The sequence below is a fragment of the Chryseobacterium sp. DZ-32 genome (assembly GCF_059587025.1).
On the sequence record NZ_JCAIOM010000012.1, the window covers coordinates 1 to 57,671 of the forward strand.

The 57,671-nt window shown below is 37.1% G+C and carries 55 protein-coding genes (1 of these 55 running past the window's edge); 34 read left to right on the forward strand and 21 right to left on the reverse strand.

What is annotated here, in order from left to right:
- Positions 1 to 130: 130 nt before the first annotated feature.
- Entirely contained in the window at positions 131 to 694 is a 564-nt protein-coding gene (locus AC59HC_RS14330; RefSeq protein ID WP_343643090.1) for a Crp/Fnr family transcriptional regulator, read from the reverse strand.
- A gap of 303 nt (positions 695 to 997) precedes the next feature.
- Here AC59HC_RS14330 and era point away from each other — a divergent pair, with 303 nt between their 5' ends.
- From era to AC59HC_RS14345, 3 genes are all read left to right on the forward strand, one after another.
- Positions 998 to 1,873 (forward strand): GTPase Era, encoded by an 876-nt coding sequence (gene era, locus AC59HC_RS14335; protein ID WP_110008669.1) that lies wholly within the window; start codon positions 998 to 1,000, stop codon positions 1,871 to 1,873.
- Between the two features lie 66 nt (positions 1,874 to 1,939).
- Positions 1,940 to 2,368, forward strand: a complete 429-nt coding sequence (locus AC59HC_RS14340; RefSeq protein ID WP_110008670.1) for a DoxX family protein — start codon at positions 1,940 to 1,942, stop codon at positions 2,366 to 2,368.
- A gap of 131 nt (positions 2,369 to 2,499) precedes the next feature.
- Positions 2,500 to 4,902 carry an alpha/beta hydrolase family protein gene (locus AC59HC_RS14345; RefSeq protein WP_496558858.1) on the forward strand — a complete coding sequence of 801 codons (2,403 nt, stop codon included), beginning with the start codon at positions 2,500 to 2,502 and terminating at the stop codon, positions 4,900 to 4,902.
- A 123-nt stretch (positions 4,903 to 5,025) separates the two neighbouring features.
- Here the strand turns inward: AC59HC_RS14345 and AC59HC_RS14350 are convergent, their stop codons facing one another.
- Positions 5,026 to 5,721 (reverse strand): HAD family hydrolase, encoded by a 696-nt coding sequence (locus AC59HC_RS14350; RefSeq protein WP_202842635.1) that lies wholly within the window; start codon positions 5,719 to 5,721, stop codon positions 5,026 to 5,028.
- A 76-nt stretch (positions 5,722 to 5,797) separates the two neighbouring features.
- On the opposite strand from AC59HC_RS14350, the gene AC59HC_RS14355 reads away from it, so the two are divergent.
- Positions 5,798 to 6,361 carry a Crp/Fnr family transcriptional regulator gene (locus AC59HC_RS14355; protein ID WP_482400071.1) on the forward strand — a complete coding sequence of 188 codons (564 nt, stop codon included), beginning with the start codon at positions 5,798 to 5,800 and terminating at the stop codon, positions 6,359 to 6,361.
- 188 nt (positions 6,362 to 6,549) lie between these two features.
- Positions 6,550 to 7,053, forward strand: a complete 504-nt coding sequence (locus AC59HC_RS14360) for a GNAT family N-acetyltransferase (RefSeq protein WP_227941393.1) — start codon at positions 6,550 to 6,552, stop codon at positions 7,051 to 7,053.
- A gap of 166 nt (positions 7,054 to 7,219) precedes the next feature.
- On the opposite strand, the gene AC59HC_RS14365 is transcribed toward AC59HC_RS14360, so the two are convergent.
- The 9 genes from AC59HC_RS14365 to AC59HC_RS14405 all read right to left on the reverse strand — a co-directional run bounded on the left by AC59HC_RS14365 (position 7,220) and on the right by AC59HC_RS14405 (position 17,073).
- The gene (locus AC59HC_RS14365; protein ID WP_482400069.1) at positions 7,220 to 8,581 is read right to left on the reverse strand and encodes an MATE family efflux transporter; all 1,362 of its coding nucleotides are present in this window, start codon (positions 8,579 to 8,581) and stop codon (positions 7,220 to 7,222) included.
- A 101-nt stretch (positions 8,582 to 8,682) separates the two neighbouring features.
- Positions 8,683 to 9,867 (reverse strand): sigma-54-dependent transcriptional regulator, encoded by a 1,185-nt coding sequence (locus tag AC59HC_RS14370; protein ID WP_110008675.1) that lies wholly within the window; start codon positions 9,865 to 9,867, stop codon positions 8,683 to 8,685.
- A gap of 56 nt (positions 9,868 to 9,923) precedes the next feature.
- Positions 9,924 to 10,583 carry a YggS family pyridoxal phosphate-dependent enzyme gene (locus AC59HC_RS14375; RefSeq protein WP_496558859.1) on the reverse strand — a complete coding sequence of 220 codons (660 nt, stop codon included), beginning with the start codon at positions 10,581 to 10,583 and terminating at the stop codon, positions 9,924 to 9,926.
- Positions 10,584 to 10,647: 64 nt separating this feature from the next.
- On the reverse strand, positions 10,648 to 11,514 hold the full coding sequence (locus AC59HC_RS14380; protein ID WP_110008677.1) for a polysaccharide deacetylase family protein: 867 nt from the start codon (positions 11,512 to 11,514) through the stop codon (positions 10,648 to 10,650).
- A gap of 297 nt (positions 11,515 to 11,811) precedes the next feature.
- A complete protein-coding gene (locus tag AC59HC_RS14385) occupies positions 11,812 to 12,540 on the reverse strand; it encodes a DUF72 domain-containing protein (protein WP_429814955.1) in 729 nt (242 codons plus the stop codon).
- Between the two features lie 4 nt (positions 12,541 to 12,544).
- Positions 12,545 to 15,412, reverse strand: coding sequence for a heavy metal translocating P-type ATPase (locus AC59HC_RS14390; RefSeq protein WP_496558860.1), 2,868 nt, complete (start codon positions 15,410 to 15,412; stop codon positions 12,545 to 12,547).
- Positions 15,413 to 15,610: 198 nt separating this feature from the next.
- Positions 15,611 to 16,171 (reverse strand): helix-turn-helix domain-containing protein, encoded by a 561-nt coding sequence (locus AC59HC_RS14395; protein ID WP_496558861.1) that lies wholly within the window; start codon positions 16,169 to 16,171, stop codon positions 15,611 to 15,613.
- Positions 16,168 to 16,563, reverse strand: coding sequence for an acyl-CoA thioesterase (locus AC59HC_RS14400; protein WP_137903989.1), 396 nt, complete (start codon positions 16,561 to 16,563; stop codon positions 16,168 to 16,170). Before AC59HC_RS14400 ends, AC59HC_RS14395 begins: the two co-directional genes overlap by 4 nt.
- 93 nt (positions 16,564 to 16,656) lie before the next feature.
- Positions 16,657 to 17,073 carry a DUF6157 family protein gene (locus AC59HC_RS14405; protein ID WP_496558862.1) on the reverse strand — a complete coding sequence of 139 codons (417 nt, stop codon included), beginning with the start codon at positions 17,071 to 17,073 and terminating at the stop codon, positions 16,657 to 16,659.
- Positions 17,074 to 17,419: 346 nt separating this feature from the next.
- Here AC59HC_RS14405 and rbp point away from each other — a divergent pair, with 346 nt between their 5' ends.
- Both rbp and AC59HC_RS14415 read left to right on the forward strand, forming a co-directional pair.
- Positions 17,420 to 17,770 (forward strand): RNA-binding regulator, encoded by a 351-nt coding sequence (rbp, locus tag AC59HC_RS14410; protein ID WP_034696719.1) that lies wholly within the window; start codon positions 17,420 to 17,422, stop codon positions 17,768 to 17,770.
- A gap of 86 nt (positions 17,771 to 17,856) precedes the next feature.
- Complete coding sequence (locus AC59HC_RS14415; protein ID WP_482400065.1) at positions 17,857 to 18,093, forward strand: hypothetical protein; 237 nt, start codon at positions 17,857 to 17,859, stop codon at positions 18,091 to 18,093.
- 60 nt (positions 18,094 to 18,153) lie between these two features.
- On the opposite strand, the gene AC59HC_RS14420 is transcribed toward AC59HC_RS14415, so the two are convergent.
- From AC59HC_RS14420 to AC59HC_RS14430, 3 genes are read right to left on the reverse strand one after another with little or no spacing between them, the layout of a single operon-like run.
- Positions 18,154 to 19,938 carry a DUF4153 domain-containing protein gene (locus AC59HC_RS14420; protein ID WP_496558863.1) on the reverse strand — a complete coding sequence of 595 codons (1,785 nt, stop codon included), beginning with the start codon at positions 19,936 to 19,938 and terminating at the stop codon, positions 18,154 to 18,156.
- Between the two features lie 24 nt (positions 19,939 to 19,962).
- On the reverse strand, positions 19,963 to 20,460 hold the full coding sequence (locus AC59HC_RS14425) for a BlaI/MecI/CopY family transcriptional regulator (RefSeq protein WP_110008685.1): 498 nt from the start codon (positions 20,458 to 20,460) through the stop codon (positions 19,963 to 19,965).
- Positions 20,461 to 20,468: 8 nt separating this feature from the next.
- Complete coding sequence (locus tag AC59HC_RS14430) at positions 20,469 to 21,071, reverse strand: phosphatase PAP2 family protein (RefSeq protein WP_202842609.1); 603 nt, start codon at positions 21,069 to 21,071, stop codon at positions 20,469 to 20,471.
- A 164-nt stretch (positions 21,072 to 21,235) separates the two neighbouring features.
- Here AC59HC_RS14430 and AC59HC_RS14435 point away from each other — a divergent pair, with 164 nt between their 5' ends.
- From AC59HC_RS14435 to AC59HC_RS14485, 11 genes are all read left to right on the forward strand, one after another.
- Entirely contained in the window at positions 21,236 to 21,664 is a 429-nt protein-coding gene (locus AC59HC_RS14435) for an NIPSNAP family protein (RefSeq protein ID WP_496558864.1), read from the forward strand.
- Between the two features lie 317 nt (positions 21,665 to 21,981).
- Positions 21,982 to 22,983: a pyruvate dehydrogenase (acetyl-transferring) E1 component subunit alpha gene (gene pdhA, locus AC59HC_RS14440; RefSeq protein WP_110008687.1), complete on the forward strand. Its 1,002-nt coding sequence runs from the start codon at positions 21,982 to 21,984 to the stop codon at positions 22,981 to 22,983.
- A gap of 84 nt (positions 22,984 to 23,067) precedes the next feature.
- Positions 23,068 to 24,663, forward strand: coding sequence for a dihydrolipoyl dehydrogenase family protein (locus AC59HC_RS14445; RefSeq protein ID WP_496558865.1), 1,596 nt, complete (start codon positions 23,068 to 23,070; stop codon positions 24,661 to 24,663).
- Between the two features lie 292 nt (positions 24,664 to 24,955).
- Positions 24,956 to 25,624: an ABC transporter ATP-binding protein gene (locus tag AC59HC_RS14450; RefSeq protein WP_411413281.1), complete on the forward strand. Its 669-nt coding sequence runs from the start codon at positions 24,956 to 24,958 to the stop codon at positions 25,622 to 25,624.
- Between the two features lie 15 nt (positions 25,625 to 25,639).
- Positions 25,640 to 26,218 (forward strand): murein L,D-transpeptidase catalytic domain-containing protein, encoded by a 579-nt coding sequence (locus AC59HC_RS14455; RefSeq protein WP_496558866.1) that lies wholly within the window; start codon positions 25,640 to 25,642, stop codon positions 26,216 to 26,218.
- A 17-nt stretch (positions 26,219 to 26,235) separates the two neighbouring features.
- Entirely contained in the window at positions 26,236 to 26,913 is a 678-nt protein-coding gene (gene radC, locus AC59HC_RS14460; RefSeq protein WP_496558867.1) for a RadC family protein, read from the forward strand.
- A complete protein-coding gene (locus AC59HC_RS14465; RefSeq protein WP_496558868.1) occupies positions 26,910 to 27,824 on the forward strand; it encodes a hypothetical protein in 915 nt (304 codons plus the stop codon). Before radC ends, AC59HC_RS14465 begins: the two co-directional genes overlap by 4 nt.
- A gap of 73 nt (positions 27,825 to 27,897) precedes the next feature.
- The gene (locus AC59HC_RS14470) at positions 27,898 to 28,830 is read left to right on the forward strand and encodes a phytanoyl-CoA dioxygenase family protein (RefSeq protein ID WP_411413279.1); all 933 of its coding nucleotides are present in this window, start codon (positions 27,898 to 27,900) and stop codon (positions 28,828 to 28,830) included.
- 76 nt (positions 28,831 to 28,906) lie between these two features.
- Complete coding sequence (locus AC59HC_RS14475) at positions 28,907 to 30,082, forward strand: hypothetical protein (RefSeq protein ID WP_343640035.1); 1,176 nt, start codon at positions 28,907 to 28,909, stop codon at positions 30,080 to 30,082.
- Positions 30,083 to 30,106: 24 nt separating this feature from the next.
- A complete protein-coding gene (locus AC59HC_RS14480) occupies positions 30,107 to 30,619 on the forward strand; it encodes a DUF7935 family protein (RefSeq protein ID WP_137903997.1) in 513 nt (170 codons plus the stop codon).
- Positions 30,620 to 30,636: 17 nt separating this feature from the next.
- Positions 30,637 to 31,248 (forward strand): inorganic pyrophosphatase, encoded by a 612-nt coding sequence (locus tag AC59HC_RS14485; protein WP_047495607.1) that lies wholly within the window; start codon positions 30,637 to 30,639, stop codon positions 31,246 to 31,248.
- Positions 31,249 to 31,330: 82 nt separating this feature from the next.
- Here AC59HC_RS14485 and AC59HC_RS14490 read toward each other — a convergent pair whose 3' ends face one another.
- Positions 31,331 to 33,052 carry an amidohydrolase gene (locus tag AC59HC_RS14490; protein WP_496558869.1) on the reverse strand — a complete coding sequence of 574 codons (1,722 nt, stop codon included), beginning with the start codon at positions 33,050 to 33,052 and terminating at the stop codon, positions 31,331 to 31,333.
- A gap of 135 nt (positions 33,053 to 33,187) precedes the next feature.
- Here AC59HC_RS14490 and AC59HC_RS14495 point away from each other — a divergent pair, with 135 nt between their 5' ends.
- On the forward strand, positions 33,188 to 35,920 hold the full coding sequence (locus AC59HC_RS14495; protein ID WP_496558870.1) for a sodium-translocating pyrophosphatase: 2,733 nt from the start codon (positions 33,188 to 33,190) through the stop codon (positions 35,918 to 35,920).
- Between the two features lie 127 nt (positions 35,921 to 36,047).
- On the opposite strand, the gene AC59HC_RS14500 is transcribed toward AC59HC_RS14495, so the two are convergent.
- The gene (locus tag AC59HC_RS14500) at positions 36,048 to 37,187 is read right to left on the reverse strand and encodes an aminotransferase class I/II-fold pyridoxal phosphate-dependent enzyme (protein ID WP_496558871.1); all 1,140 of its coding nucleotides are present in this window, start codon (positions 37,185 to 37,187) and stop codon (positions 36,048 to 36,050) included.
- Between the two features lie 160 nt (positions 37,188 to 37,347).
- Between AC59HC_RS14500 and AC59HC_RS14505 the strand changes: the two genes are divergently transcribed.
- The 6 genes from AC59HC_RS14505 (at position 37,348) to AC59HC_RS14530 (ending at position 42,676) form a co-directional block, all read left to right on the forward strand.
- Positions 37,348 to 38,388, forward strand: coding sequence for a M28 family metallopeptidase (locus AC59HC_RS14505; protein ID WP_496558872.1), 1,041 nt, complete (start codon positions 37,348 to 37,350; stop codon positions 38,386 to 38,388).
- An 89-nt stretch (positions 38,389 to 38,477) separates the two neighbouring features.
- The gene (locus AC59HC_RS14510) at positions 38,478 to 38,927 is read left to right on the forward strand and encodes a GNAT family N-acetyltransferase (protein ID WP_062670173.1); all 450 of its coding nucleotides are present in this window, start codon (positions 38,478 to 38,480) and stop codon (positions 38,925 to 38,927) included.
- Positions 38,924 to 39,292, forward strand: coding sequence for a VOC family protein (locus AC59HC_RS14515; protein ID WP_062670171.1), 369 nt, complete (start codon positions 38,924 to 38,926; stop codon positions 39,290 to 39,292). The genes AC59HC_RS14510 and AC59HC_RS14515 overlap by 4 nt, the downstream gene beginning before the upstream one ends.
- Before the next feature lie 2 nt (positions 39,293 to 39,294).
- Positions 39,295 to 39,795, forward strand: a complete 501-nt coding sequence (locus tag AC59HC_RS14520; protein ID WP_343640019.1) for an endonuclease V — start codon at positions 39,295 to 39,297, stop codon at positions 39,793 to 39,795.
- Positions 39,796 to 39,948: 153 nt separating this feature from the next.
- Positions 39,949 to 41,124, forward strand: a complete 1,176-nt coding sequence (locus tag AC59HC_RS14525) for an acetyl-CoA C-acyltransferase (RefSeq protein ID WP_123278403.1) — start codon at positions 39,949 to 39,951, stop codon at positions 41,122 to 41,124.
- A gap of 241 nt (positions 41,125 to 41,365) precedes the next feature.
- Positions 41,366 to 42,676 carry a T9SS type A sorting domain-containing protein gene (locus AC59HC_RS14530; RefSeq protein ID WP_395973392.1) on the forward strand — a complete coding sequence of 437 codons (1,311 nt, stop codon included), beginning with the start codon at positions 41,366 to 41,368 and terminating at the stop codon, positions 42,674 to 42,676.
- Positions 42,677 to 42,774: 98 nt separating this feature from the next.
- Here AC59HC_RS14530 and AC59HC_RS14535 read toward each other — a convergent pair whose 3' ends face one another.
- Entirely contained in the window at positions 42,775 to 46,116 is a 3,342-nt protein-coding gene (locus tag AC59HC_RS14535; protein WP_496558873.1) for a DEAD/DEAH box helicase, read from the reverse strand.
- A gap of 134 nt (positions 46,117 to 46,250) precedes the next feature.
- On the opposite strand from AC59HC_RS14535, the gene AC59HC_RS14540 reads away from it, so the two are divergent.
- Together AC59HC_RS14540 and AC59HC_RS14545 are read left to right on the forward strand one after the other, a co-directional pair.
- Positions 46,251 to 47,048: an SDR family oxidoreductase gene (locus AC59HC_RS14540; RefSeq protein WP_311229339.1), complete on the forward strand. Its 798-nt coding sequence runs from the start codon at positions 46,251 to 46,253 to the stop codon at positions 47,046 to 47,048.
- Positions 47,049 to 47,124: 76 nt separating this feature from the next.
- On the forward strand, positions 47,125 to 48,039 hold the full coding sequence (locus AC59HC_RS14545) for a helix-turn-helix domain-containing protein (RefSeq protein WP_280211672.1): 915 nt from the start codon (positions 47,125 to 47,127) through the stop codon (positions 48,037 to 48,039).
- 48 nt (positions 48,040 to 48,087) lie between these two features.
- Here the strand turns inward: AC59HC_RS14545 and AC59HC_RS14550 are convergent, their stop codons facing one another.
- On the reverse strand, positions 48,088 to 48,699 hold the full coding sequence (locus AC59HC_RS14550) for a GNAT family N-acetyltransferase (protein WP_496558874.1): 612 nt from the start codon (positions 48,697 to 48,699) through the stop codon (positions 48,088 to 48,090).
- A 194-nt stretch (positions 48,700 to 48,893) separates the two neighbouring features.
- Between AC59HC_RS14550 and AC59HC_RS14555 the strand changes: the two genes are divergently transcribed.
- The 3 genes from AC59HC_RS14555 (at position 48,894) to AC59HC_RS14565 (ending at position 51,772) form a co-directional block, all read left to right on the forward strand.
- On the forward strand, positions 48,894 to 50,051 hold the full coding sequence (locus AC59HC_RS14555; RefSeq protein ID WP_496558875.1) for an MFS transporter: 1,158 nt from the start codon (positions 48,894 to 48,896) through the stop codon (positions 50,049 to 50,051).
- Positions 50,052 to 50,172: 121 nt separating this feature from the next.
- On the forward strand, positions 50,173 to 51,030 hold the full coding sequence (locus AC59HC_RS14560; protein ID WP_496558876.1) for an AraC family transcriptional regulator: 858 nt from the start codon (positions 50,173 to 50,175) through the stop codon (positions 51,028 to 51,030).
- Positions 51,031 to 51,121: 91 nt separating this feature from the next.
- Positions 51,122 to 51,772, forward strand: coding sequence for an HD domain-containing protein (locus AC59HC_RS14565; protein ID WP_496558877.1), 651 nt, complete (start codon positions 51,122 to 51,124; stop codon positions 51,770 to 51,772).
- Positions 51,773 to 51,837: 65 nt separating this feature from the next.
- Here AC59HC_RS14565 and AC59HC_RS14570 read toward each other — a convergent pair whose 3' ends face one another.
- Together AC59HC_RS14570 and AC59HC_RS14575 are read right to left on the reverse strand one after the other, a co-directional pair.
- Positions 51,838 to 52,227, reverse strand: coding sequence for a hypothetical protein (locus AC59HC_RS14570; RefSeq protein WP_496558878.1), 390 nt, complete (start codon positions 52,225 to 52,227; stop codon positions 51,838 to 51,840).
- A gap of 38 nt (positions 52,228 to 52,265) precedes the next feature.
- Complete coding sequence (locus AC59HC_RS14575; protein ID WP_496558879.1) at positions 52,266 to 53,642, reverse strand: MFS transporter; 1,377 nt, start codon at positions 53,640 to 53,642, stop codon at positions 52,266 to 52,268.
- Between the two features lie 71 nt (positions 53,643 to 53,713).
- On the opposite strand from AC59HC_RS14575, the gene AC59HC_RS14580 reads away from it, so the two are divergent.
- The 3 genes from AC59HC_RS14580 to AC59HC_RS14590 all read left to right on the forward strand — a co-directional run bounded on the left by AC59HC_RS14580 (position 53,714) and on the right by AC59HC_RS14590 (position 55,930).
- On the forward strand, positions 53,714 to 54,559 hold the full coding sequence (locus tag AC59HC_RS14580) for an AraC family transcriptional regulator (RefSeq protein WP_496558880.1): 846 nt from the start codon (positions 53,714 to 53,716) through the stop codon (positions 54,557 to 54,559).
- 115 nt (positions 54,560 to 54,674) lie between these two features.
- Positions 54,675 to 55,169: a MarR family winged helix-turn-helix transcriptional regulator gene (locus AC59HC_RS14585; RefSeq protein WP_496558881.1), complete on the forward strand. Its 495-nt coding sequence runs from the start codon at positions 54,675 to 54,677 to the stop codon at positions 55,167 to 55,169.
- Positions 55,166 to 55,930 (forward strand): hypothetical protein, encoded by a 765-nt coding sequence (locus AC59HC_RS14590; protein ID WP_496558882.1) that lies wholly within the window; start codon positions 55,166 to 55,168, stop codon positions 55,928 to 55,930. Before AC59HC_RS14585 ends, AC59HC_RS14590 begins: the two co-directional genes overlap by 4 nt.
- Positions 55,931 to 56,079: 149 nt before the next feature.
- Here AC59HC_RS14590 and AC59HC_RS14595 read toward each other — a convergent pair whose 3' ends face one another.
- A complete protein-coding gene (locus AC59HC_RS14595; RefSeq protein WP_047431165.1) occupies positions 56,080 to 56,322 on the reverse strand; it encodes a hypothetical protein in 243 nt (80 codons plus the stop codon).
- A 187-nt stretch (positions 56,323 to 56,509) separates the two neighbouring features.
- Between AC59HC_RS14595 and AC59HC_RS14600 the strand changes: the two genes are divergently transcribed.
- Positions 56,510 to 57,671, forward strand: the 5' portion of a protein-coding gene (locus tag AC59HC_RS14600; protein WP_496558883.1) for a cryptochrome/photolyase family protein. Its footprint extends 134 nt past the window's final position; 1,162 of the gene's 1,296 nt are visible here — the first part of the coding sequence; its start codon is at positions 56,510 to 56,512; its stop codon lies beyond the right edge, outside the window.

Below are 57,671 nucleotides of genomic sequence, written 5' to 3' on the forward strand. Positions count from 1 at the left end.
TGAGTTATTTAGCCAAAACTGTTCTCTCACCCCTTTTGCTTTGTATGTAAATTTATTCTTTTGCAAACATAGGAGCCAAAACATAAGAATATTTAAATCTTTCAATTCTTAAATCTTTGAATCTTTAAATTTATTTAATCTCCCCCCTGATTCTACTTAAACTCACCTGCGTAATCCCCAGATAAGACGCAATATAACCCAGCTGTACTCTTTTAAGAAGCTCAGGCTGATAGGTCATAATATCTTTGTAGCGTTCCAAAGAAGTTTTGAACTGTCTTGAAATAATCAGTTCTTCGGATTTTATCATTTCTGCTTCAGCAAGCTTTCGCCCCCAGTTGGCAATATGAATATCTTCATTGAACAGTTTTCTGAGGCTTTCCGTTTCCATTCGATAGAGGTCGCAGTCTTCCAGAAGCTCGATGCTCTCGTAGCCAGGCCGGTCTTCCACATAGCTTTTCATTGAAAGAATGCATTGACCTTCACTTCCGAACCAGAAGGTAATATCATTGTCAGCTGTTGAAGAATAGGCTCTCGCAATACCTTTTCGTATAAAATAAAGATAAGGAATCACTTTGTCGGCTTCCATCAGACAAAATCCTTTAGGATAGGAAACTTCAGTAATATGCTCTTTTAAGCTGTTTTTTGATGCTTCAGGAAGAAGGTAAACCTTATCAAGAATCTGGTCTATATTCATAAAGATGAATTCTAATATTCAAAAATATCAGTTTTAAGTAATGCAATACAAAATTATCCCTTAATTTTTGTCAGAAATCTTGTAATGATTACGATCAAAATTCTTCCTGATTCAGTATTTTTACTGTCAAAAATTCAAAGAATTTTTTGATGGGGTGGTTATCTCAGCAATCGGATCCCTTTAGATTTCCTCTTTCAACATCTCTTATTTCAAACTATAACTCTCTTTTTTCCTTTAAAAATTAAGATTAACCGTAAAGACCAATTTTGTTTTACTAACTTTGCAGTTCGTAATATTATTTTTATGCACAAAGCAGGATTTGTAAATATAGTTGGAAAGCCCAATGCAGGAAAATCGACCTTGCTCAACCAATTAATGGGGGAGAAGCTGGCGATTGTAACGCAGAAAGCTCAGACAACCCGCCACAGAATTTTTGGTATTTATAATGAAGATGACCTTCAGATTGTATTTTCTGATACTCCGGGAGTATTGGATCCAAAATACGGACTGCAGGAAAAAATGATGGATTTTGTAAAGGATTCTTTACAGGATGCTGACGTTTTCCTGTTTATTGTAGACGTTACCGATAAAGCGGAACCATCAGAATTCTTAATTGATAAACTGAATAAAATCCCCGTACCTGTACTTCTTCTCTTGAATAAAGTAGACCAGACCGATCAGGCAGGCCTTGAAAAATTGGTTGAAGAATGGCACAACAGAATTCCAAAAGCTGAAATTCTGCCTATTTCTGCCCTGAATGCCTTCAATACAGAAGTTATTTTACCTAAAATAAAATCTTTACTTCCCGAAAACCCTCCTTACTACGATAAAGATCAGTACACGGATAAACCGGAAAGATTTTTCGTAAATGAGGCCATTCGTGAGAAAATCCTTTTGAATTATGATAAGGAAATTCCCTATTCTGTAGAAGTGGTAACAGAACAGTTCAAGGAGAAAGAAGGAATTATCTTTATCGATTCAATTATCTATGTTGAAAGAGATACTCAGAAGGGAATTATTATCGGGCACAAAGGAGAAGCGATTAAGAAAGTAGGAACTGAAGCAAGAATAGATCTGGAGAAGTTTTTCACCAAAAAAATTCATTTGAACTTATTTGTGAAAGTGAAAAAAGACTGGAGAAAGAACGACAGAGATCTTAAAAATTTCGGTTACAGATAAACTAAAATAGCCTGAATCCCGTTGTATTAAAAGATTTTTATTACCTTAGTATAAATTTTTTAGTAGATGAACTATAATAATTCAAATTGGAGCTCAATACCTAAAGATATTATATTATTAGCAGTGAGAGTGTTTGTTGGTTTTGCCATGCTGTCCCATGGTTTTCCAAAACTTCAGATGCTGTTGGCAGGCGGTAAAATCGAATTTTTCGATTTTATGGGACTTGGCCCTCAGATTTCACTGATTCTTACGGTTTTTGCTGAATTTGTATGTTCGATACTACTTATTTTAGGGCTTTTTACAAGAGTTTCTTTAGGCTTCCTGATCTTTACCATGATCATTGCTGCTTTTGCAGTACACGGAGCAGATCCTTTTGAAAAAAGAGAAATGGCACTTGTCTATCTTTCTGTTTATCTTCTACTCATGGTAACCGGAGCCGGGAAAGTTTCAGTAGATCACATGATAGAAAGAAGAAAAAGAGCTTCAGACTGGTAATTTTACAACACAATAAATAAAAGGCACTTCAGGAAATGAAGTGCCTTTCTGTTTATAATTGCAATGTGATAAGAGACTTTTTAATGTTAAATTCTTTTAAAATTCACTACATTCGTAGAAAATGAATATATATGAAGATAAAACTGACTATTTGCCTTCTGGCATTTCTCAATTTTTATGATGCACAGGAAAATATTACGTATCAAAAGCCTTCTGCTGAGATTTTAAAACTGGCAGATTATGACAGACCTCCAGGTGTTCTGATGAACAGCAAAAAAGACTGGGTAGTTTTTACCTATCGTCCAACATATAAAACATTAGAAGATCTCAGCCAGAGTGAAATGAAGCTTGGTGGACTTAGAATCAACCCGGTTACTAATATTTCAAGCAGCATGACCTACTCAAATAATCTGAAGATCAGAAAGATCAATGATAAAAATGAGATTCAGGTAAAAAATCTGCCTTCCAATCCAAAAATTGCCTATGTTTCATTTTCACCGGATGAAAAAAAACTGGCTTTTACCAATACAACCGCTAAAGGAGTGGAGCTTTGGGTAGTGGATATGGAAACTGCATCTGCTAAAAAAATTACAGCAGATAATCTGAATGCCAATCTGGGAATGCCTTATGTATGGTATAATGACTCTCAAAGCTTCCTGATCAGAACACTTCCGCAAAACAGAGCTGCTCTTATTGATGCCGCTAAAGATCTTCCTACAGGCCCGATTGTTTCAACAGCAGACGGTAAAGTGTCCCAGAACAGAACGTATCAGGATCTTTTGAAGAATCCTCAGGACGAAAAAAACTTTGAGACCCTTACAGCTTCCGAACTTTACAACGTAGATCTTACAGGAAATCTTAAGAAACTGAAAGAGCAGGATATGTATGCCGGCTTAAGTTTTTCTCCGGACGGAAAATATCTGATGGCTACCATGATCAAGAAACCTTTTTCCTATATCGTTCCGCTTAATAGGTTCCCATCCACAACGGTTGTCTACGATATGAAAGGAAATATTGTGAAAACAGTAAATGATGTTCCTCTGAATGAAATCATGCCGAAAGGATTTTCTTCCGTAAGAACCGGAAAAAGAGATATGGCATGGAGAAGTGATGCTCCTGCTACACTTACCTATGCTGAAGCTTTGGATGGAGGAGACCAGTCTAAAAAAGCAGATTACAGAGATGAAATATTTACCTGGGAAGCTCCGTTTACAGCCGCTCCAAAATCCTTCTTTAAAACCAGACAGAGATATGAAGATGTAGTCTGGACCAATGATCATTATGCAATTGTTTCTGAAGGCTGGTATGACACACGAAATACAAAATCTTACCTGATAGATATTAACAACGGTGAATTCAAAGTTTTTGATGACAGAAATTATCAGGATGTATACAGCGATCCGGGAAGATTTAACACAACGAAAAACCAATACGGGAGATATGTAATCGATATGAAAGGTGGAAAAGCTTATCTGATCGGGGACGGATTTACCAAAGACGGCCAGCACCCATTTATTGATGAAATGGATGTTAAATCACTGAAAAAGAAAAGACTTTATACATCTAATATAAAAAACGGTAAAGAAGAAATCATTGATATCCTTAATGCCTCAAAGGGTGAAGTCCTTACAACTCAGCAATCACCAAGTCTTTATCCGAATTACTTCAGAAAGAATATTAAATCTAATAAAGCAGAAGCTGTAACGAATTTTGCGAATCCTTTTGAAAGTATCAAAGACGTTTACAAAGAAGTGATTACCTACAAGAGAAATGATGGTGTTACCTTAACAGGAACTCTTTATCTTCCGGCTAATTACGACAGAAAAGCAAAAAAAGAGAAGCTTCCGTTGCTAATCTGGGCTTATCCAACTGAATATAAAGATAAAAATACAGCAGGACAGAATACCCAAAACCCGAATGACTTTACATTCCCGTATTACGGATCTTTTGTGTATTGGACAACGAAAGGATATGCTGTTCTGGATGATGCCGCTTTCCCGATTATCGGTGAAGGAAAAACAGAGCCTAATGATACCTTCATTACGCAATTGGTAGCCAATGCTGCGGCTGCTATCGATGCCGTGGATCATCTTGGATATATCGACAAAAAGAAAGTGGCTGTAGGAGGACATTCTTACGGTGCCTTCATGACCGCAAATCTTTTGACCCATTCTAATCTTTTTGCATGTGGAATTGCAAGAAGTGGTGCTTATAACAGAACATTAACACCATTCGGATTCCAGAGTGAACAAAGAAACTATTGGGATGTGCCGGAAATCTATAATACGATGTCTCCGTTCATGCATGCGGACAAAATGAAGACACCGCTTCTTCTGATTCACGGTGATGCAGATAATAACCCGGGAACATTTACTTTGCAGACGGAGAGATACTTCCAGGCATTGAAAAACCTGGGGGCTCCGGTAAAAATGGTTCTTCTTCCAAAAGAAGCCCACGGTTATCAGGCAAAAGAAAATATCTTACACCTTTTATGGGAACAGGATCAGTTCCTTGAAAAATGTTTGAAGAAATAAATGACAAAAGAGACTGTTTATAGCAAACAGTCTCTTTTTTTACTTAAAATATAATGGGGACGTAAAATTTCTTACAGTGAAGCTCACCTTAATAATCTTACCTGCTTAATAAATCTTAACGGTTTAAATGGTAAGATGCTTCAGGATCTCATCAACACTTGTAAGCTCCATAAAATTCGGATGCTCCAAAGTAACATCATGCTGTTCATGGCTCCATGTGACATGGTAAGGAATATGTGCTGCAAAACCTCCGATTTCCAGTACCGGTAAAATATCTGATTTGATGGAATTTCCAAGCATCAGAAAGTTTTCAGGCTGGCAGTCCAGATGTTTCAGCAGTTTTTTATAGTCATTTTCTTTCTTGTCACTCATGATTTCAATGTGGTGGAAGTACTCCTGTAAACCGGAGTTTTTCAATTTACGTTCCTGATCAAGCAGATCTCCTTTCGTAGCAACAACCAGCCTGTATTTTCCTTTTAAACTTTCAAGGGTTTCTGTAACGCCATCCAACAATTCAATAGGTTTCTGCAGAAGTTCCCGGCCTAGTTGAATAGCTTTGTTAACCAATTCTAATGAGGCTGTATTGTTGGATATTCTGGATATGGTTTCAACCATACAAAGCATAAATCCTTTTACTCCATAACCGTACAGATGAAGATTCTGCATTTCTGTTTTAAACAGTTCCTGTGATACCGAATGTTGGGGAAGATAATCTTCAAGAAGTACACAGAATTCTTTTTCTGCTTCCTGAAAATAAGGTTCGTTGATCCAAAGTGTATCATCCGCATCAAAAGCAATGGTTGTAATATGATTATTCATTTTTGTTTTGTAATTTTCTGTCCGCAAAATTCAGTATAAAAACTCAATAAGAAAAGGACATTTGTCCCGGGAGAATATGTTAAGGACGAATCAGACATTTTTAAATTATCTTGATGAACTGCACAAAAAGCAGAACAGGAGTGACGATATTATAGTAAAATCTTTTTCTGCGGGGGATAAAATACTGGTACAGGATCATCAGCTTTCTCATGTCATGATGATTAAAGAAGGGATTGTCAAATGCTTTCTAGCCGAAGAAAACGGAAAAGAATACATCGTTGAGTTTCTGGGAAGCGGTGAAATCATCGGGGAAGTAGAATTAATCAAAAATATAAACTGTCTGTGCAGTATTGAAGCTCTCAATGAAGTGACAGTGTATGCAGTAAAGATTCCGGTTTTTAAAGCTTTGATTAAAAATGACCTTACCCTGAACCATCTTCTTTTAGAATCTTTTGCAGAGAGAATTATCAATACTTCCAGCAGAGCATCTTATCAGCAGTTGTATACGGTAGAACATACTTTAAAACAATTGTTACAAATGCAGGCAAAGCAGAATATTCATATCTCCAAAGAAGATATGGCGGCTTATTTAGGAATTACAGTAAGAAGTTTAAATAGAATTTTAAAAGATTTGAAATAATTTTCCTTGCACCTTAAAAATATTCAAAGCTTAAATTTATTACGTCTTTGCGTATTCCAAAAAAATGATTGTATTTTTAGGGGTGTATTTGCTTTAATTATTAAAAATAAGATAAATTAACTATGTTTTTACAGGGGTGTTTTTAAAATTTAGTATTTTTGCATTGCAATAATTTGACTTCAATATTCATGGAAACATTAAAGTTCAGAAATGCTGAATTAGCAGATTTAAATAAAATCGTAGCCATCTACAACTCAACCATTGCTTCAAGAATGGTCACTGCAGATATGGAAGAAGTTTCTGTGGAAAGCAAGTTAAAATGGTTTGAAGAGCACAATCCCCAGACAAGACCGCTTTGGGTAGTTGAAGATGACCAGAAGCAAACCGTTGGTTGGGTAAGTTTCAGTTCATTCCATGAAAGGGCAGCATATAACGGTACGGTAGAAGTAAGTATTTATCTGGATGAATCCTGCAGAGGAAAAGGATACGGAAAAACCATCCTTCAGTATTGTATTGATAACGCCGGAAAATTTGGAGTAAAAAACCTTGTAGCCCTTATTTTCCTTCATAATGAACCCAGTTTGAAGCTGTTCAGACACTTTGGATTTGAAGATTGGGGAAGCCTTCCTAATGTAGCCATTCTGGATGGTGTGGAAAGAAGTCTGAAGATTTTAGGAAAGAGGATAGATTAAATAGAACATGAAAATAAATACCTTGTGTCTATTTGTTAATTAATTTGTGCTATTGGTGTTTAGAAAATACACATAATCCTGTAGATGTGAGAAAGGGCATCAATCATGTTCTGCTGTAAAAAGAATAAAAAAAGCTGTCTCAAATATTGAAACAGCTTTTTTGTTTTTATGAATTCTGCTTAATTCTTTTTGCAGACATATTCAGGAATCGTTTTACCAGGAAAACAGCGGAGACCGTTAATCCCAGTCCAAGTGCGATCCACATTCCGAATGCGCCCATTTCTAAAGTAACACAGAAGAAATATCCCAAAGGAATGGTAATCACCCAGTATGCAATAAAGGTATAAATAGAAGGAATTTTCACATCCTGCAAACCTCTGAGCATTCCCAAAGCTGTCACCTGAATTCCATCAGAAAGCTGGAATAAAGCGGCGATGATCATTAATTTCGCAGCCAGTGTAATCACTTCCACTTCTTCTTTTTTAGTAAAGAAAGTAGGAAGTATATTTCTGCCTAAAATAAATACCAGTCCGCAGATGCACATGAAAATAAAAGCAATTTTCAGGTTGTTGATTCCTACTTTTCTCAATTCAACAAAGTTCTGTTCACCCAGTTTTCTGCCAATCATTACGGTAGAGGCTACACTGAAACCGACACACAGGTTGAAGGTAAATGAAGCCATACTTAAAGCGATCTGATGGGAAGCAATATCATGAGCAGAGATCAATCCACAGATAAACGCGGCTCCGGCAAAAGCGGTTACTTCAAAGAACATCTGTAAGGCTGTAGGCAATCCCAGTTTTACCATTTTATCAAACATCTGCTTTGAAAAATTCTGAATTTTTAAAGAAAAATCTTTGATATAACGTCTTGTTCTTTTTTCTTTAAGCAATACAAAATAAAGGAAAACCACCATGAAAATTCTGGAAATCAAAGTTGCCAAAGCAGATCCTTTAACTCCCATTGGAGGAATTCCCCAAAGTCCTTTAATAAATACGTAGTTTAAGGCAATATTGATGATATTGGCAATAATAGTTGCTTTGGTAACTCCAATCGTATAAGAAAGTCCTTCAGAAACTTCCCGAAGAGTCTGAAATGCCATGAACGGGATCATACTCACTACCATTATGCTTAGAAAGCTTACCGTATCGGGAATGATCTTGGCAGGCTGTCCGGAATGATAGAGTAGCGGCATTCCTAACAATAAGATGGCCATCAGGATAATCCCTACAGACATATTGATAATAAAACCGTGGCTGAACACAGAGTTGATCGTAGCATGATCCTCTCTGGAGTGCGCTTCCGAAACCAATGGTGGAATGGCAAATGAAAAGCCCAGGGCTAGCACAAATATGGAGAAAAACACAGCATTCCCCAATGAAACGGATGCCAGCGCATCGGCACCCAATAATTTTCCGACAATAATATTATCGAATAAGTTTACTGAAACTTGCCCCACCTGAGTAAGCATTACAGGCAGAGCCAAAGTCAGGCATTCTTTCGTATAATTTTTGTTTAAAAAGTTCATAATATTTTAAGATTCATATAGTTTATCATTCAAATAGGATCAAAAAAAAAATTTGCAGTGGTAACACTGCAAATTTTTATAATATGGTCAATAATAGCTTATTATTTCCTTACAAAACTTGCAACGTCACCTTCGGAAACAGTGTTTCCACCAAGAATAATCAATCTCTCGACAACATTCCTTAATTCTCTGATATTTCCAGTCCACGAAAGCGCTTTTAAAGCATCAATAGCCTTATCATCAAACTTTTTCGCAGCAGTACCATGCTCATCAGCAATCATTCCTGAAAAGTGTTCAACCAACAATTTGATATCTTCTTTTCTTTCATCCAATGGCGGAACATAGATTTCAATAACAGAAAGTCTGTGATAAAGGTCTTCTCTGAATTTCCCTTCCTCAATCTCTTTCTGCATATTTTTATTGGTTGCCGCAATTACTCTTACGTCAACTTTAATTTCTTTATCACTTCCCACAGGAGAAACTTTGCTTTCCTGAAGTGCTCTCAATACCTTAGCCTGAGCAATAAGGCTCATATCTCCAATCTCATCAAGGAAAATGGTTCCACCATTAGCCTGTTCAAATTTTCCCTGCTTATCTTTAATAGCACCTGTAAAAGATCCTTTTACGTGTCCGAAAAGTTCAGACTCAATAAGTTCAGACGGAATCGCAGCACAGTTTACCTCTACCATAGGACCTCTTGCACGCTCACTTTGATTGTGGATCGCATGAGCCACCAATTCCTTTCCTGCACCGTTAGGCCCGGTGATTAGAACTCTGGCATCAGAAGCGGCTACCTTTTCAATCATATCCTGAATCTTTTGAAGAGCAGGAGAGGTACCGATCATCTGGTATTTTTTACTTACTTTTTTCTTTAAGGTTTTATTTTCTGTCTGAAGGTTTTTGTTTTCTTTCTTCAGGGTCTCCTTTACCAATGCATTTTTCACACTTGTAATAAGTCTGTTGATGTCAATGGGCTTGGAAATAAAATCATATGCACCCTCTTTCAGGCAGGAAACAGCAGAATCGATGTCTGCGTGGCCTGAGATCATGATAAAAGTAGTTTCCGGTTTTAAGGCAAGACTTTGTTTCAAAAGCTCGGTTCCTGAAAGCTTAGGCATCTTGATATCAGAAATCACCAATGCGAAATCTTCTTTTTCTACCTGTTTGTAACCTTCAAGGCCATCTTCGGCAATAACAAATTCATAATCGGTGAGTTCATCCGAAAGAATACTGTGAAGTACTCCCGAGATTGCTTTTTCGTCTTCTACTATAAGGATTTTTTGCATAGTTGCAAATTTAAATTTTTTGTTTCAATTATTAGCAAAAACTGTACCTAAATATTCTATTTGGAGTAGTCTCTTCTCCCGAAAATAGCAGATCCGACCCTCACAGAGTTGGCTCCGCACTCGATTGCTATCGGGAAATCATCACTCATTCCCATTGATAAGGTATTTAATGCTTTTGATTGATTTAATTCATCAAAAAGCTTCTTTAGGGTTAAAAACTCATTTCTAACCTGCTGCTCATCATCGGTGAATGTGGCCATTCCCATGAGGCCGGTAATTTCAACATGCGGAAATTTACCCTCAATGTATTGTTGGAAAAGATCTTTTGCTTCAGAAACTTCAAGCCCGAACTTGCTATCCTCAGCTGCAATTTTTACCTGCAGAAGGACTTTGATGGTTCTGTTATTTTTTCCTGCTTCTTTATTGATTTCTGTCAATAATTTTTCAGAATCCACACTTTGTATGGTATCTATGAAAGGAGCAATGTACTTTACTTTGTTGGTCTGTAAGTGTCCGATCAGGTGCCATTGGATATCCTGAGGAAGGAGAGGAGCTTTTTCCATCAGTTCCTGAACCTTGTTTTCTCCAAAAACCTTCTGTCCGAGATCATAGACTTCCTGTACTGCAGAAACCGGATGGGTTTTAGAAACGGCAACCAGCTGCACAGTGGATGGCAGCTGGTTTTTTATAGTGTTGTAGTTCTCTTTAATACTCATAATACAAATGTCCGAAAATTCTCTGAATGTTCAAAGCTTAGTGATATCAGGTCTTCTGGGGTTATTAATTCAAAACCTCATTGATTTTAGGATATTGAGATATTTTTCTGAATACAAATTTGTTGCTCTTCTGCAATTTCTCAATAAACATATCCAGTTCATTGATAGAGTCTGCATCTCTAAGATACTGGTCGTGGGTAAGGAATACAAGGTGCCTCGATGTCTTCTCAAGATCGTTTAAGAAGATACTGTCTACTTTCTTGATCATGGCTTCATGACTTCCTTTTAAAGTCATTTTTTGAGAAGGTCTCCATTCAAGATCCCAGCCAATAACTTTATAGCCGGCTTTTTTAAGACCGTCAGCAGCTGCTGTTGAACTTTTGATATCTGTTACGTTAATATTGTTGAGTCTCCATATATTTCTTCCCGGAGTTCTTGCTATTTTATCAGTAAGCTTCAGGCTGTCTTTGGCAATATCAAAATCATGAACTACAGCGTCAGCATTTTTATAAAAATCAGTGTATTTGTTATGGGCGTGCGTGAAACTGTGATTGGCCAGTTCTATAAGAGGATTTTGCTTCAAAAGCTGAAAATCATCTTTTTGTCTTTTACTTCCATAAGCATGTTTACCAACCAGAAAGGCAGTTGCGCAAACGTTTCTTTTGTCAAGGATTTTTAAAAGATTTTCTGTTCCCTGATTGGGGCCGTCATCGAAAGTAAGATAAATCACTCTTTTATCAGGGTCTACTTCTTCATCATTATTATCGGGGACTATTTCTGCGGAAGGATGTTCCTGTGAACTGACGACGGGGTCATTATTCACTTCGTTTTTGAAATTACAGCTGTTCAGTAATGCTGAAGTTGCACTCATCAATGCAACCATCCCAAGAAAAGTCATATTTTTTGACTTTCCCGCAAAAATTTTTCTCATAAAAATAATGGAATTTTAAATTGTTAAAAATCGTTAAAAATAACAGTTGAAAATTAACAAATTATATGCCAAGCTGTGCAGTGTTTTTTCTTTTTAAGTTTATTTTAAGAACTTTATTTTAAGGGAGGTTTCCATTACCTGACAAGTTGTAAATTTATGATTTTTCTTTTCTTTAAAATTTAACATTTATAAATATGAAAACGATAGTATTTTTCTATGTTTGTTAAGATTTCAATATTCTTCAATTGACGGGGAATTATTTTATTTTAACAAAATCAAATCATTAGAGTCAGTTCATTATTTTAGAATGCTTTTTAAATACAGCGAATTTTTAATAGCTGCCGTTCCCCAGGTATTATTAAAGAAAATGAAAGAGGTTTGAGAGGTATTTTTAATCTTTTCAGCTAATGCATCTATGAAATCTTTACTATATTCTGATTTGTAAAGAACTGGTTTTCCATGAAGTCTGTAATAGAGTATTTCCGGATGATTAATAATAAAGTCTTCAGGAAGATGGCCTGGAAAACTTACGCCTGAGAAGACAATATCATGTTGTTTTAAAAGACCGAATATCTCTTTTTGCCACCATGAGCTGTGCCGGAATTCAATGACGTTCAGAAATCTGGAATCGATATTGTTGATAATCCGTTCTGTATTCTCTGCAGTATTTTTAAAGGAAGGAGGAAGCTGATACAGAAATCCGGAAAGTTTATCTTTCAGACTGTCCTGAATGTGCTCACAGAATACAGCAATCTCGTCCTTGGAATTTTCAAGCCGGTTTTGGTGCGTAATTACCTTTGGAATTTTAATGAAAAATCTGAATCCCTCGGGTGTTTCATCATGCCACTTCAACAGTGTTTTTGAGGTTGGCTTCCTGTAAAAAGTAGAATTGATTTCTACGGCATTGAACGTTTTTGAGTATAAAGAAAGAAAATCTTTACTTGGGGCATTTTCAGGATATAAAGACCCTTTCCAGTCATTATTATAAAATCCCGAACACCCTATGTAAAGATTTTCTTTTGTCATGTTATTATTTTATATCCAGATCCACGGAGTTTAATCTCAATGAATTCAGTATCACAGACAGGGAACTGAAGCTCATGGCTGCAGCTGCAATCATTGGTGATAAAAGAATTCCAAAGAATGGATACAATAATCCTGCCGCAACCGGAACGCCTAGTACATTATAGATGAATGCGAAGAACAGATTCTCTTTAATGTTTTTGAGAAGTTTTTCACTAAGCAATTTAGCTTTTGCAACGCCTAAGATATCTCCTTTCAATAAAGTAATTTCAGCACTTTCAATCGCAACATCTGTTCCTGTACCCATAGCAATGCCCACATCAGACTGTGCAAGAGCAGGAGAGTCGTTGATTCCGTCTCCCGTCATCGCTACAATTTTGCCCTGCTGCTGTAGTTTTTTTACCTCATTCAGTTTGTCTTCAGGAAGACAGTTGGCTTTGAAATGTTTGATTCCTAACTCATCAGCAACAGCTTTGGCAGTGTGTTCGTTGTCTCCGGTCATCATGATGACGTCTATACCTTCACTCATCAGCTGTTTTACGGCTTTCTTAGAGCTTTCTTTGATTTTATCTGTAAAGCTTACGAATCCCAGCACCTGCTGTTCCTGTGCGATATAAGAAATTGTATGGGCTTTAGACTGAACCTCTACTGCTTTCTGTTTTAAGCTCTCCGGAATCATAATCTGATGCGAGGTCAATAGACTTTCATTTCCAAGATAAGCGGTCTTGCCATTGATATTTCCCTTGACTCCTTTTCCAGATATGTTTTCAAATTGATCTACTTTTTCAGCACTTACATTCTCTTCTTTTGCTCTTTTTATGACGGCATTTGAAAGCGGGTGTTCAGAATTCTGGTTCAGAGAAAAAGCCAGTTTTAAAATGTGATTCTCATCTCCGTTTACCGTTTCAATATGTTCTACTGAAGGTTTTCCTTCTGTTAAAGTTCCTGTTTTATCGGTAATCAGAACATTTACTTTATTCATCTGTTCAAGAGCTTCTGCATTTTTGATAAGGATTCCGTTTTTAGCACCTTTCCCGATTCCAACCATTAAAGACATTGGAGTTGCCAGCCCAAGGGCACAGGGACAAGCCACAATAAGAACTGCAACAGCATTCACAAAAGCAAATAAGGTTCTTTTCCCTTCCGGACCGAAAAACTGCCACAGAATAAAAGTAAGCACAGCAATAAGAATGACTACAGGAACAAATACTTTAGAAACTTTATCGGTAAGTTTCTGGATAGGAGCTTTGCTGCGGCTGGCTTCATTCACCATTTTAATGATCTGGGAAAGCAGTGTTTCATCACCTACCTTTTCTGCCTTCATAATGAATATCTGGTTACCGTTGATGGTTCCGGAAGATACTTTATCGTCTACACTTTTTTCAACGGGAACGGGTTCTCCGGTAATCATGCTTTCATCTACAATAGAATTTCCCTCAATGATTTTTCCGTCTACGGGAATTTTTTCACCCGGTTTTACTTTTAATAAATCTCCTATTTTTACCTGGGAAAGCAGTACTTTTTTTTCTTCACCGTTTATCATAAGATTGGCTTCATCAGGTGAAAGGTTCATTAATTCTTTAATGGCATTTCCTGTTTTTTTATGAGCTGCTGCTTCCATCAGCTGACCTAAAATAACAAGCGTTAAAATCACACAGACAGCCTCAAAGTACAATGGAATTTCATGATTGTGTCCACGAATTTCATGTGGAATAATATCCGGGAAGAATAAGGCCACAATACTGAAAATAAATGCTGCGGCTACTCCAAGAGCAATAAGACTGAACATATTGAGATTCCATGTTTTGAAGGAAACCCAGCCTCTTTTCAACAGAAACCATCCTGAATAAAACATTACAGGAAGAGTCAAAGCAAGCTCAATAAATCCCTGGATCTGATGAGAGAAAGGGAAGTTGATCACCATTCCTCCCATTGAAAGAATGAAAACCGGGATGGTAAATGCCAGTGAAATAAAAAATTTTCTTTTTAAAATATTATAAGTTTCATCCTCTTCGTTATCACCGCTGTCCGGCATTCTTACGAGATCCATTCCACAGATCGGGCAGTCTCCCGGTTCGTCACGGATGATTTCCGGATGCATAGGACAGGTGTATTTTGCGGTTTTCTTTTCAGGATATTTTACAAGATCCATTCCGCAGACAGGACACCCTACATTGGAATCGTAGGTTTTGTCACCTTCACAGTACATCGGACAGTAATATCTGCCGGCCATTTCATCGGTCACTTTTGGCGCTTCGTGATGATGGCTGTGATGGTGATCGTGATGGTTGTGAGCATGGGAATGATCGTGATGCTGATGAGAGCTTATATTTTGTACAAGTTCTTCAGTGATGGGCTCCAAATCCATATGACAAACAGGGCAGCTGCCTTTTTCATCATATACTTTATCCCCTTCGCAAAACATCGGGCAATAGTATTTTCCTATGCTGTCTTTAAAGTTTTCAGGAAGGTTGGTTGATGAATAGGTTGGTTTATGATTAGGATCCTTAGCCAGCTTTTCTTCAATAGGAACCAGATACATTTTGCAGACAGGACATCTTTCGCCCTGCTTGAAATAAACTTTATCGCCTTCACATTCCATCGGACAATAGTATACTGAAGACGGCGACACACGGTCCTGAGGTTTTATAAAAGTTTTCTCAGGATGATCAGGATCTTCAAGTCTGTATTTTCCTATTTCTGCCAAAGCATCATTCAAAACTGAAAGCTTCACTCCATGATCAGAAGTGATGGTGGCTGTATGGGTTTCCAGATTTACATCGGCAGTGACGCCCTCAACACTGTTCAGTTGGTTGGATATCTTTTTCTGGCAGCCGGAACAGGTCATTCCGAGTATTTTATACTGTTGTTCCATGATTCTTAAATTTATACTACAAATTTCCAAAATGGAAACCTAAGGTTGTTATAAATTTAAGGATAATAGTTATAAAATTAGGTGGAGTGGGAGAGTTTGAGAGTGTAAGAGTAATAGTGTTTGAGCGTTTGAGAGTTTGTAAGTGTGATAGGGATATTTAATTCCTTCACTCCTTAAATGCTCAAACACTCAAATGTATTAAAGATTATCAAGCGCCTTGCGATGGTGTTCTTTAAGTTTTTTAAACTCTGTCGGAGTAAATCCGGTTATATTGTGGAATTGGGAAGAAAGATGCTGAACGCTTTTGTAGCCAAGCTTTCCTGCGATTTCGGTAAGATTGAATTCATTGTACAAAAGAAGTTCCTTTACCTTTTCAATTTTCTGAAGAATGAAGAACTGCTCTAATGTGATATTTTCGTTTTGTGAAAATGTTTTTGAAAGAGCGCTGTAATCCTTGTGAAATTTTGAACTTAAAAATTCTGAAAGCAGGAAATCTTCTGAGATATCAAGATCGCTTATTTTTACAATAATCAGGTTTTTGATTTTTTCTACGGTCTGATGTGCAGAATCCATGATCCTTTCAAAACCTGTGTCAAGCAATTCCTTTTCTATAATCTGGATTTTTTCAGGTGAAATTTCGTTCTCTGTTTCTACTTCACCTAATAAGATATTGCTTATCCTTACATCTGCATTACGGAAAATATTTTCTACCGCCGCAATACATCTGTTGCAGACCATATTCTTTATGAATATTTTCATAAGCTTTTGTTTAACCTGTCTTTTACGAATTCAATCTGGGTCTTGCCATGAGGAGCAGGATTACCTTCCGCATCAAGGTTGACCATGACAATTCTTTCTACAGTAATAATCGTCTGATGAGTCATTTTGTTTCTTACATCACATCTCAAAGTAATAGAAGAAGAACCGAAATGAGTAGCTTCAATTCCTATTTCTATAATATCTCCCTGTTTGGCGGAGCTCACGAAGTTGATTTCAGAGATAAATTTGGTTACTACTTTTGTGTTTTCCAATTGGATAATAGCATACAATGCCGCTTCTTCGTCAATCCATTGAAGAAGTCTTCCTCCGAAAAGTGAATGGTTGGGGTTTAAATCTTCGGGCTTCACCCATTTTCTGGTATGGTAGTTCATATCTTTTAATAATTTGAAGTACAAATTTAGTGTTAAAAGCTGATCTTTTCAAAAGAATAGTATTCATTGAACTGAAAAGAATCATTCATTTTCTCAATCATTTTTTTTGGAACGCATGGCTTTTGTTTTTGCTACAGAACGGTCATTTAGCAATATCTGATATTCTTCACTCTCCACAGGAATCAGGGCAACTTTTCCTTCGGAATTGTGATGAAATCCGAATCCGTATTTTTTTGCAAGAGGAGAGCACCGGAGGCAGGGCTGGCCTTTGGAAAAGAATTTTTCTCTTTCACTTTGTTTTTCGCTTTCTGATAGATCATTTTTAATTGCATAACATTCAAAAATAAGATCATCGGACGAGTATTGATAAGGCTGTTTTATCAGCTTCTCATATTGAAGGTTGGCGAGTGTCTTTGTTTTCTTTTCCGGAGGAATCTGTGCCTGGGAAACCGGACAGTCTTCAGCAATTTCAATAAGAGTATCTGTGTAATTGGTGGTATGCTGTTTCATATGTTGATGATTTGATGTTTTTTCGAATTTAAAATGAAAATAAGTGCGTCAATATAAATGCGGGATTAAGTTGGATAAAGGTTGTTTTTTACGTCAAATGTTAAATAAATTAACTAAATGATAATACAGTATTTAATTGTTTGATTTTCAGTTATTTAAATTGTTTTTATATCCTTTTTGATCGCTTGTACTCAACATAATGTGAGAAATATGTAAAAAAAGCTTTGATTTGAAATTTTTAATTGTATCTTGCATACGTTTATATTTGGAATCAATATTTGTTCATTAATTTATGTTGTTTTTCTTTTATATACCAAATTTTTATTAATTTTTTAATTTATTTAAAATGAACATTTTTGTTTCAAACATCAATTACGCAACTAAAGAGTATGAGTTGCACGATCTATTCGCAGAATTTGGAGATGTATCATCAGCTAAAATCGTTACAGACAGAGAAACTGGTCGTTCCAGAGGTTTCGGTTTCGTAGAGATGGGTGATGAAGAAGGAAAGCAAGCTATTGAAGCTCTTAACCAAAAAGAATTCAACGGAAAAACTCTAAACGTATCTGAAGCTAAACCAAGAGAAGAAAAACCAAGAAGAAGCTTCGATAACAACAGAGGTGGAGGTTATGGTAACAACAACAATAGAGGCGGAGGCTATGGTAACAACCGTGGCGGAGGCGGAAATCGTTGGTAAAAATATAAAGCGGCTTTTAAGCCGCTTTTTTTATGGAAATTTTATTTCCAGTAAATCATTTAATTATAATTTTGGGGTGAAATATTGTGGTATTTTATAACAAATCCGGTGTTCCTGTATGGGAAGCAAAGACAACCAGCAGAGGAGTAAGAGCAATTTTCCAAGAAGATGGTAATCTGGTAGTGTATACCCGTGGAAATGGCGTTGCCTTCAGTTCAAATACAGGTGGTAAAGGAGCAAACAAGTTATCCGTTCAGGATGACGGAAATCTTGTGATCTACGGAAGAAACTCTCCGCTTTGGAGTTCCGGAACGAACAGATAAATTATAACTCAGATAAATAAAAGAGACTATCCAGAAGGTAGTCTCTTTTTTATTGGAACGTTATTTTAATTTTATAAGAATGTAAACGTTTTCGTAATAAATATCGGCAGTGTCATTTTCAGAGTATTTTTCCTTTGTAATCTCATTGAAGATAAGTTTAACGTGATACTTGCCTAAGTCAGATTCCATCGCAATTTCAGGAAGTTTTACGTTTCCTGTTTTGTTTTTATTTTCCTCAAATAGTTTAATGATCTGTGGTCCGAAATCTACTTCTTCCTGATCATTTAAACTGAGTTTCAATGAGGATTTTTCTGTCAGTTGGTCTGTAAGCTCAAACTGGTCATTATTCAGTTGTTGTGGATCTCTGCTATACCGATGGAAAGAAATTAAATATTGATAATTCCCGATTCCTACAGCCTTTTCTTCACGAACAAGAACGAGTCTGTTCATTTCGTACGCCCTGTTTTTTACAGTGACATTCACATCTGAAAACTTATTCTGAATGCTGTAATTGATACTGTAAAAGGAACCTTTTTCAATATTTTCTGACAATTCAGCCTGATCTTTTTCATTCAGTAAACCCGATAGGAATGCCTCTTGTTTTCTTTCAGCCAGAAATTCAAATTTATTGGCAATTTCAGTACGGATTGTATCTGTAACCTTTTTCTGGAAATTAATCTTGCCGGCACTGATCAGCTGATGTTGGTTTAAGATATTCATTAATTCCGTTTTCTGACTTCTTTTAGCTACGCTAAAAGCATTAAGGTAAGGGAAGATCAATGAAAAAACGCCAAATAAAAATAAGCTGACAGGGATGAATTTTATGGTGGCTTTCTTGTTAAAAATAAAATATATAACAATGCTTAACAGCCATAAAGCAAGCAGGAGAACAAAGTATCTTGGTTCTGTATAACCATATTCTAAAATTCTGGTAAAAATTGCAGTGAAAAGCAGAATAATCAAAGGCAGGATTGTATAATAGAATGCTTTTGAAAATATCCTGACCCAGGATTTTGCGTTTTCCTGCTTCAGAGGATGTACCAGAAGCAATGCAAGAATACCCACAATGCTGTACGCTAAAACAAGATAAGAAACCCAGCCTCTCGGAAGCTGCCAGTTGATGACTATTTTAACAGAATAGAAATAAAGGATCGTTACATAGATCAGGAGTAAAGGAATTAAAATAAACTGAGTGAAAAACTTCAGAACAACAGGATAGGTACCATCTTTTTCAAGGTTGTTTAAGCCTTTGTCATTAAATAAAAGGAATATAAAACTGCTCCCGAAAATAGCGAGAACAAAGAAAGTATCTCTGTAAATTTTGTCATGAAAGTTAAAATCAAAAAGTCTATCAATGGCCAGAATTGCCAATTCAACGCCACCAGTCAAAACTCCGGTAAATACGGCAGTAAGAAAGATATTGATAAAAAGATTTTTGTTGTACTGCCAGAACCTGAGCTCTCTGTCTCTCTCCAGAAACGGAATAAATGATACGAGTAAATGGGAGAGAAGAGCAGTAACAGCAATAAGATAAGCATGCACTTCTGTAAAACTTTCCTTTCTGTCAGGGAGAATACAGTAAAAACCGATGAGAAAGATAATGCCGGATACGTGCAGTAATAATTCTTTTCCGATTCTTTGTGACAGCATTTTTAATGCAAACATCAGGGAAATTCCCAAACAGGCACAAATGGTAAATTTGATATAAGAAGTTATTTCAAAGCGATCTGTTTCCGCAATACATATGGCACCGGCAGAAGCTAATAAAGCCATTACCAAAACCATTGGATATCGGAAAATGGCTTCATTGGCCCGGCTTAGAGTTTCCTGGAATTTTGTTTTCATGATTTGGTGTTTTTTGAATTTAAATTAATCTTTTTTCTTTTTCTTCTTTTTGTCCTTGTCCTTGTCTTTCTCTTTTTCCTTTCCTTTGGTTTTCTTTTCTTTTTTGGGATTCAGGATTTCTTCAGCTACTTCGAACTTAGGTTCTTCAATTTTTGCCGGCTTTATTTCGATTTTAAGATCAAAATAGCCTTTCATATCTTCCTGGGAAATTAATTTTTCACTTAATAAAAGCTCTAGAATTTCTTTCCCTGAATGATTAAAAAAGTTATGTGAAAGCTCTTTTAACAGGAATTTTTTATACTCTTCTAAAGGAACAAGCACGCTGTATTTGAAGATTCTTCCTTCTTTTACAGTGGACAGATAGCCTTTTTCAACTAATATTTTCAAATAAGTGGAAACCGTATTCTGGTGTGGTTTCGGTTCCGGATGCTGCTCCATAACGTCCTTCAGATAGAAAGATTCCATTTTCCAAAACAGTTTCATAAAGTTTTCTTCTGCGGCAGTAAGATGATTTATTTTCATAGAGTATTCTAATGTTGAAATTGAATATTGCAATAAAGATAGATAAAAGATACCAAAAAAGCTATTCCAGCCCCCATAAATACTTCTTTTACGGTATGTCTTTTTAAAATGATACGGGTAATTCCGACCAAAACAGCAATTCCCAGCCACGCAAGACCCATTTTCCAGTCGAGTGAGAAAAATAATGCTGCTACAAATATATTGAATGCTGTATGCATCGAGCTTTTGATAAAAAGATTACTGATCTGAAGGGCGAAAAGCAGCACCAGAATAAACAGCATGACAAGATCAATATATCCGTTTTTAATATAATTGAAAAGAAGATAAATGATCACGCATACTGCAATAAATATATACAAGGTTTTCCTTTGAACACGATTGGAGACATCCATATTGGTATATCTTCCCGTTTTCACATTCCATACCAGCCATACAACAACCGGAATAATGATCATTAATAATACAGGCAGAAAATACAGCATAGAATCCTTAAGAGAATATTCCCTGATGCTCATGTAGGTAAAGAAAATGATCAGAGAGACTAAAGGGTTAAAAAAATCAGAAATGACTTTTGAAATTTTATGTAATAATGAAGACTGTTTTTCTTCCATAATCAAGTTTAAAGGTCAAATATACCATTATAACATCAAAAAACAAGGGGAAGAAGCCGGTTGAATTTGATGGATAAATGCGCTAAGCTTTTTTTACTTTTTTAGATTAATATTAAATTTTGCAGGAAATGTTTTATTTTTAATTGATCAGTTTAATCATTATCATGAAACACCTATTCACATTCGTATTGGTTATCTTAGGATTTTTTACTTTCGGACAAAAGGTTTCCACGGAAAATATTTCTTCGCCGCCGCCTGTACATCAATTGAGAATTTATGAAATTCCCAAAGAGAACAAGCAGGTTTTTCTGGACCGCTTCAGAGATCATGCTCTGAGAATAATGAAAAAATACGGATTTACCATTGTATCGATCTGGGAATCGGAATTTAAAGATAAGACAGAATTTGTTTATCTGCTTGAATGGAAAGATGAAGCTACTATGAAAATCGCTTGGGAAGGATTTATGGCAGATCACGAATGGAAGGAAATTAAAGCCCGGACAGCCAGTCAATATGGCAATTTTGTTAATGAAATTGAAGATAGAACGCTCAAACTTACCGGTTTTTCTCCGGAAAAAAAGCTGTTGAAATAACCAAAAGGTATATTAACAATAATTAAAGGGGAAGAAAATAGAGAGTGAAGCATAATCATTTTCCTGTATTTTTATCTTGATTCTAATTTCGGAAAAGCCACATTAACAGGCTGATTGCTTAGCTGTCATGATAAGAAAATGATCAATAAAAGGTTGTCTTATGAGAGTTTCAAAGGCTCGAAAATTAAGAATAATCCGTCCGGCCTGCAAGTAGATTTTACAGAAAAATCGAAAAGTTATCTATGTATAGAATAAAAACAAAGTTTTTTTCATAATTTTGCTCAACTATTTCATCATAAAAAAGCAAGAGCTAACACATGAAAGAATTTTCTAAAGAGGTATACCTGAAGTGGTATGAAGATATGACAATGTGGAGAAGGTTTGAAGACAAATGCCGTTCTCTTTACCTAAAACAAAAGATCAGAGGATTTTTACATTTGTATAACGGTCAGGAAGCTATCCCTGCCGGATTTACACATGCAATGGATCTTACAAAGGACAGTATGATTACTGCTTACAGATGTCACATCCATCCAATGGCGATGGGCGTGGATCCTAAAAGAATCATGGCAGAACTTTGTGGTAAAGCTACTGGTACATCCGGAGGTATGGGTGGATCTATGCACATTTTCAGTAAAGAACACCGTTTTTACGGAGGACATGGTATCGTTGGAGGACAAATTCCTTTAGGTGCAGGTATTGCTTTTGCTGATAAATATTTCGACAGAAAAGCTGTAAACATCTGTTTCTTTGGAGATGGTGCTGCAAGACAAGGTTCTTTACATGAAACTTTCAATATGGCAATGAACTGGAAACTTCCGGTAGTATTTGTTGTGGAAAACAACCAATATGCAATGGGAACTTCTGTAAAAAGAACTGCTAACCACGAAGATATCTATAAATTAGGTTTAGGATACGAAATGCCTTGCCTTGCTGTAGATGCAATGGATCCTGAGAAGGTAGCAGAAGCTGCTTACGAAGCGATTGAAAGAGCAAGAAGAGGAGACGGACCTACATTTATTGAAGCAAGAACTTACCGTTACAGAGGACACTCAATGTCTGATGCTGAGCCATACAGATCTAAAGAAGAAGTAGCTCTTCATAAAAATGATGACCCGATCGAATTGATAAAACATAGAATTTTAGAAAACGGATGGGCTACAGAAACAGAATTGGAAGCTATCGATAACAAATCCAGAGACTTTGTTGAAGAGTGTATCGAATTTATGGAAAACTCTCCGTATCCTGATGCAGAAAAAATCTATGAGTATGTATATGCTCAGGAAGACTATCCATTCCTAGACAAATTAGAAAACTAAAAAATAAAAATTTATTTGAAATTTGAAGTTTGAAATTTCTGAAATCTCAAATCTCAAATCTCGAATCTCAAATCAATATAGATTATGGCAGAAGTAATTACGATGCCCCGCCTGTCCGACACAATGACGGAAGGTAAGGTGGCCAAATGGCATAAAAAAGTAGGAGATAAAGTAAAAGAAGGAGATATTTTAGCTGAAATTGAAACTGATAAAGCAGTTCAGGATTTCGAATCTGAAATAGAAGGGACTCTTTTATACGTAGGTGTAGAAGAAGGATCTGCTGCTGCTGTAGACTCTGTTTTAGCTATTATCGGGAATGAAGGAGAAGATATTTCAGGATTGACAGGTGGGGCTGCTGCTCCCGCTGCTGCAACTGAAGAAAAAAAATCAGAAGAACAGCCTAAAGCAGAAACTGCTGCGCCTGCTGCTGCAGAAGTTCCGGCAGGAGTAGAAATTATTACAATGCCAAGACTTTCTGATACGATGACAGAAGGTAAGGTGGCTAAATGGCACAAAAATGTAGGTGATACAGTAAAAGAAGGAGATCTTCTTGCTGAGATCGAAACAGATAAAGCGGTACAGGATTTCGAATCTGAATTCAATGGAGTACTATTGAAGCAAGGTGTAGAAGAAGGAGGTGCTGCTCCGGTTGATTCCGTATTGGCAATCATTGGCCCTGCAGGAACAGATGTTTCCGCTGTAGGAGCTCCAAAAGCTGCGGGTCAGTCAACTGAAAAACCAGCTGAACAAAAAGCAGAAACTAAAACAGAAGAAAAAGCTGCTCCTGCTGCCAATTCTTCATCTTCTGACAGAGTGGCAATCTCTCCACTGGCTAAGAAAATGGCTCAGGATAAAGGAGTTGACATCAACAGTGTTCAGGGTTCTGGTGAAAACGGAAGAATCGTTAAAAAAGATATTGAAAACTATCAGCCAGCTGCAAAACCAGCTGCTTCAGCTCCTGCAGCAAGCGCTGCTCCTGTTGCAGTAAGCTTTGTACAGGGTGAAGATACAGAGACTCCAAACTCTCAGGTAAGAAATATTATTGCAAAACGTCTTTCTGAAAGTAAATTCTCTGCCCCTCACTACTATCTGATGGTTGAGATCAATATGGATAAAGCAATTGAGGCTAGAAAAGAAATCAATTCTTTACCTGATACTAAGATCTCTTTCAACGATATGATCATTAAAGCCACTGCAATTGCTTTAAGAAAACACCCTCAGGTAAATTCAAGCTGGGCAGGTGATAAGATCATCCACAGAGGAAATATCAATATTGGTGTAGCAGTAGCTATTCCGGACGGATTGGTAGTTCCTGTATTGAAAAATACAGATCAGATGACCTATACTCAGATTTCGGCAGCTGTAAAAGATATGGCATCAAGAGCTAAGAGTAAAGGTCTTAAAGCTAACGAAATGGAAGGATCTACATTCTCTATTTCCAACTTAGGAATGTTTGGAATTGAAACTTTCACAAGTATCATCAATCAGCCAAACTCTGCAATCCTTTCAGTAGGAGCGATTATCGAGAAGCCTATCGTTAAAGATGGTCAGATCGTAGTTGGAAACACTATGAAACTTTCATTAGCTTGTGACCACAGAGTAGTAGACGGTGCTACAGGTGCTCAGTTCCTACAGACATTAAGAACATATTTAGAAAGTCCATTAACATTGTTACTGTAATTTTCTGAATTGAAAATATTGAAACCTCCCGGACTGGGAGGTTTTTTTGTTTTTTTGGGTTAATGGAAATGATGAATGACAAACCTATAAGGTTCCAAAAACCTTATAGGTATAGAAAAAGCTTCTGGTACAAATATTTTTATAAAAAATAAGACTGTAATAATTTAAAAAATTAATAGAAAAGAACTGTATAAGTAGATTGCCGGAATCTAAACATTCAAAAAGTAAAATAAAATACAAACCGCTTCAAAAAGCGGTTTTTTATTTGCAGGCAATTCACTATTTTTGAATCATGATTAAAGCAAGAAATATCCATAAATCTTATGGGAATTTAGAGGTACTGAAAGGAGTTGATATTCATATCAAAACAGGAGAAGTGGTTTCTATTGTAGGAGAATCAGGAGCAGGTAAATCTACACTGCTGCAGATTTTAGGAACACTGGATCATCCCACCCAGTCCGTTAAATACGATACTGAAATTGAAATAGCAGGTGAATCATTTATCAATATGAATGATAAGCAGCTTTCAAAATTCAGAAATCAGAATATCGGTTTCGTATTTCAGTTTCATCAGCTTCTTCCGGAGTTTACCGCGTTGGAAAACGTATTGCTTCCGACAAAAATAGCAGGAGCCAACGAAAGAGAAGCTATCGAAAAGGCTTATGCTTTATTTGAAGATCTGAAGATAGAGCAAAGACTGAATCATAAACCCAACCAGCTTTCTGGTGGAGAAGCGCAAAGGGTAGCGGTGGCAAGGGCTTTAATCAATTCACCGAAAATCATTTTTGCGGATGAGCCTACAGGTAACCTGGATTCCAAGAATGCGGATGATCTTCACAGATTGTTTTTCGATCTGAGAGACAAATACAACCAGACTTTTGTTATTGTAACCCATAACCCTAATCTTGCAGAAATTACAGACCGTAAGCTTGTTATGAAAGACGGAATGATCATAGAGTAGCAGTATAAAAACCGGATGATGAAACACTTTATTTTTCTTTTTTTAATAGTAATTTCCTGTTCAAAAGCTGAATCCCAGCAGTTGAACCCGTTGGGTATTCCTCAGGCAAGGATTTCGGAGATTAAAAATTATATTAAAGGAAAAGAGTACAATCAGGAACTGGCTGTTTTTATCAACTTTAAAATCCCTTCAGGAAAGTATCGCTATTTTATTTATAACCTGAAAAACAATACAATCGTACAGCAGGCTGTTGTCTCTCATGGCTCAGGTTCGGTTATTCCAAAGTCAGATGCTTTGAAATTCAGTAATATTGAAGGATCTTATCAGTCATCCCTTGGAAAATATGCTATTGGAGAAAGCTATGTAGGAAAATTTGGTAAAGCGTATCGGCTGGCAGGTCTGGATTCTACCAACAGTAATGCTATGCAGAGAGCCATTGTTCTTCATTCTTACGGATGCGTTCCGGATAGAGAATCCCGGAATCCTGCATGTTTAAGTTTAGGCTGTCCTATGCTTTCGGTAAATGCTTTCAAAGAAACGGCAAAATACATTGATCAGTCGAAGAAGCCGATCATTTTATATGCATTCTATTAACTTATAATTCCTTTTCCATGGCTATAAAATTTCTTGCAGAAGATGACAGACCCAGAGAAAAGTTTTTGCAGAAAGGCAAGAGCTCACTTTCTGATTCTGAGCTGTTAGCAATTATTATGGGAAGTGGAAACAGGGATGAGAATGCTGTAGAGCTCGCAAGAAAAATTCTGAATTCTGTCAATAACAACTGGCATCAGCTAAGTTTACTATCCGTTAAAGACCTGATGAAATTCAAGGGAATTGGTGCTACAAAGGCTATTTCAATCATTACGGCCTTAGAGATCGGAAAGAGAAGAGCTGTTCAGGAAATTCCTGAAAAAACAATGATTGGAAATAGTCACGATGCCTATGTCATTCTCAGAAACCAGCTCTCTGACCTGAGAACAGAAGAATTCTGGGCGATTTTCCTTAATAACAGCAATAAAGTAATTCATGTTTCTCAACTCACACAGGGAGGGATCAGTCAGTCTATTGTAGATGTAAGAACACTTTATAAGTCAGCTTTGGATCATTTTTCAACCGGCATTATCATTGCCCACAATCACCCTTCCGGAAGCTTAAAACCAAGCCGGGAAGATATCAACATTACACAGAAAATAAAAGAAGCAGGAAATACATTAAGTATCCAGCTTTTAGACCATATTATTGTCACGCAGGATGCTTATTTTAGTTTCTCGGACGCAGGATTATTATGATTAGAAGATTAAAATACCATGAAATTGACTTTGTAAAATATGCTCAGTGTTTAGAAAATTCCGAACAAAGAAAATATTCTGCTGCAAAGCATTTTTTAGATACTACTTCTACAATGCCCTGGGAAATTCTTGTTTATAAAGATTACGAAGCAGTAATGCCTGTTCCTTTCGTAAGAAAATACGGGATGAAAATCGTGCACAACCCTAAGCTTTGTCAGCAGCTGGGTGTTTTTTCCGTTAAAGATGATGTGGATCTTAATGAGGCTTTTCTGGAATATCTGGAAAAAAATTATATGATCAGGGCATATCCTTTCAATGATGTCAATCAGCTTCGTACAAAGATCAGAATCAAGAAGAATTTTTTACTGTATCCTGATGCTTATGAGAAGGTGTATACAAGATATTCACCCAAAAGAAAAAGAAAACTTAGGTTAGATGAAGCTGTTTTAAAAGAATCAGAAATTAAAATAATCACTTACCATAAAGCTAAAGCTTTTATTGAAGCGAATACCATAGGGTTGAGCAAGGAAAATGATCTCGGAGAATTCATGAGGATCTTTGAAAGTTTTCATCATCTTGGTTACCTCAAATTTACGGCATTTTACTATCAGCATAAGATTATCAATATAATTGCTACCTATACGGACTGTGGTATGGTAGCGCTTTTAGGAAATTTTAATGATAAAAATTATGTCAGATTATCAGGAGCATCCGTATTGATTGATCATGTCATTAAAGAGAATATTGAAACTCATATATTTGATTTTGAAGGAGGAGAACTCCCCAATATTGAGGAATTTTTCCGCGGATTCCGGCCGGAATTAAGGCCTTACGGAATTATTGAGAATTCAAAAAAGAACCTTTTCAAAAAGTTAGGGTATCTTATATTAAGAGGAAAGTCTTTTTTATGATGAAAAGCATTGTTTAGATTGGTTCTAATTAAGTAATATTCCGTAACTTTATAAAATCCTTAGTAAAACAGTTATGTTACAACAGATTCGTCAGTACAAATTATCATACATGCTTTATAACTTGTTTAAAAAGAATAAATTAAAGCATAATATTCCATTATATAAAAAATACGGAATCAATAAGAACTATTTTTCAAGTATTTCAAGCAAAGATTTTGCTCATCTTCCAACTAGTGAAAGAACACTGGATTATACAAAATTGAAGGAAACCCCTTTTTTTAAGAAGCTTTCTGAAGAAAATAAAGAAAGTGCTCTTCAGTATGATGAGAATGGGTATATGATTCTGAGAAATTTCCTTAGTCCGGAAACAGCAGATCAAATCAATACTGAAATTGATAAACTGATGAAGGATGGGACTTTGAAATTTATATACGGAGGAAAACTGATGTTTGCGATCCATCATTCAGAAATCATTAAAAATATTGGAAGTGATCAAGAACTGTTAGAATTTTTATCTGTTTTGCTTGACGGAAAATCCAAACTTTTCCAAAGTATCAATTTTATCAATGGCAGCCAGCAGAAAACCCATTCTGACAGTATTCACATGACCACGTATCCATTAGGTGGTTTATTAGGTGTATGGATTGCCCTGGAAGATGTAGACGAAAGTAACGGAGCGCTTCATTATATTCCTAAAAGTCATAAGCTTCCTTATTTCCTGAATTCTGATTATGATAATGAAGGTACAGCCCTGAAAATCGGCAAGAAAAGCTACAGAGCCTATGAAACCTTTCTGGAAGATAAAGTAAAAGAATTAGGCTTAAAGAAAGAAATTTTTAAAGCCAAAAAAGGAGATTTACTGATCTGGCATGCCAATATTCTTCACGGCGGAGAACCTCACACAGATAAAAACAGAACCAGAAAAAGCCTTGTTTACCATTTCTTTGATGAAAATAGTGTCTGTTATCATGAAGTAACACAAAGACCTGCTCTGTTTGAACTTTAGGGCACTTCTTCATAAAAACTTTCTTTAGGCATTTTAAATGATAGTTTTTTTACATTTGTATTCTTAATATCAGTGTATGGGAAAAAAGAAGAATATTCTTGTTTTTATATTTTCAATGTATGTATGCGTTATGTCATACTACCTGTATACCCACCATTACTACAATACTGATATGGAAGCCTATATGGGACTCATCTATAAAACGGAATATCCTGAAATGAAAATTGAAGAAATTCATCAGAGGGTATATGACGAACTGAGAGAAAAAAGTCCTGATTTCGCGGGACTTGGTTCTGTTAATCCAATGGCTGAGGAAGTAGCCAAAGGGGAGAGTACTTACTATAAAATCATCTCGCAAAATCCCAAAGCCTACGAAGAAGAGTTACAGCTTTTTGTGGTAAAACCTTTTTATAATTTTATCGGCTGGTCATTGTTTAAGCTTGGTTTCAGTGCTTCTGCTTCAATCTCCCTGATTTCAGTTATCTCTTATGCATTAATTCTGGTTCTGATTTTCAGCTTTTTGATAAAAATTCTGAGAAATTATCCTCTTGCCTTTATCCTTACTGTTTTAATTTCACTGTTCAAGCCCTTGCCGGAATCGGCCCGGCATGTTTCAGCAGATTCCTTATCATGCCTGCTGCTTCTTTTGAGCTTTTATGTATTTTTAGTGAGAAAAAATTTCTTTTTCGCAGGCATATTGGCTATGCTGTGTGTGCTTACAAGGCCTGAATATTTTATTTTTTATTCATTCCTGTACGCCCTTATTTATTTTTATAGAAATAACTTTCAGATTACAACAGGTTCATTACTGGTATCATATGGATATATATTTCTTTCCTTCTTTTTAATACAGGCTTTTAATCAGGTTTCGTGGTCTGCACTTTTTATGAATCAGTTTACCAAAGTTCAGATTTATCCTGTGTCACAGCCTGATCCGTTTTCCTTTGCAGATTATATTCTCTTTATTAAAAGTAATGTAATGTTGGAGTTCAATTCTTCCTACTTTCCAATCTTATTGATTTTTATTGTAATCATTTTAGCCAATCGCTTCTCGTTTTACAATAAAAAGAATCAGGCTCAGCTCTTGTTTTTTGCTGCTATTTACACAACTGTCATGCTGAGATTTTTGGTTTTTCCGTCTCTGGTAAACAGGATGATGCTTGGCTTTTATCTTATAATTATCCTTGCTTTGGTCTATATACAAATTTCTAAAGTGGATATCTTTAAAAACTCTTTAGAAGACGGAAAATAATTAGTAATTTTGCAGTCTAAAATTATGACGAGTCTATCAGGATATTTACCCTATGCATTTGCATTGATTATTGCAATTCCTTTTCTGGTTTTGCTCAGACAATTTGTACACTCATATATTACTCTTAAGAACCAGGAAATCAAATTACTTAGTGTGAAATCCAACTCAGAGAACAAAGCACATTCTTATGAAAGAATGACCTTGTTTCTGGACAGAATGAAGCCTTCCAACCTTATACAGAGGTTCGACAGGGGACTGGCCGTTCATGAGTTTATTTTCCTGACTGAAAAGGCGATCAATGAAGAATTTGAATACAACTCTTCACAGCAGTTATACATTACAAAAAACTCCTGGAAGAATATCGTAGACTCAAAAAATGCGATTATAGAGCTGCTTCATAAAACTTATGACGGGTTGAAAGGAGAGGTTCAGCTGGATGAATTCAAAACGATTTTCATCATGAACTATATGGAAGGCAACGACTATATTGCTGAAACCATTGAAGATTTAAGAAAAGAAATTTTAATAATAACTTAAAAATTAACAGATAAATAATGATTCCAAATTTTAAAGCACATCCATGGCACGGAATTTCTGCAGGAGAAGATGCGCCAAATGTTGTAAACGTATTTGTGGAAATTGTTCCTTCAGATACTATTAAATATGAAGTAGATAAAGAAACAGGATATTTAAAGGTAGACAGGCCGCAGAAATTCTCTAACATTATCCCTGCTTTATATGGTTTTGTTCCTAGAACTTACTGCCACAATGAAGTAATGAAACTTGCTATAGAGGCTGGAGCTGATGATGTAACGATGGGAGATCATGACCCGCTTGATATCTGTGTTTTAAGTTCTCACAACATCCATGCAGGAGGTTTATTGATGGAAGCTATTCCAATCGGTGGTTTCAAAATGATCGACGGTGGTGAAGCGGATGATAAAATTGTTGCTGTAATGATCAATGACCACGCTTTCGGACACTTCAGAGATATTTCTGAATTACCGGAAGCAGAAGTAAAAAGATTAATGCACTATTTCCTTACCTATAAAAACTTACCGGATGAGCCTGCAAAATGCAGAATCCAGGAAGTTTACGGAGCTGAGCACGCAAGAAAAGTGATCAAAGCTTCTCAGGCTGATTACGCAGAAAAATTCGGAGGATAAGATTTTCTTCCCAACGCATACAAAAAAGCAGATGAAAATTCATCTGCTTTTTCTTTGTGAATATTTTATGATATCAATAAATTCAGTTTCTTTTGTATACGGAATTTCCTTCTTTTATCGTTTCAAGCACCTTAATGTTTCTGAGATTTTCAGGACTTATCGTTAAAGGATTCTGATCGAGAATAACAAAGTCAGCCATTTTACCTGCTTTAATAGAGCCTTTTTTATTTTCTTCCTGCAACTGATGGGCTCCGTTAATGGTAATCGCTTTTAAAGCTTCCATGGGAGTGATTCTTTCATTAGGTCCTAAGATCATTCCCGAACGCGTCTTTCTATTCACTGCTGCATAAACTGCGGTAATCAGATCGGGTGGTGTAACCGGAGCGTCATGATGAATGGTAAACGTAATTCCTGCTTTTAATGCTGAGTTGGCCGGACTTATAAAAGCAGCTCTTTCAGGACCGAAAACACTTGAATAATGCCAGTCTCCCCATAAATAAGCATGAGTAGAAAAGTAAGAAGGAATTACCCCTAATTCTTTTATTTTTTGAATGTGATCCGGGCGGCTGTTTTGTACGTGAATTAAGGTTGCCCGCAATTCCGGATGGTAAATATTTTCATCTTTTAACCTTTTAATAACCCGTATAGCCTGATCAATGGCGGCATCTCCATTCACGTGAAGCTGTGCGGTTATATGATTCTGGAAAAGTGTTTTCAGGTCGTTATATAACGTTTCATCCGTAAAGATGGGAAATCCTTTGTAATCTGTAGACTGACCTTCGGGCGGAATTAAATAAGGCTGTGTCAGCCAGGCTGTTTTTCCCTGTGGAGAACCATCATCAGAAAATTTAAACCCGGCCAGTTTAAGGCGATTTTCATATTTCATATACTTTGGCTTGAAACGGCTGAAATCCTTTTTGAAATATTCATAATCCGGAAAGTAAACAACATCAGCTTTAAGAAGATGTTGGGATGCTGCTTTTTCTAACAGCGCAACACTTTCTCCCATTGTTCTCCCATCACAAATGGTCGTCTGTCCATAGCTGAGCCATTCTTCCTGAGCCTTCATCAGGTTTTCCATGGCGTGAGCCTGAGTATCTTTGCCTTTATTCATTTTTTCTGTTAAGGTCAGTAAAGCGGTGAAACTCGCATTCTCTTCTAGTTTTCCGTTCAGTTTTTCTGTTTTTTTATCCCTGCCAATGTGTCCTCCTTCAGGATCTTTTGATGATTCTGTTATTCCCAGAAGTTGTAACATGGCACTGTTTGCAACGCTGGCATGGCCCGAAGCATGAATAACAATAATAGGATTGGTTTTGCTGATGGCATCCAGTTCTGTTTTTGTAGGGTGACGGTGTTCTGCCATAATCGCATCATCATACCCATTTCCGATAATGGGCTGTTGACCGGTAATTTTATTGTTTTTGATATAGTTTTTAATTGTATTCTGTAAATCTTTGATTGAATTCACCGTACCATAAGGCTCTGGAGACAGATCTACAGCATCCATGATCCCGGCTCTTGAAGTAAGATGCCCATGAACATCTATAAAACCGGGAAGAAGAGTTTTTCCATTTAAATTAATCATTTTGGTGGCAGGTTCCGAGAAATGCTCTGCCTCCGGTCTTGTTCCGGCAAAAAGTATTTTCCCATCTTTAACTGCTACTGCTTCAACTTGAGGAGAAGAATCCTCCATTGTTATAATAGGACCTCCGAAATAGAGAATTTCAGCTTTTTCTTTAGGTATCTTATTGTGGCAACTGCTTATGCTTACAGATAAAAAAAGAGTATATAAAATCCTTTTCATAAATAATTAATTCAAATTGTAGTGAGAAACAAATTTACAAAATAATAGATTATTATTAGTGAATTTTATTACGTGTTTATAATTTCATTATATTTATAAGACTAATCTCAATTTTTTAATATAAAATAATAAACTATGGATCTATTTGTGTTAGTGCCAATTTTTGGTGTCATAGCTTTGCTTTATACATTTCTTCAGAGCAGCTGGGTCAATAAACAGAATGCCGGAAATGAAAAAATGAAAACAATCAGCGGCCACATTGCAGATGGTGCAATGGCTTTTCTAAAGGCTGAATACAAAATCTTAACGTACTTTGTTGTAGTCGTTGCCATTTTACTGGCAGTGATGGGATCAAGTAATGCCAATTCACACTGGAGTATAGGAATTGCCTTTGTAGTAGGTGCTATTTTCTCAGCATGTGCAGGTTTTATCGGAATGAAAATCGCTACCAAAGCTAATGTCAGAACAGCTGAAGCGGCAAGAACTTCACTGTCAAAAGCCCTTAAAGTATCTTTTACCGGAGGTTCTGTGATGGGAATGGGAGTCGCTGGCCTTGCTGTTTTAGGATTAGGTGCTTTATTTCTGATCATTAAGCAGATTTTTGCCCCTGAAGCTACCGTAGATTCCCACGAAATGGAAAGAACCATTGAAATTCTCACCGGATTTTCTCTGGGTGCAGAATCTATCGCCCTTTTTGCAAGAGTAGGAGGCGGTATTTATACAAAAGCAGCAGACGTAGGTGCTGACCTTGTGGGAAAAGTGGAGGCCGGAATTCCCGAAGACGATCCCCGAAACCCTGCTACCATTGCAGATAACGTTGGAGACAATGTAGGAGACGTTGCCGGAATGGGAGCAGACCTTTTCGGATCTTATGTTGCTACGGTTCTGGCTACTATGGTATTAGGAAGAGAAACCATTTCTGATGACGCCTTCGGAGGCTTTGCCCCGATTCTTTTACCGATGCTGATTGCAGGAACAGGAATTATATTTTCAATGATCGGAACTTTATTTGTGAAAATTAATGATAATGAAGGTTCATCCACTTCCAGCGTACAGAATGCATTAAATCTTGGGAACTGGGGGAGTATTGTGATTACGGCTATTGCTTCCTATTTCCTGGTAACGTATATCCTTCCTGAAAAAATGGTTTTAAGAGGGCATGAGTTTACGAAAATGGGTGTTTTCGGAGCGATAATGGTGGGATTAGTAGTAGGAACCTTAATGAGTATCATTACAGAATATTATACAGCCATGGGAAAAAGACCGGTTTCCAGTATTGTGAGACAGTCTTCTACAGGGCATGCAACCAATATTATCGGTGGGCTTTCCGTGGGAATGGAATCTACTTTGCTTCCTATTATTGTATTGGCGGGAGGAATTTATGGTTCTTATCTGTGTGCCGGGCTTTATGGAGTGGCAATTGCCGCAGCTGGAATGATGGCTACCACAGCCATGCAGCTTGCTATTGATGCTTTTGGACCTATCGCAGATAATGCCGGAGGTATTGCTGAGATGAGTGAACTTCCCAAAGAAGTACGTGAAAAAACAGATATTCTGGATGCCGTAGGAAATACAACGGCTGCTACAGGAAAAGGATTTGCCATTGCTTCAGCTGCCTTAACAGCATTGGCCTTATTTGCTGCTTTTGTAGGAATTGCAGGAATTGATGGTATTGATATTTACAGAGCAGATGTTCTTGCCGGACTTTTTGTAGGTGGGATGATTCCGTTTATCTTCTCCTCATTGGCGATTACCGCAGTAGGACAGGCTGCTATGGCAATGGTAGAAGAAGTAAGAAGACAATTCCGTGAAATTCCGGGAATCCTGGAAGGAAAAGCGCAGCCCGAATATGAAAAATGTGTTGCCATTTCTACCGATGCGTCCATCAGAAAAATGATGCTTCCTGGTGCTATAGCCATCGTTTCTCCTTTATTAATAGGATTTATTTTTGGTCCCGAAGTATTGGGAGGATTCCTGGCTGGTGCTACAGTATGCGGTGTTTTGATGGGAATGTTCCAGAACAATGCAGGCGGGGCCTGGGATAATGCCAAAAAATCATTTGAAAAAGGAGTTGACATCAATGGTCAGACCTATTATAAAGGTTCAGAACCTCACAAAGCATCTGTGACAGGTGATACGGTGGGAGATCCGTTTAAAGATACATCAGGACCATCGATGAATATTCTGATCAAATTAATGTCAATTGTTTCTCTGGTAATTGCACCTACTTTGGCTGTTTTACATAAAGATAAAATTGAAGCCAACAGAAAAGCGAAAATTGAAAGTCTTACAGGAGTTTCCGGTATGGCAACAGCTGCAAGTGGTGATAATCCGATCATTACTGCTGTTCCTGGAGAAATTAAGGGATATCTTAATGAAAATGGGGACTTTGTGTATGAAACAGGAAATATTCAGAAAATAAAACTGAATGGAGGGAAAACCATCGCCATAGGTGATGGGAGCCAACTTTACCAACTTTATAATGTGGTGAAACAAAAAGATAAATCGGCTTTAGATCCCAATAAATGGTACACCATTGAAAATCTTTATTTTGAAACAGGTTCCAGTGATCTGAAAGCAGAATCCGCACTTCAGCTCAATACGCTGGCGGAAATTTTAAATGCTTATCCTGATCTGAAAATAAAATTGGGCGGATATACAGACAATAGTGGTAACGAGGACAGTAACCTTAAATTATCCAATTTGAGAGCGCAGACAGCAAAACTCAAACTGCTTGAGCTAGGTATTGCAGCAGACAGAATAGAAGCAGAAGGATACGGATCACAATATCCTGTATGTAAAGCCAATGACACTGATGAATGTAAAGCAAAAAACAGGAGAATTGATGTAAGAGTACTCGCTCTTTAAAATCAAAGTATAAATAGTACAAAAGCATCGCTATGGCGGTGCTTTTGTATTATAAATACAGTCTAAAAATATCCACCATCATCTGTGAAAATCTGTGTGATCTTTGGGAAAAGCAAATCCAGAAAAATCAAAGACTTCTTTTCAAATGCTCCAAAGCCTGAATAATCAATTCATCTTTTTTAGCAAAACTAAACCTGACATAATCAGAATTCTCCCTTGAATTATAAAATGCAGAAAGTGGAAGACAGGAAACCTTCTTATCAATGGTAAGCCATTTTGAAAACTCTACATCTGTCATGCTTTTAGAAATAGTCCTGAAATTAACAACCTGAAAAACACTTCCTTCCGCTTGTTGTTCGATCTGAAGCGGTGTTTCTTTAATCATTTCATTAAAAATATCTCTTTTTTTCTGCATGAGTTTTTTATTGAGATCCGGATCAAATACGTCGAGATATTTTGCGATAGCATATTGTGCAGGAGCATTGGCACTGTAAGAAATATACTGTTGATGACATTGAAATCTTGTTGTTAAAACTTCTGAAGCAAGCATATAACTCACTTTCCATCCCGAAGTATGAAACATTTTACCAAAAGAAAAAATACAGAAAGTCTTTTTCCTGAGTTCAGGATGGATGAAAGAACTGTAATGTTCAGTTTCATCATAACAATAAGTATCATATATTTCTTCTGAAATCAAATAAATATCACGGTCTTTGATCAGTTCATAGAGCTGATTCCAGTCTTCTTTTTTCCATATTTTTCCGGTTGGATTCTGGGGAGAGTTGACAATGACTGCTCTTGTCTTTTCAGTAATACAGTCTTTAAACAGATCCCAATCTATGGTAAAATCACCATCAAGATCATAATAAACAGGAATTCCTCTATTCATAACAACAGCTGGCCCATAAGTGTAGTATGAAGGTTGAATAATGATAACTTCATTACCTTGATTCAGAATTGATTTAAGTGCAGTATATAAAGCAAAGGTTGCACAGGGTACAATCGTGATTTCCTTTGTGGTAACCGTTATTTGATGAATTCGTTTTGCATTGAATCTGATAATGCTCTCCATCAGCAGAGGATTGCCTGCAAGAGGTTCATAGTGATGCGTGTTGTGCTCAGCAGCTTCCTTTAAAAATACTTTCAGGCGTTCATCAATATCAAAATCGGGAAGTCCCAGAGAAAGATCAAAGCTTCCGTGCCTGGCTGCCAGCTCGGACATTTCCGTAAAAAAGGAATAATGAGTAAATCCGTAAATTTCTTTCACTTATTTTGTATTTTTATCAAATATAATAAAATTTTAATATCAAAATTACACTTAAGCTTATGTGTTGGTAGATCTGTAATGAACTGCATATTATTTTGTCCTGTTGATTATCAATGCGGGGATTCAATAAAAATTGTTATTTTTAAGAAATTTATTCTTTATGAAAAAAATACTTATCCCGTTATTGGCCATGGCGGTAGTAACCAGTTGCGGAACGGCAAAAATAGCTGACGGAAGCGCGCCACATTCTGTTTCAACAAAACATAACAAAGCATTTAACAATGCCTATAAAGAGATTAATGCAGAGGATTTAAAGAAAAACCTTTACGTCATTGCAGCAGACGATATGGAAGGGCGTGATACCGGAAGCAAAGGACAGAAAAAAGCGGGTGAGTATATGATTAATTACTATAAGAATCTGGGTATTTCAGCTCCTAAAGCACTAGGCTCATACTATCAGAAAGTGTCATCTGACTTCATGAAGAAAAGAGGCGGCGGCAATCTTCCTGATTCTGAAAATATTTTAGCGTTTATTGAAGGAAGTGAAAAACCCGACGAGATTGTAGTGGTTTCGGCACATTATGACCATGTAGGTACAAAAAACGGAGTAGTATACAACGGAGCAGATGATGACGGAAGCGGAACCGTTGCTGTAATGGAAATAGCAAAAGCATTCCAACAAGCTAAAAAAGCAGGAAAAGGGCCTAAAAGATCAATCCTGTTTCTCCATGTTACAGGAGAAGAACATGGACTTTTCGGTTCAGAATATTATTCCGAAAACCCCGTTTTTCCATTAGCCAATACCGTTGTTGACCTTAATATTGATATGATCGGACGTGATGATCCTGCCAACAGAGGTAAGCAATATGTTTATGTAATTGGTTCTGATATGTTAAGCTCTCAGCTTAAAGTCATTAACGAAGCTGCTAACAAAAGGACCAACAACCTGGAACTGAATTATAAATACGATGATCTGAATGATCCTGAACAATTGTACTACCGTTCAGACCACTATAATTTTGCCAAGCATAATATTCCTGTAGCCTTCTTCTTTGACGGTATTCACGAAGACTATCACAAACCAGGTGACGATCCCGAAAAGATTGATTATCAGTTATTGGAAAAAAGAACCCAGCTCATCTTTACAACAGCATGGGATATTGCCAACAGGGAAGAAAGAATTGTGGTTGACAGAAAATAATTATTAATTTTAATTGGAATGATATTTTTTTAAACCTTGATAAGGTTAAAAAAATATCATTCCTGTAAACTGCCAGCAAAAACATTACCATGAAAACAATAATCCGGGAAGCAAAGCCAGAAGATATCCCACAAATACAGATTGTGAGAAACTCCGTGAAAGAAAACACGCTGTCAGATCCTGGATTGGTTACCGATAAAGATTGTGAGGAATTTCTATTCCAAAGAGGAAAAGGTTGGGTTTGTGAGATGGAAGATCAGATCGTTGGTTTTTCCATTGCAGATCTGAAAGAAAACAATATCTGGGCGCTCTTTGTGCATCCGGATTTTGAAAACCTTGGAATAGGCAGGAAACTCCATGATATTATGCTGGACTGGTATTTTGAACAAAATAAAGATTCCGTATGGCTGGGTACTTCACCTGGAACAAGGGCTGAAATCTTTTACAGAAAATCTGGATGGAAGGAAGCTGGACCCCATGGAAAAGGAGAAATCAAGTTTCAAATGAGTTCTGAAAACTGGAAAAATAAAAAATTATGACACCAAAACTGAAATCCATCAGACCTTTTATCGGAGCGCAAAACTTTGAGATCAGCAGAAATTTTTACAGAGATATGGGATTTCAAGAAGTAGTTCTGGAATCTAAATTGTCTTTATTTACAAGAGAAGAAATCGGTTTTTATCTCCAGGATTATTATGCAAAAGACTGGGTGGATAATACCATGATCTTTATGGAAGTTGCCAATACAGATGAATTCTGGAAAGAACTCTTGTCTCTGGAGCTTACAGAAAAATATGAAAATGTGAGGCTTACTCCTGTAAGAACAATGGATTGGGGGAAAGAGTGCTTTGTACATGATCCTTCAGGAATATTGTGGCACTTCGGTGAGTTTTTTAAGAAATAAATATGATTTACGCATTTGATACCTATTATTATGAGGATTATGCCAATACCGTGTGTATTGCATTTGAAGACTGGACCTCTGAAAAAGAAGTGGAAGTCTTTATAGAACAGATTCCCGTAAGTTCAGAATATGAAAGCGGGGCTTTTTACAAAAGAGAATTGCCCTGTATTTTGAGTCTGCTAAAAAAAATAACATTAAGACCAGAAGACATTATCATTGTTGATGGATATGTCACTTTGGATAATAATGGGAAAATTGGCTTAGGCGGCCATCTTTATGAAGAACTGAAAGAAAAATATCCTATTGTTGGGATTGCAAAGAATGAATTTAGAACTCCTGATTCCCAACGAAGAAATGCAGTTCGTGGAGAAAGTAAAACCCCACTTTTTGTAACAGCGAAAGGAATAAATGTAGATGAAGTTCAATTAAAAGTACAACAGATGCATGGCGATTACAGAATGCCTACGCTGTTGAAAAGATTAGACCAACTAAGCAGAGCATAAATAATAAAGTCTTACAAAAAGTAAGATTTTTTTTGTCTATGAATATACCGATTGGTATATTTTAATTATCTTTGTTATATTCCTTTGTCAATATAAAAAGGATTTTTTTTAATCAAAAATATACTGATCGGTATATTGTAAAAAATAAATTCTATGAAAGAAGTATTTATAGTCGCCGCAAAACGAACCCCGGTGGGTGGTTTTATGGGAAGCCTCTCTGGATTTACAGCACCACAGTTGGGAGCTATTGCCATTCAGAACGCTTATGAAGGTATCAATCTCTCACCAGAGCATATAGACAGTGTATATATGGGAAATGTGCTAAGCGCAGGACTCGGACAGTCGCCAGCCAGACAGGCTGCGATTTTTGCTAAAATTCCCGTTGATAAAGATGCTACGACAATCAACAAAGTCTGTGCATCCGGAATGAAAGCGGCAATGATTGGGGCTCAGCAGATCCAGCTTGGAATGGAGCATATTGTTATGACGGGAGGAATGGAAAGCATGAGCAACGTTCCGCATTATGTCAAAATCCGTCAGGGGACAAAACTGGGAGATACGAATCTTACTGATGGATTGATTAAAGACGGGCTATGGGATGTCTACAATGATTTCCACATGGGAAGTGCAGCGGAATTAGGCGTGAAAAAATATGGACTTACCAGACAGGAACTTGATGATTATGCCCTTCTCTCATACCAGAGAGCTCAGGAAGCGGCAAAAAACGACAAGATTGGCAACGAATTGATCCCAATATCGATTGAAAGTAAAAAAGGAACTACAATCGTTAGTAAAGACGAAGATATTGATAAACTGATCCCAGAGAAAATTTCCCTTTTGAAACCTGCATTTGAAGCCGACGGAACACTTACAGCAGCCAATTCCAGCAATCTGAATGATGGTGCTGCAGCCCTTTTACTAGCGTCTTCTGAAGCAATAGAGCAACATAATTTAAAACCACTGGCAAAAATAATAGCCTATGCAGATGCCGCTCAGGCACCAGAATGGTTTACCACTTCACCTTCCATCGCTATTCAGAAATTGTTGAAACAAACAGGTCTCAATCTGTCAGATATCGACTTTTTTGAAATTAATGAAGCGTATTCTTCAGTAATTCTATCCAATCAAAAAATTTTGGATTATGATATCAGCAAGGTAAATGTATACGGAGGAGCAGTTGCATTGGGACATCCGATTGGTGCTTCAGGAGCAAGGATTATGACCACTTTAGTGAATGTTTTACGCCAGGAAAAAGGAAAGTATGGAATTGCTGCCATCTGTAATGGAGGAGGAGGCGCTTCCGCAGTTCTTATCGAAAATATAGACTAAAAGGGATAAATTACCTTAGATTTCAATTATTATATTAAAAAAGATCTTTCTTAAAGTTAAATTTGAGAAAGATCTTTTTCGTTGGCAACATATTGATTATCTATTGGTAAAACAGAATATTTAATGAGTGCAGACGAAATTTAAAGACTCTATTTTTATTAAGCTGACAAATATCATCGTATTGTTATTTTTATTCATTCTAAATAAATATAAATTTGTCCCAAGAAATTGAACAAAGAAAATGAAAAAAATAACTACTCTTTCTGGTATTGTACTTGCATCCCTGACGAATGCGCAGCTGCAATATTGTATGCCAACCTTTCAGTACGGAGCTGACAGCAACATGATCAGTAATGTAACTTTCGGAACGATTAATAATTCTTCATCCATTCAATCCTCCAATGCACAAATTTATGAGAACTTTACAGCAATATCTACAGACCTGCAGCTGGGAAATTCCTATCCGATATCTGTGAAAGGGCCATCCAGTACATTTCCAAGTGATGTAGTTGTTTTTATAGACTTTAATCAGAACGGAAATTTTGATGATGCAGGAGAAAGCTTTTATATCGGAAGACTTGATGCCGCTAATCCGGCCAATGCTTTTACAGTTAATAATACCATAGCAATCCCGGTCAATGCTGCCATCGGAAGTACAAGAATGAGAGTTCTTAAAAATACCAATGTTCAGGCCTATTCAAATCCTGCTGCTCCGAACTCTATCAGTTCAGCTTGTGACAGTAGCTTAAGAGCAGGGCAGACGGAAGATTATACGGTTAATATCATAGGAAATACGGCCAGTTTCCCGGCTCCTTATTGCGGTACTGAAAATATTACAAGCTTGACCGTGAGTGAGATCAGTACGGTAGAATTTGCCGGAGTTGTTAGAAACAGTGCACTTGACGGCAATTCTGATGTTCTTGAAAACTTTACAGCAACAGTGTTTAATGTGAACCGTGGAAATACCTATCCCATAAGTGTGACAGGTGGTACCCATGGCCAGAATACCGTATCTGCCTATGCTTATATTGATTTTAACCATAATAATCAGTTTGATGCTGATGAACAATTTAATCTGGGCTATCTGGATAATTCCAATCCGGTTTCCGGTCATGAGTCCGGGATTACAACAGCTAATATTACCATTCCGGCAGGAGCGCAGTTGGGAGAAACCCGTTTCAGACTGGTAAAAGCCTATGAATCCAATTCATGGATGGGCGCTTTAAAGAATCTTCCCTGTCCTTCAGATTGGTTTATCGGTCAGGCAGAGGATTATACTTTAAATATTCAGCCTGAAAGTCTTTCAACATCAGAAGTTTCCAAAGAGTTACCGGCCCAGGTGAACATATATCCGAACCCTACATCAGGTTCAGTGACAATCAAGATGAAGGAAGGATTGGAGAAATACGAGATTTACAATATGTCCGGACAAAAGATGCTGGAAGGTAATTCGATGACCGTTTCAATGGACAATTTTATTCCGGGAATCTATCTGATTAAAATTCAGACCAAAAATCAGAAAACAGTTACAGAAAAAATTATTAAAAAATAGACACATCATATCTAAATCATATCCATATCAATTTTTGTTTTTTAATCGACAGGTCTTTTACCTGTCGGTTTTTTATTTGCTGTTTTTAAGCTTTTATATTATGATTCAGATCCCAGTAAATCCATCAAATCCTGCTTAGACAATCCCTGAAGCTTCTTTCCGTCAGTGGTCAATAGATTCTGAGCCAGTTCTTTTTTCTTTTTCTGAAGCGTAAGAATCTTTTCTTCTACAGTATTGGAGCATATCATCCGTACAGCAATTACATTTTTAGTCTGTCCTATACGGTAACTGCGGTCAATAGCCTGGTTTTCAGCTGCAGGATTCCACCATGGGTCAACAAGATAGATATAATCTGCTTGGGTAAGATTGAGACCGACACCTCCGGCCTTTAAGCTTATCAAAAATACACGGATATCTTCATTGTTCTGAAAATGAGCTACTTTTTCCCCTCTGTCTTTCGTTTGACCCGTTAAATATTCAAACTGAATGCTGTTGTGTTCCAGTTCAGCTTTGATCAAATCAAGCATGCCTACAAACTGTGAGAAAACAAGGATTTTATGATCTTTTGACTTCCCAAGGATTTGCTCCATCAGAATTTCGATTTTAACGGCATTTTCACCGGAGTATCCCTCTTTCATCAGAACAGGGGAATTACAGATCTGTCTGAGCCTCGTAAGGCCTGTAAGAACATGCATGCTGTTCTTGTTCAGATCATCGTCATCGTTGGCGGCAATAAACTCACGAAGTTCCTTTTCATAAGCATCATAAATTTTGCGCTGTTCCGTATTCATTTCACAGTAGATTACTGTTTCAGTTTTCTGCGGAAGTTCTTTGGCAACCTGTTTCTTAGTTCTTCTGAGGATAAATGGCTTTATCTTTTGCTGAAGCTCTATGGCACGTTTGCTGTACTCAAATTTATCAATAGGGATAGCATAAATGTCTTTAAAATACTGTTTGCTTCCCAACAATCCGGGACAGGCAAAAGAAAGCTGACTGTAAAGATCAAAAGTGCTGTTTTCAACGGGCGTCCCCGTTAGTACGATTCTGTTTCTTGATTGAAGCAGACGTGCCGCTTTATACCTTTCTGAATTAGGATTTTTAATCACCTGTGATTCATCCAGAAACACATAATTGAAATTAAGCTTTTTCAAAAATTGAATGTCCGAAAGTAGCATTCCGTAAGTGGTAAGAACTACTTCGTAATCAGGCATATGAGCGGTTGTTTTTGGACGGTCTGCACCATAATGAAGCAGAACTTTTATGGAAGGTGCAAATCTGCTGATCTCTTCCTGCCAGTTGAAAATCAGGGAAGTAGGAACCACAATCAGATTGGTGGTGTGGCCTCTTTTTTCCCTCTGTGAAAGAATAAAAGCAATGATCTGAATGGTTTTTCCAAGCCCCATATCATCAGCAAGACATCCTCCGAAGTTGAAACTGTCAAGAAAATTAAGCCAGTTGAGTCCGTCATGCTGGTAATCTCTCAACTCAGCATTCAGCTCAGCGGGAACAGCCGTTTCCGGGATGTCTTTTACTTTTGAAAACTTTGTAGAATAGGAGGTAAGTTCTTCCTGAATCTCCTTGCTCAGAATTTCTTTTTCAAATAGTGACGTTACCTCCGAAAAATTGATTTTCGGAATCTTTAAAAGCTCTTCATCAATTTCTCCTGCTCTGAAATAAGCAGCTATCTTTTCCATCCATTCTTCGGGAAGAATTCCCATGCTGCCATCATCCAGCTGGACGAATTTACTCTTATTCCGGATGGCCCGGTGAAGCTGTTTCAGAGAAGCTTCTTTGGGACCAAATCCTACTTTCAGTTTAGCGTTAAACCAATCCAGTCCGCTGGTAATCTGAATATTGATTTTTGCCCGGTGAGGGTTTAATTTATTGTTTTTTAATTCGTTAAAGCCAAGTATGATGATTCCTTCGTTTCTCCAGGTTTCAAAAGCTTCAAGAAACCAGTTGTTATCAAGAAACTTATCCCTGTGGAGATAAAAATACTGGTAGCCGTCCATCTGATCTTCAAAATCAGGATGCTGCTGCATCACCAAAGAAGTAAAACGGGCTTCAGCTGATTCATTTCTTTCTATTTTAAATGGATTTCCATTATGATCGGTATCAAAGAGCTGCTTCCTGGAATAGACCGGAACTTCCACATCACCGTATTTCATGACGGGAGTAATTCCTATATAATTTTCCTGCTGACGGAGATAAATGACTTTTTCAGTCTGATAATTCTTGTCTTCAAGCTGTACTTTCGTTGCGGGTTGTATGTAGCTGTAATTAATATGGATACGTTCTTCTAAAGCGGAAAGAATGTCCTGCATAAATGCTTCATATTTTGAAGAATGAACCAGTAGAATTTCATTATGAGCCTTAAAGAACCGAATGATTCTGAGCATGTCCGGATTGTCTACAAAGCTGAAAATGTTTCGGTTATACACAAAATACTCATTTCTGAGAACTATATTTTTAAATGGAAAAGCAATGTCATTAAACAACAGTTCTCCGGTGATTTCAAAAAACGGATCTTTCTTAAATACAGATAATTGAACCTCGGCATCTAAAGTATTTAATTCAACCTGGGAAAGTGATTTTGAAGAAACCGTTTCTGCGATTTCCCGGTCGTGATAATACACTTCCAGTTCCAGAGGATTCTGTACAATAAGTTTTAACGCTTCAAGTTCTGCAGGGTTGTAATCTTCATTATAGTTATTCTGAAAAGTAGTAATGGCAGTATAAAATTTGATGTCTGCAGGTTTTTCTGCTTTCCAGATAAGCCGCATGGCATCTACGGGAGTGACCGGATTTTTGAGCTTTCCTGCCTGCGTTATCTCTGCCTCCATCAGAGAGAACGTCATATGATTGTAATAACGGTGTTTACCGATAACCAATATCTGTTTTTTACCTGTTTCCAGTATGGCCAGCTCATCCAGTTTAGATGGAAGCTGAGGAAGAAGGTCCCTTGTCAGCATCACATCATCTGCAGGAAGCATTTCTTTGATTCTGGGCTGTATTTTAATTTTGCCTTCAGTATATTCCAGTTCAAAATACTGATCCAGATCCGGCTCATTTTCCAGCCCATATTCTTTTGCTTTAGGAAGAAAGGTTTTTTTACGGAGTGTTTCATCAAAAAACAGGCGATAGTTTTTATCTTCAATAATGCAGTGAATTATTTCTGCCTGATGAGAACAAAGCTGGTTCTTTTCATTGCTGCAGGTGCATGAACAAAGCAGAGTGCTGTTTATTTTGCTGATGGTAACCACCGGAAAATCCTGTAATGAAGACTCTTTTGTAAATATTCCTGTATTGTTTTCAATAGCAACAGGATAGATTTCACGAAAATCCCTGATCCCGATAAATGCACTGTCTGAGGTATGTTTCAGCAGGTCATATACGGAAAGTGTACTGATATTGATGTTGTCAAGAATATATTCTGCCATAAAAATAGATCGGGACAAACTTACAAAAAACAAATATATTAAAGAATCCGTTTTGGCTACACCTTACCCCATTTTGGCAACTCGGGCGTTTGTTGTAATGCAGAACTTTGTCCTGTAATTTTAAACCAAGAAAAATGAAAACAATTTTTATAACAGGTGCTTCTACAGGATTAGGAAAAGCAGCTGCCCAATTATTTCAAAACAACGGATGGAAAGTAATCGCCACTATGAGAAACCCTGAAGCAGCAGCTGATCTTGCGGCTTTGGAGAATGTAACTGTACTTCCGCTGGATGTTACCAATCCGGAACAGATTAAGTCTACTGTAAAACAGGCTCTTGAACTTGGAGACATCGATGTGGTGTATAATAACGCAGGATACGGCCTTATAGGACCTTTGGAAGCGCTTTCTGATGATCAGATCGTTAAACAGCTTGACACGAATTTATTAGGGGTTATACGCGTTACACAGGCATTTATTCCTTACTTCAGAGAACAGAAAAGAGGAATGTTCATTTCTACAACGTCTATAGGAGGACTGGTAGCGTTCCCATTGGGTTCTACTTATCACGCGACCAAGTGGGCGCTTGAAGGGTGGAGTGAAAGCTTAGCTTTTGAGCTTAATACTTTGGGAATTGATATTAAAACGGTGTCTCCCGGAGGAATCAAGACGGATTTTGTAAGCCGTTCTCTGGACTCAGCATCCAGTCCTGCTTATGAAGACATGACGAATTCTCTGTTTTCTAAAATGGAAGGGATGATGGAAGCGGCTTCTACACCGGAACAGATTGCAGCAGTAGTCTATGAGGCTGCAACAGATGGTAAAAAACAACTGAGATATGTGGCCGGAGAAGATGCTAAAGCCATCTATGCACAGCGTCTTGAACTAGGTGATGAAGCATTCAGAGAGCAGTTCGGAAAACAGTTTATGTAATCAGGTTTTTGAAAGACAGTATAAGTAAATTACATTTGTACTGTCTTTTTCACCCAATAATTTATAATTTTATATCATGGAAAAGAAAGATAATATTCCACTGAAGATCTCATCCATATCAGAATTGCACAATATGCTGCAGCTGCCCAAGCCGCTTCATCCGTTGGTAAGCCTTGTGGATAATACGAAAATGAGCATCAGAAAAGATATGCTGAAGAGAAGCTTTATCCTGAATTTTTATAAGATCTCGTATAAATATTCCACGGTTGGAAAAATGGGCTATGGACAGGGATATTATGATTTCAATGAGGGAGGAATGATGTTTACTGCTCCCGGTCAGGTTCTTTCTACTGATGAGAATGCAGAATACTGCGGATATACTTTGTTGGTACATCCGGATTTCATCAGAAGTTATCCTTTGGCAAAGAATATCAAAAACTTCGGTTTCTTTTCTTATGATACAAATGAAGCACTGCACTTGTCTGATCAGGAAAAGACAACGATAACAGGCTTGTTGGATAATATTGGAAATGAACTCAATACAGCTATTGATGAAGTGAGTCAGGACGTTATTGTTTCTTATATTGATGTGCTTCTTAATTACAGCAACCGTTTTTATAAAAGACAGTTTATCACCAGAAAGGCAGTTAATAATGATGTACTGGCTAAAATGGATGTTGTGCTGGAAAAGTATTTTAACGAGCAGGAAACCTTAAATAAAGGGCTTCCTACGGTAGAATTTCTGGCCTCCACGCTCAATCTGTCACCCCATTATCTGAGTGATATGCTTCGTAACCTTACCGGATTAAATGCCCAGCAGCATATTCACGAAAAACTGATTGAAAAGGCGAAAGAATATCTTACTACCACAGGTTTTTCTGTATCTGAAGTAGCGTATGCTCTTGGATTTGAACATCCGCAGTCTTTCAATAAGCTGTTTAAAAAGAAAACCGATAAAACACCTCTGAGTTACAGACAGTCTTTCAACTAAATAAAAAACACCTGGTTCAAATATCAGGTGTTTTTTATTGTATACTTTTTAGCCAACACGTTGCTTTTCTTTGATCAGAGCTTCAATTTTGCTTTTTGAAGCTGCCCATTCATCATCCAAAATACTGTAATAAGCCGCATTTCTTGTAGTACCATCGCTGAGAACTTTGTCTTTACGTAAAATACCTTCAAATACACCACCGATTTTTTCGATCGCTTTTCGTGATCTGAAATTATCGTCTTTCGTTTTCAACTGTACCCTGTTTGTTTTGAGTACATTAAAGCAAAAGGTGAGGAGCAGTAATTTGCATTCCAGGTTGATGGCTGTTCCCCAGAACTCTTTGGTGATCCATGTCCATCCGATTTCCAGTTTTCTGTCTGCCGGATATATTTCAAAAAAGCGTGTGGAACCAATCAGTTTTCCGGTTTCTTTATGTCGTATGACAAATGGATACTGATTTCCGGTTTCTCTTTCTGATAAGGCGAATTCATACGTTTTATAAAACATCGTCTCCTCTGAGCAGTCGGTAGGAATCAGTTCCCAGAGTTCTTTATCTGAAGCAGCAGCATATAATTCTTCAAAATGCTCTTTTTCAAGGGGAATTAATTCAACAGTTTCTCCTTCCAAAATAGTTGGATAGGCGATCCATTTTTCTTTCATGGCTCATTTTTTATACAACGAAATTAATAAAAAATAAAAATCTGTATTCAAAAAACAAAGTGGTTTTCTACCATGACAAAGTTCTGTGTTGCTGTTATTGGTTAAAATGGAACATAAAAATGACAAAAATGAACTACATTTTAATAGCGCAGCGTGTCTAAATTTGCAAAAAGGATTTTTATTACCCTGTTATAATGAACGAGACCCCATCTTTTAATGCAAAAATGCCGACCGCCTGTTTTTTACTATTCTTTGCCCACGGGCTTGTTTTTTCTTCCTGGGCGAGCCGGATTCCTATCATTAAAACTGCTCTTTCCATTACTGAAGCCCAATTGGGAACACTTTTGCTTTTGATGCCGATAGGACAGCTGTCGACGATGGTTCTGGCCGGAAAACTGATCAGTATCTACGGAAGCAGCGGAATTATCAAAAGATGCTTTATGCTGTATCCTTTTTTTCTTCTCTTAATTGGTTTATCACCTTCTTACTGGACTTTAGGGGCTGTTCTGTTCTTTTTCGGTGTGTCCGGGAATATATGCAATATTGCCATCAATACACAGGCTATAGAAATAGAATCTATCACAAAGAGAACGCTTCTTTCTTCCTATCACGGTGCATGGTGTTTTGCTGGTCTTACAGGAGCAGTCATAGGTTTGCTGATGATTAATATCCATGTAGGAACTTTTTACCATTTTGCTGTTATTTTTATTCTGGTAGGAATACTTTGGTTTTACAGTACAAAAAATCTGACCAATATTATTCATAAAGCAGAACCGCAGACCCGTTCAATTTTCAAAGCAGTGAATCCTACACTGATTGGTTTGGGAATTATAGGCTTTCTGAGTATGGCGATTGAGGGCGCAATGTTCGACTGGAGCGGAGTTTATTTTCAAACTATAGTTAAAGCACCTGAAAACCTTGTCATACTGGGGTATACGAGTTTTATCTTAATGATGACTTTAGGTCGTTTTATCGGGAATAAAATCATCGAAAAGTATGGGAAAAAGATCGTTTTGCAGTGTTGTGGACTGCTGATGAGCAGCGGACTTTTTCTAAGTGTTTTCTTTCCGGAACTGTGGATCTGCATCATTGCTTTTATGATCATCGGCCTCGGAAGTTCCCTGAGTGTGCCTTCCGTTTACAGTACAGTAGGAAAAGTGAGTACAGTAGCTCCGAGTATTGCTTTATCATTTGTTTCCAGCATATCATTTTTAGGATTTCTGATGGGGCCGCCTCTTATCGGATATATTGCAGAAAGTTTTGATCTCAGGTACTCATATGGTCTTTTTGCCTGCTTTGGGATTTTACTGGCGATTATGGCGGGTCAGATGAAAGTCTTCAGGAAATCATAATCAATTTCTTTTTAAGGGGTTTTTGACATCTTTTAAGCATTTTTTGACATGTTCTGGCTCATGATCGTTACCTAATCTTGCATTGTAAAATACTTTTTATCTTTATTAAAAATTTCCTTTTATGAAGCCGGTCTCAGGAATTGTATCAGAATCTGTTATTGACCATTCTTTTTCCGTAAAACGATTGGAAGATGATCTCCTGTATTTCGTGGATTTTGTGAGGCTTAATTATCATCACATTGTAATGATTGAAAAAGGTAAAGGAGTACTGGTGATAGATGAGCGCTCTTTTGATATCACAGATCAGGAAATTTTTTTACTCTCAAAAGGCCAGATCTGCAGATTTGAAAATGATGCTGAAGTCTGTGGCTATCATATTTCCTTTGGCGATTGTTTCTGGGAAAGAGTTCCTTCCAGTGCCAGCAATTGCAAGGCTGTTCTGTTTAATAATGCTGCTGCGAATCAAAAACTGATACCGGACCAAGTTGAAACAGATGAATTTTTAAACTTATGTAAAAACTTATTGACGGAATACAAAGCAACATCTTATACCAATCAAATGGATGTACTGGCGGCCTATTTAAAAATCATGATGATCAAGCTGGCGAATGTAAAAATGGTAAAAGAGGATACTTTTGACAGCCAGGATTATATCATTTACCGCAAGTTTATGGAATTGCTGAGCAGTCAGTATCATAGCCTTCACGCCGTGAATGATTATTCGGAAAGATTGAATATTACGCCAAGAAGGTTAAGTGAATTGTGTAAACGGTGTTCTGATAAAAGTGCTAAAGAAATCATCAACGGACAGATTATAGCAGAGGCAAAAAGACTTCTTCAGTTCAGTTCCCATTCTGTAAAAGAGATTGCTTATCAGCTTCATTTCGGTACATCGGAACAGTTCAGCCACTTCTTTAAAAAAAATACGGAAATATCTCCGGCAAACTATCGCAGTAAGTTCATTCATATCGGAATATAATTTCGACGGAAATTTTGACATCTTATCGGCATTTATTGATATTCCGAAGCATTTCTAATCAGGATATCTTTGGATAAAATTATATAAAGATATGTCAGTACATCGTATGAAAGAAGTTGCGGGAATCATCATCCCGGACAGTAAAATTGCAACAGAAGCCACAGAACTTCTATTAGAACACGGAACAGAATTTATCTACAATCACTCTATGCGTGTTTTTCTATTTTCTTCCTTAAATGCAAAACGTGAAAACAAAGCGCATGACTCGGAACTATTGTATGTAGCATCCGTATTTCACGATCTGGGGCTTGTTTCTCATTACAGCAGCCCGGAACTGAGATTTGAAGTAGACGGAGCCAATGCAGCCAGAGACTTTTTGAAGGGTCATGGTATTGCTCAGGATAAACTTCAGCTCGTTTGGGACACCATTGCCCTTCACACTACCATTGGAATTGCTGAACATAAAGAAAATGAGGTTGCTTTAATGTATTCGGGAGTGGGATTGGATGTGATGGGCGAAGGCTATGAAAACCTGAGTGCGGAACATCGGGAAGAGATTATCAGAGCTTTTCCGAGAAATGATTTCAAAAAGAAGATTATTCCTACATTTTTCGGTGGTTTTGAATATAAAACCGAAACTACTTTCGGAAATATAAAAGCAGATGTATGTGCCTTCATGATCCCAAATTTTGAAAGGAAAAACTTCTGCGACTGTATTTTACATTCTCCATGGTCTGAATAGGAAAATAGCTCTTTCAAAAAATAAAACAGCCCCGGACATTCTTAGATGATCAGGGCTGTTATGGTTTATATCCAGTTTTCTATAAGATGAAGCCAGAGTGCTTTTTCTTTATCAAGCAGAAATACCGCAGATGATTTTCTCTTAGTCAGGACTTCTCCAGTGACCTGTGTTTCAATATATGCAGCAAGTCCGTGATGTGCAGAATGATTCACTTCAATATTTTCAACCTGAAGACTTCGCTCAGGAAATTTTCCAAATACAGTCGGAAGCCATTCTTCAAGCATAGATAGGGTAACAGTATCTCCGTTTCCATTAATCATTTTAAAATCTTGTGAAAATCCGGCTAATAATTCTTGATAAAGACTTTCCTGATTTTCGGCTTTCCCCTGAAACCATTTTTCGATATTCCCGTGGAATTCTTCGATTTTGCGAATGATCTTTTCTGTATGATTCATAATTAAATGTATTATATCTTTTGATTTAAACTTATCTTTTAATTAATAATTTTGCTTAATCTGTTTCGTGCCCAGAGCCCAGCCAGCTGAAAAATACCTATCATTCCTACAGTGGCTGCAAAGGCTTCTTTAAACCCCAGAATTGGGATCAGATTAAAGAACAGCGTACCAATAACAGCTCCTCCGGTGACGCTCCCAATCTGAATACCAATACTTACCAAGCCTGAAGCCTGCCCGGCTTTATCTTTTGAAACCAGGGAAATGGCCGTTCGCATCATGACCGGCATAATCGTACCATGTCCAAATCCGGCAATAAACAATGTCAGATGAGTCACAAATGAGGGTTTGTGCTGAAAATAAAAAACAGCTGCACTTATCAGAAATCCTGTCATTAACAATCCTAATCCTATATAGATCATTTTGGATACGTTTAATTGTACTCTGGAAGTAACCAAAGGTGCCAGAAAAAAAGCAAGCCCATAAGGAATGATGGCAAATCCTGTCTGCATTGAATTTTCATGAAGAAACTGCTGAAGATAATAAGGATAGCAAATAAATAAACCAGCTGTGAAATTATAAAAGAAAATAATCAGAAGACTTAATGCGAAAGGTTTCTGCTGCAATAAAGCCGGCTCTATAAGTATGGGGCGATTATCTTTGAGCTGTTTCTTCTCGTGTTTTAAAAATAAAATTATTAATATGATTCCGGTGACAAATATTCCGAAAATCCACCATGCCCATTCGAATTTCTGGCCGAAAATAAGAGGGCAGATGAGAAAAAGTAAGGCAATAACTAATAATAAAGCTCCCACAAAATCAATACCTGTTTGTTCTTTCTGGTTACTGTTGCCCATAGTAAAATGAATGCCCAGAATACAGATAATGGTAATTGGCACATTGACAAGAAACACCATTTCCCAGGAAAAATTTCCCCAATGCATGCTTAAAAGAATTCCGCCAAATAACTGTCCGATCACCGAAGCAAGACCAAATACCGAGCTGAAAATACTTACGGCCTTAGGCTGTTCCTGACTGTTGAAAAGGTCTTTTATAGAAGCCAGTACCTGTGGAGCAAGCAATGATGCACCAACACCCTGAAACAATCTGAAAATAATTAACCATGTAACATCCGGAGAAAAAGCGCAGGCAAGAGAGGAAAACAGAAAAGTATACAATCCTGCTATAAATATCTTTTTACGTCCGTAAATATCACCCAGGCGTCCGCCACACACGACAAGTGCGGCATAGGTGAGTCCATAAATGGCGATAACCATCTGAAGCTGATGATCACTGGCGTTCAGTGATTTTTTGATGGAAGGCAGAGCCATATTAACAATAAAATAATCCAGTGGTGATAGAAAAGCACCTGCAATCAGAAAGTTGAGTGCCTGCCACCGTTTCGGATGTACGTTCATATTTTTTTAAGCAAAATTACCTCCTTTGTGTTCTGTTAAAATTGTACTTTTGGAGGAAAATACAGTGTGTCATGAAAGGATTGCCTCTTGAAGAGATTGATGTGAGAAAATTAGAACTGAAAGAAGAGATTGTACTTAAAACAAACACTTTTCTCTCATTCGTTTATATTGTGAAGGGAAAAGGATCGCTTACTTATGATGGGCGAAACATTAATTTTTCGCAGGGCAAGCTCTTTATTATTCCACAGAAGGAGGTCTATCGTTTTGAAAGTGAGTCTGCCCAGCTTATTACAATTCAATGCCCGGTGGAGTTTATTGATAAAATCCGTTTGGAAGCGGACCGTATTGAAAGCTGTGAGAATTTACATAAACTACAATACATCAGCCATAATTATCATGCAAGAGCAGGCTGTGTCTTCAGAGATAAAAATGATGAGCGCTTTGCAGAAACCCTTATTCTGCAAATTGCAAATGAATTCAAAAATAAAGCTGAGGATTATTTAATTATCCGCAACTGCATGTCGATCCTTCTGAATCTGATTGCCCGAAATATCATTCAGAGTGAAACTTCAGATCTGCAGGAAAACCGGAAAGCTTTCTCCATCATGAAAATCATTGCATATATTCAGCAACATATAAAAGACCGTGAGAAAACCGGAATTCAGACTATTGCCGGTCATTTTGGGATTTCCAGGAATTATTTCGGAGAATATTTTAAACAGCAGACAGGAATTTCTTATCAGGATTATCTGCTGGACTATAGATTAAAACTGGTTGAAACCTATTTAAAATACAGCAGTGTCAGACTCAGTGAGATTGCCTACGAGCTCCAGTTCAGTGATGAAAGCCATCTTTCCAAACTGTTCAAGAAATACAGAGGAGTAACTCCCGGAGAATACAGGAAAAGTTTCAAGTAAATATCTTTTTATAAGAAGGCTTTTTTTATTAGGTTAAGATTTGATTTTAAAAAATATAAAGTCAACTATATAGTTGACTTTATATTTTTATATATTTACAGCAAATATATTTCAGATGGATTTTGACTTTATTAAAGAATTAGGGTATAAAGCGTTGGATAGCAGACTGAAGAGAATCAGTGACCGCATGTCTCATGATGTGCGGAAGTTTTATAAAGAATTCGGAATTGATGTGGAACCCAACTGGTATCTGGTTTTTATGTTGCTGCAAAAAAAAGGCGAAATTTCTATTACCGATATCGCTGAGCCTTTGGGCTATTCGCATCCATCCGTTGTGGCTATCGTCAAAAAAATGAGCGAAAGCGGTTATCTCATCATCAAAAAAGATAGTGCAGATAAGCGAAAGCAGATCATCTCATTATCTCCCAAAGCCATTGATATGCTTCCTCAGCTGAAGCAGATCTGGGACAGTTGTGAAAAAGCAATTCTGAAGGTATTATCAGAAGATCTGTCGATTTTTACGTATCTGGATCATATTGATCAGAAATTAAAAAATGAATCTTTTCATCACAGATTTAAACAGGAATATTTAAAATCAATTCAATCATGAAAGCATTACTTCTCATTACAGCATTTCTTTTTTCCACGAATTTGATTTCGGCAACAGAAACGAAAGTCATGATCAGAGCCAAAGCAAAAGATGCAAAGTTTATCGGAACTTCATTGGGTGGAGCTCATATTATCATCAGAAACAAGCTTAATCAAAGGATTCTGGCAGAAGGAAACACTACCGGAAGCACGGGAAACACAGATCTGATTATGAAAACGCCCAAAGTAAGAGGAAACTCCATTGCAGATGAACAGACAGGAGGTTTTATGGCTGCCATAGATATTGAGGAACCAACATTTGTGAATATAGAAGTAATTTCTCCTTTGAACAGCAAGCAGGCTCAGGCGGTAGTAAGTACAGAGCTATGGCTGATTCCCGGGAAACATATTCTGGGAGAGGGAATTATCCTTGAGATTCCGGGGTATATTATTGATATTCTGAAACCCAGAACCCATCAGTATATTGCACTGAAAAGTATTAAAGATAAACCTTTCCTGTTTCAGGCCAATATTGTGATGATGTGCGGATGTGTTATTGATAAAGGAGGCGTATGGAATTCTGATGAAATAGAAGTGAAAGGAATCCTGAAGAAAGACGGAAAATTTGTGAAAAATGTAGAGATGTCTTTAGTTTCAACCAATCTGTTTGAAGGAGATCATATCATCAGTTCGCCGGGAAACTATGAGCTTGTTCTGTATGCCTATCATGAAAAAACAGGAAATACAGGCGTGGATAAGGTCAATTATGTAGTTTTCGAATAAATGAAACTCAATATATGATGGGAATGAAAAGAGGCTGTCTCAAAAGGTAAATTAACGCTCTGAGAATTTCCTAAATGACAAAAGTTGTCAGACAGGAGTCCGAGAGAGGGGGTACTTTTGAGACAGCCTCTTTTTTTATGCAGAACAAATTATAAAACCTGAAGCTCTTTAAATACTTCTATAATGGCTTCAATAAGTCCTTTATCTATATTTTTTTCGGAAGCAGCATCGGGGAGAAGAGCTCTTAAGTCACCGTGATCATCACGCTCGATAACGACTTCAGTTCCATCTACGTCTACATACAGTTTATATCCGTAAGAGAATGTAGCCAGCTTTCCATTGAAAAGCAGTTCTTTGCCCTTATAAGTTACCGGTACTTCAAATTCTTCCATGCGTAAGCTTCTATTATAATTGGAGCAAATGTCGGGAAATTTTAATTCATATTATCATATAAACTGTAATGATAAAGCCAGATCATGCAAATTATTAAAAATATTAATGGAGTAAATCTGTATATTTATCCTTAGTTATGGAGTCATTCCCAAGCAGGAATGATCAATGAATTTGAATTAAGCAATTATGAAAGATACAATCACCATTTTCTGGTTCAGGCGTGACCTGAGATTGGAAGACAATATCGGACTTCACCACGCTCTGCAGTCTGATGCACCGGTACTACCCATTTTTATATTTGATACTGATATTCTCGGGAAGCTGGAAGATAAAGAAGACCGCAGGGTTGATTATATCCATCAGGCTTTGACAGATATCAATGTTTCATTGAAAAAGTATCATTCAAAAATCAATACCTATCATGGTAAACCTATAGAGATATTCAGAAAGTTGTTTGGAGAATACACTATCAAAAGTGTTTTCTGCAACAGAGATTATGAACCTCAGGCGATTGAAAGAGATAAGGAAATCTATTATTTTTTCAAAGAAAAGAATATTCCTTTTAAAGCCTGTAAAGATCAGGTGATTTTTGATAAGGATCAGATTGTTAAAAAAGACGGTTTGCCTTACACGGTTTACACTCCTTTTGCCAAAAAGTGGCGGGAAACTTTAACTCCTGAACATTATCAATCTGTTGAATTGGATTGTAAGAACCTCTTTCCACAGGAATATTCTGAGATTATGGCATTAAAGGAAATAGGTTTCAAAAAAACAGATTTTGATTTTAAAAAACCGGTTCTGGATGCGTCTATTATTGATGATTACGATAAGTACCGTGATTTTCCCGCATTACAGCATACCACACAGCTCGGAATTGCTTTACGCTTTGGAACCATCAGCATCAGAAAGTGTGTGGGTTTTGCATTAAAACATAATACGGTATGGCTGTCCGAGCTGATCTGGCGTGAATTTTTTATGCAGATTTTATATCATTTCCCACAGGTAGTTCATCAGTCTTTCAAAAAGCAGTATGATAATATCCACTGGCGGAATAATGAAAAAGAGTTTAAGCACTGGTGTGAAGGAACCACAGGGTATCCGATTGTAGATGCCGGAATGAGGGAGCTGAATGAGACAGGCTATATGCATAACCGGGTAAGAATGATTGTCGCGAGCTTTTTATGCAAACATCTGTTGATCGACTGGCGTTGGGGGGAAGCGTATTTTGCATTAAAACTGAATGATTATGATCTGTCTGCCAACAATGGAAACTGGCAGTGGGCTGCAGGCTCGGGATGTGATGCAGCACCTTATTTCAGGGTTTTTAATCCAACGGCTCAGACAGAAA

Coding starts and splice junctions, on each gene's coding strand:
- AC59HC_RS14330 (WP_343643090.1), bottom strand. CDS start 694: ATGAATATAGACCAGATTCTTGATAAGGTTTACCTTCTTCCTGAAGCA.
- era (WP_110008669.1), top strand. CDS start 998: ATGCACAAAGCAGGATTTGTAAATATAGTTGGAAAGCCCAATGCAGGA.
- AC59HC_RS14340 (WP_110008670.1), top strand. CDS start 1,940: ATGAACTATAATAATTCAAATTGGAGCTCAATACCTAAAGATATTATA.
- AC59HC_RS14345 (WP_496558858.1), top strand. CDS start 2,500: ATGAAGATAAAACTGACTATTTGCCTTCTGGCATTTCTCAATTTTTAT.
- AC59HC_RS14350 (WP_202842635.1), bottom strand. CDS start 5,721: ATGAATAATCATATTACAACCATTGCTTTTGATGCGGATGATACACTT.
- AC59HC_RS14355 (WP_482400071.1), top strand. CDS start 5,798: ATGTTAAGGACGAATCAGACATTTTTAAATTATCTTGATGAACTGCAC.
- AC59HC_RS14360 (WP_227941393.1), top strand. CDS start 6,550: ATGGAAACATTAAAGTTCAGAAATGCTGAATTAGCAGATTTAAATAAA.
- AC59HC_RS14365 (WP_482400069.1), bottom strand. CDS start 8,581: ATGAACTTTTTAAACAAAAATTATACGAAAGAATGCCTGACTTTGGCT.
- AC59HC_RS14370 (WP_110008675.1), bottom strand. CDS start 9,867: ATGCAAAAAATCCTTATAGTAGAAGACGAAAAAGCAATCTCGGGAGTA.
- AC59HC_RS14375 (WP_496558859.1), bottom strand. CDS start 10,583: ATGAGTATTAAAGAGAACTACAACACTATAAAAAACCAGCTGCCATCC.
- AC59HC_RS14380 (WP_110008677.1), bottom strand. CDS start 11,514: ATGAGAAAAATTTTTGCGGGAAAGTCAAAAAATATGACTTTTCTTGGG.
- AC59HC_RS14385 (WP_429814955.1), bottom strand. CDS start 12,540: ATGACAAAAGAAAATCTTTACATAGGGTGTTCGGGATTTTATAATAAT.
- AC59HC_RS14390 (WP_496558860.1), bottom strand. CDS start 15,412: ATGGAACAACAGTATAAAATACTCGGAATGACCTGTTCCGGCTGCCAG.
- AC59HC_RS14395 (WP_496558861.1), bottom strand. CDS start 16,171: ATGAAAATATTCATAAAGAATATGGTCTGCAACAGATGTATTGCGGCG.
- AC59HC_RS14400 (WP_137903989.1), bottom strand. CDS start 16,563: ATGAACTACCATACCAGAAAATGGGTGAAGCCCGAAGATTTAAACCCC.
- AC59HC_RS14405 (WP_496558862.1), bottom strand. CDS start 17,073: ATGAAACAGCATACCACCAATTACACAGATACTCTTATTGAAATTGCT.
- rbp (WP_034696719.1), top strand. CDS start 17,420: ATGAACATTTTTGTTTCAAACATCAATTACGCAACTAAAGAGTATGAG.
- AC59HC_RS14420 (WP_496558863.1), bottom strand. CDS start 19,938: ATGAAAACAAAATTCCAGGAAACTCTAAGCCGGGCCAATGAAGCCATT.
- AC59HC_RS14425 (WP_110008685.1), bottom strand. CDS start 20,460: ATGAAAATAAATCATCTTACTGCCGCAGAAGAAAACTTTATGAAACTG.
- AC59HC_RS14430 (WP_202842609.1), bottom strand. CDS start 21,071: ATGGAAGAAAAACAGTCTTCATTATTACATAAAATTTCAAAAGTCATT.
- AC59HC_RS14435 (WP_496558864.1), top strand. CDS start 21,236: ATGAAACACCTATTCACATTCGTATTGGTTATCTTAGGATTTTTTACT.
- pdhA (WP_110008687.1), top strand. CDS start 21,982: ATGAAAGAATTTTCTAAAGAGGTATACCTGAAGTGGTATGAAGATATG.
- AC59HC_RS14445 (WP_496558865.1), top strand. CDS start 23,068: ATGGCAGAAGTAATTACGATGCCCCGCCTGTCCGACACAATGACGGAA.
- AC59HC_RS14450 (WP_411413281.1), top strand. CDS start 24,956: ATGATTAAAGCAAGAAATATCCATAAATCTTATGGGAATTTAGAGGTA.
- AC59HC_RS14455 (WP_496558866.1), top strand. CDS start 25,640: ATGATGAAACACTTTATTTTTCTTTTTTTAATAGTAATTTCCTGTTCA.
- radC (WP_496558867.1), top strand. CDS start 26,236: ATGGCTATAAAATTTCTTGCAGAAGATGACAGACCCAGAGAAAAGTTT.
- AC59HC_RS14465 (WP_496558868.1), top strand. CDS start 26,910: ATGATTAGAAGATTAAAATACCATGAAATTGACTTTGTAAAATATGCT.
- AC59HC_RS14470 (WP_411413279.1), top strand. CDS start 27,898: ATGTTACAACAGATTCGTCAGTACAAATTATCATACATGCTTTATAAC.
- AC59HC_RS14475 (WP_343640035.1), top strand. CDS start 28,907: ATGGGAAAAAAGAAGAATATTCTTGTTTTTATATTTTCAATGTATGTA.
- AC59HC_RS14480 (WP_137903997.1), top strand. CDS start 30,107: ATGACGAGTCTATCAGGATATTTACCCTATGCATTTGCATTGATTATT.
- AC59HC_RS14485 (WP_047495607.1), top strand. CDS start 30,637: ATGATTCCAAATTTTAAAGCACATCCATGGCACGGAATTTCTGCAGGA.
- AC59HC_RS14490 (WP_496558869.1), bottom strand. CDS start 33,052: ATGAAAAGGATTTTATATACTCTTTTTTTATCTGTAAGCATAAGCAGT.
- AC59HC_RS14495 (WP_496558870.1), top strand. CDS start 33,188: ATGGATCTATTTGTGTTAGTGCCAATTTTTGGTGTCATAGCTTTGCTT.
- AC59HC_RS14505 (WP_496558872.1), top strand. CDS start 37,348: ATGAAAAAAATACTTATCCCGTTATTGGCCATGGCGGTAGTAACCAGT.
- AC59HC_RS14510 (WP_062670173.1), top strand. CDS start 38,478: ATGAAAACAATAATCCGGGAAGCAAAGCCAGAAGATATCCCACAAATA.
- AC59HC_RS14515 (WP_062670171.1), top strand. CDS start 38,924: ATGACACCAAAACTGAAATCCATCAGACCTTTTATCGGAGCGCAAAAC.
- AC59HC_RS14520 (WP_343640019.1), top strand. CDS start 39,295: ATGATTTACGCATTTGATACCTATTATTATGAGGATTATGCCAATACC.
- AC59HC_RS14525 (WP_123278403.1), top strand. CDS start 39,949: ATGAAAGAAGTATTTATAGTCGCCGCAAAACGAACCCCGGTGGGTGGT.
- AC59HC_RS14530 (WP_395973392.1), top strand. CDS start 41,366: ATGAAAAAAATAACTACTCTTTCTGGTATTGTACTTGCATCCCTGACG.
- AC59HC_RS14535 (WP_496558873.1), bottom strand. CDS start 46,116: ATGGCAGAATATATTCTTGACAACATCAATATCAGTACACTTTCCGTA.
- AC59HC_RS14540 (WP_311229339.1), top strand. CDS start 46,251: ATGAAAACAATTTTTATAACAGGTGCTTCTACAGGATTAGGAAAAGCA.
- AC59HC_RS14545 (WP_280211672.1), top strand. CDS start 47,125: ATGGAAAAGAAAGATAATATTCCACTGAAGATCTCATCCATATCAGAA.
- AC59HC_RS14550 (WP_496558874.1), bottom strand. CDS start 48,699: ATGAAAGAAAAATGGATCGCCTATCCAACTATTTTGGAAGGAGAAACT.
- AC59HC_RS14555 (WP_496558875.1), top strand. CDS start 48,894: ATGAACGAGACCCCATCTTTTAATGCAAAAATGCCGACCGCCTGTTTT.
- AC59HC_RS14560 (WP_496558876.1), top strand. CDS start 50,173: ATGAAGCCGGTCTCAGGAATTGTATCAGAATCTGTTATTGACCATTCT.
- AC59HC_RS14565 (WP_496558877.1), top strand. CDS start 51,122: ATGTCAGTACATCGTATGAAAGAAGTTGCGGGAATCATCATCCCGGAC.
- AC59HC_RS14570 (WP_496558878.1), bottom strand. CDS start 52,227: ATGAATCATACAGAAAAGATCATTCGCAAAATCGAAGAATTCCACGGG.
- AC59HC_RS14575 (WP_496558879.1), bottom strand. CDS start 53,642: ATGAACGTACATCCGAAACGGTGGCAGGCACTCAACTTTCTGATTGCA.
- AC59HC_RS14580 (WP_496558880.1), top strand. CDS start 53,714: ATGAAAGGATTGCCTCTTGAAGAGATTGATGTGAGAAAATTAGAACTG.
- AC59HC_RS14585 (WP_496558881.1), top strand. CDS start 54,675: ATGGATTTTGACTTTATTAAAGAATTAGGGTATAAAGCGTTGGATAGC.
- AC59HC_RS14590 (WP_496558882.1), top strand. CDS start 55,166: ATGAAAGCATTACTTCTCATTACAGCATTTCTTTTTTCCACGAATTTG.
- AC59HC_RS14595 (WP_047431165.1), bottom strand. CDS start 56,322: ATGGAAGAATTTGAAGTACCGGTAACTTATAAGGGCAAAGAACTGCTT.